This window comes from Niallia oryzisoli (assembly GCF_043641075.1).
Taxonomy (GTDB): Bacteria; Bacillota; Bacilli; order Bacillales; family Cytobacillaceae; genus Bacillus_BD; species Bacillus_BD oryzisoli_A.
Genome location: NZ_JBHZRC010000001.1, coordinates 1,601,062 through 1,658,732 on the forward strand (window position 1 = coordinate 1,601,062; position 57,671 = coordinate 1,658,732).

The 57,671-nt window shown below is 39.3% G+C and carries 56 protein-coding genes and 2 other annotated features (1 of these 58 running past the window's edge); of the genes, 7 read left to right on the plus strand and 49 right to left on the minus strand.

The genetic code is table 11. The features are described from left to right. The 4 genes from safA to nadB form a co-directional block, all read right to left on the minus strand. The coding region (gene safA, locus ACHUFV_RS08195; RefSeq protein ID WP_394233084.1) for a SafA/ExsA family spore coat assembly protein at positions 1-1,223 on the minus strand (1,223 nt) is incomplete at its 3' end. Positions 1,224-1,410: 187 nt separating this feature from the next. Further along, positions 1,411-2,508, minus strand: a complete 1,098-nt coding sequence (gene nadA / locus ACHUFV_RS08200; RefSeq protein WP_394233085.1) for a quinolinate synthase NadA — start codon at positions 2,506-2,508, stop codon at positions 1,411-1,413. A gap of 47 nt (positions 2,509-2,555) precedes the next feature. After that, positions 2,556-3,392 (minus strand): carboxylating nicotinate-nucleotide diphosphorylase, encoded by an 837-nt coding sequence (gene nadC / locus ACHUFV_RS08205; protein WP_394233086.1) that lies wholly within the window; start codon positions 3,390-3,392, stop codon positions 2,556-2,558. Continuing rightward, entirely contained in the window at positions 3,361-4,923 is a 1,563-nt protein-coding gene (nadB, locus tag ACHUFV_RS08210) for an L-aspartate oxidase (RefSeq protein ID WP_394233087.1), read from the minus strand. Before nadB ends, nadC begins: the two co-directional genes overlap by 32 nt. Positions 4,924-5,102: 179 nt before the next feature. Between nadB and ACHUFV_RS08215 the strand changes: the two genes are divergently transcribed. Then, entirely contained in the window at positions 5,103-6,236 is a 1,134-nt protein-coding gene (locus ACHUFV_RS08215) for an IscS subfamily cysteine desulfurase (protein WP_394233088.1), read from the plus strand. Between the two features lie 12 nt (positions 6,237-6,248). Continuing rightward, the gene (locus tag ACHUFV_RS08220) at positions 6,249-6,794 is read left to right on the plus strand and encodes a transcription repressor NadR (RefSeq protein WP_394233089.1); all 546 of its coding nucleotides are present in this window, start codon (positions 6,249-6,251) and stop codon (positions 6,792-6,794) included. A 61-nt stretch (positions 6,795-6,855) separates the two neighbouring features. On the opposite strand, the gene pheA is transcribed toward ACHUFV_RS08220, so the two are convergent. From pheA to ACHUFV_RS08380, 32 genes are all read right to left on the minus strand, one after another. After that, the gene (gene pheA, locus ACHUFV_RS08225) at positions 6,856-7,707 is read right to left on the minus strand and encodes a prephenate dehydratase (protein WP_394233090.1); all 852 of its coding nucleotides are present in this window, start codon (positions 7,705-7,707) and stop codon (positions 6,856-6,858) included. Positions 7,708-7,821: 114 nt separating this feature from the next. Further along, a complete protein-coding gene (locus ACHUFV_RS08230; RefSeq protein ID WP_394233091.1) occupies positions 7,822-8,277 on the minus strand; it encodes an ACT domain-containing protein in 456 nt (151 codons plus the stop codon). Between the two features lie 107 nt (positions 8,278-8,384). Then, positions 8,385-9,674 (minus strand): GTPase ObgE, encoded by a 1,290-nt coding sequence (obgE, locus tag ACHUFV_RS08235; protein ID WP_394233092.1) that lies wholly within the window; start codon positions 9,672-9,674, stop codon positions 8,385-8,387. A gap of 37 nt (positions 9,675-9,711) precedes the next feature. Further along, complete coding sequence (locus ACHUFV_RS08240; protein ID WP_394233093.1) at positions 9,712-10,248, minus strand: Spo0B C-terminal domain-containing protein; 537 nt, start codon at positions 10,246-10,248, stop codon at positions 9,712-9,714. Positions 10,249-10,426: 178 nt separating this feature from the next. Continuing rightward, positions 10,427-10,720: a 50S ribosomal protein L27 gene (rpmA, locus tag ACHUFV_RS08245; RefSeq protein WP_071395902.1), complete on the minus strand. Its 294-nt coding sequence runs from the start codon at positions 10,718-10,720 to the stop codon at positions 10,427-10,429. Positions 10,721-10,733: 13 nt separating this feature from the next. Continuing rightward, positions 10,734-11,066: a ribosomal-processing cysteine protease Prp gene (locus ACHUFV_RS08250; RefSeq protein ID WP_394233094.1), complete on the minus strand. Its 333-nt coding sequence runs from the start codon at positions 11,064-11,066 to the stop codon at positions 10,734-10,736. A gap of 8 nt (positions 11,067-11,074) precedes the next feature. Then, a complete protein-coding gene (rplU, locus tag ACHUFV_RS08255; protein ID WP_394233095.1) occupies positions 11,075-11,383 on the minus strand; it encodes a 50S ribosomal protein L21 in 309 nt (102 codons plus the stop codon). Positions 11,384-11,396: 13 nt separating this feature from the next. Further along, positions 11,397-11,478 (minus strand) — a sequence feature (ribosomal protein L21 leader region). 101 nt (positions 11,479-11,579) lie between these two features. Continuing rightward, positions 11,580-13,022 (minus strand): Rne/Rng family ribonuclease, encoded by a 1,443-nt coding sequence (locus ACHUFV_RS08260; protein ID WP_394233096.1) that lies wholly within the window; start codon positions 13,020-13,022, stop codon positions 11,580-11,582. Between the two features lie 94 nt (positions 13,023-13,116). Then, positions 13,117-13,983: a M50 family metallopeptidase gene (locus ACHUFV_RS08265; RefSeq protein ID WP_394233097.1), complete on the minus strand. Its 867-nt coding sequence runs from the start codon at positions 13,981-13,983 to the stop codon at positions 13,117-13,119. Beyond that, complete coding sequence (locus ACHUFV_RS08270; protein ID WP_394233098.1) at positions 13,976-14,761, minus strand: peptidoglycan DD-metalloendopeptidase family protein; 786 nt, start codon at positions 14,759-14,761, stop codon at positions 13,976-13,978. Before ACHUFV_RS08270 ends, ACHUFV_RS08265 begins: the two co-directional genes overlap by 8 nt. A gap of 157 nt (positions 14,762-14,918) precedes the next feature. Beyond that, the gene (minD, locus tag ACHUFV_RS08275) at positions 14,919-15,722 is read right to left on the minus strand and encodes a septum site-determining protein MinD (protein WP_394233099.1); all 804 of its coding nucleotides are present in this window, start codon (positions 15,720-15,722) and stop codon (positions 14,919-14,921) included. 1 nt (position 15,723) lies between these two features. Continuing rightward, on the minus strand, positions 15,724-16,404 hold the full coding sequence (gene minC, locus ACHUFV_RS08280) for a septum site-determining protein MinC (RefSeq protein WP_394233100.1): 681 nt from the start codon (positions 16,402-16,404) through the stop codon (positions 15,724-15,726). A 425-nt stretch (positions 16,405-16,829) separates the two neighbouring features. Continuing rightward, complete coding sequence (mreD, locus tag ACHUFV_RS08285; RefSeq protein WP_394233101.1) at positions 16,830-17,348, minus strand: rod shape-determining protein MreD; 519 nt, start codon at positions 17,346-17,348, stop codon at positions 16,830-16,832. Then, complete coding sequence (gene mreC, locus ACHUFV_RS08290; RefSeq protein ID WP_394233102.1) at positions 17,345-18,226, minus strand: rod shape-determining protein MreC; 882 nt, start codon at positions 18,224-18,226, stop codon at positions 17,345-17,347. Before mreC ends, mreD begins: the two co-directional genes overlap by 4 nt. A 23-nt stretch (positions 18,227-18,249) precedes the next feature. After that, complete coding sequence (locus tag ACHUFV_RS08295) at positions 18,250-19,272, minus strand: rod shape-determining protein (protein ID WP_394233103.1); 1,023 nt, start codon at positions 19,270-19,272, stop codon at positions 18,250-18,252. 238 nt (positions 19,273-19,510) lie between these two features. Further along, entirely contained in the window at positions 19,511-20,200 is a 690-nt protein-coding gene (radC, locus tag ACHUFV_RS08300) for a RadC family protein (protein ID WP_394233104.1), read from the minus strand. A gap of 43 nt (positions 20,201-20,243) precedes the next feature. Beyond that, complete coding sequence (locus ACHUFV_RS08305; protein ID WP_394233105.1) at positions 20,244-20,810, minus strand: Maf family protein; 567 nt, start codon at positions 20,808-20,810, stop codon at positions 20,244-20,246. A gap of 322 nt (positions 20,811-21,132) precedes the next feature. After that, on the minus strand, positions 21,133-22,239 hold the full coding sequence (locus ACHUFV_RS08310; RefSeq protein ID WP_394233106.1) for a hypothetical protein: 1,107 nt from the start codon (positions 22,237-22,239) through the stop codon (positions 21,133-21,135). A gap of 320 nt (positions 22,240-22,559) precedes the next feature. Beyond that, positions 22,560-23,405 (minus strand): pilus assembly protein PilO, encoded by an 846-nt coding sequence (locus ACHUFV_RS08315; protein ID WP_394233107.1) that lies wholly within the window; start codon positions 23,403-23,405, stop codon positions 22,560-22,562. Next, positions 23,405-24,076, minus strand: coding sequence for a PilN domain-containing protein (locus ACHUFV_RS08320; RefSeq protein WP_394233108.1), 672 nt, complete (start codon positions 24,074-24,076; stop codon positions 23,405-23,407). Before ACHUFV_RS08320 ends, ACHUFV_RS08315 begins: the two co-directional genes overlap by 1 nt. Further along, positions 24,077-25,063 (minus strand): type IV pilus biogenesis protein PilM, encoded by a 987-nt coding sequence (gene pilM / locus ACHUFV_RS08325; protein ID WP_394233109.1) that lies wholly within the window; start codon positions 25,061-25,063, stop codon positions 24,077-24,079. A gap of 12 nt (positions 25,064-25,075) precedes the next feature. Then, positions 25,076-25,831, minus strand: coding sequence for a prepilin peptidase (locus tag ACHUFV_RS08330; RefSeq protein WP_394233442.1), 756 nt, complete (start codon positions 25,829-25,831; stop codon positions 25,076-25,078). Positions 25,832-25,884: 53 nt separating this feature from the next. Further along, positions 25,885-26,289 carry a prepilin-type N-terminal cleavage/methylation domain-containing protein gene (locus ACHUFV_RS08335; protein WP_394233110.1) on the minus strand — a complete coding sequence of 135 codons (405 nt, stop codon included), beginning with the start codon at positions 26,287-26,289 and terminating at the stop codon, positions 25,885-25,887. Positions 26,290-26,407: 118 nt separating this feature from the next. After that, a complete protein-coding gene (locus tag ACHUFV_RS08340; RefSeq protein WP_394233111.1) occupies positions 26,408-27,619 on the minus strand; it encodes a type II secretion system F family protein in 1,212 nt (403 codons plus the stop codon). Then, on the minus strand, positions 27,606-28,661 hold the full coding sequence (locus tag ACHUFV_RS08345; RefSeq protein ID WP_394233112.1) for a type IV pilus twitching motility protein PilT: 1,056 nt from the start codon (positions 28,659-28,661) through the stop codon (positions 27,606-27,608). Before ACHUFV_RS08345 ends, ACHUFV_RS08340 begins: the two co-directional genes overlap by 14 nt. 12 nt (positions 28,662-28,673) lie before the next feature. Beyond that, a complete protein-coding gene (locus tag ACHUFV_RS08350) occupies positions 28,674-30,335 on the minus strand; it encodes a GspE/PulE family protein (RefSeq protein WP_394233113.1) in 1,662 nt (553 codons plus the stop codon). Positions 30,336-30,355: 20 nt separating this feature from the next. Beyond that, the gene (locus ACHUFV_RS08355; protein WP_394233114.1) at positions 30,356-31,720 is read right to left on the minus strand and encodes a VanW family protein; all 1,365 of its coding nucleotides are present in this window, start codon (positions 31,718-31,720) and stop codon (positions 30,356-30,358) included. 82 nt (positions 31,721-31,802) lie between these two features. Further along, positions 31,803-32,579 carry a PRC-barrel domain-containing protein gene (locus ACHUFV_RS08360; protein WP_394233115.1) on the minus strand — a complete coding sequence of 259 codons (777 nt, stop codon included), beginning with the start codon at positions 32,577-32,579 and terminating at the stop codon, positions 31,803-31,805. 72 nt (positions 32,580-32,651) lie between these two features. Beyond that, positions 32,652-34,112 carry a hypothetical protein gene (locus tag ACHUFV_RS08365; protein ID WP_394233116.1) on the minus strand — a complete coding sequence of 487 codons (1,461 nt, stop codon included), beginning with the start codon at positions 34,110-34,112 and terminating at the stop codon, positions 32,652-32,654. A 205-nt stretch (positions 34,113-34,317) separates the two neighbouring features. Further along, positions 34,318-35,787, minus strand: coding sequence for a pilus assembly PilX N-terminal domain-containing protein (locus tag ACHUFV_RS08370; RefSeq protein WP_394233117.1), 1,470 nt, complete (start codon positions 35,785-35,787; stop codon positions 34,318-34,320). A gap of 15 nt (positions 35,788-35,802) precedes the next feature. Continuing rightward, positions 35,803-36,339: a PilW family protein gene (locus ACHUFV_RS08375; RefSeq protein WP_394233118.1), complete on the minus strand. Its 537-nt coding sequence runs from the start codon at positions 36,337-36,339 to the stop codon at positions 35,803-35,805. Next, positions 36,336-36,794 carry a prepilin-type N-terminal cleavage/methylation domain-containing protein gene (locus ACHUFV_RS08380; protein WP_394233119.1) on the minus strand — a complete coding sequence of 153 codons (459 nt, stop codon included), beginning with the start codon at positions 36,792-36,794 and terminating at the stop codon, positions 36,336-36,338. The genes ACHUFV_RS08375 and ACHUFV_RS08380 overlap by 4 nt, the downstream gene beginning before the upstream one ends. Before the next feature lie 369 nt (positions 36,795-37,163). Between ACHUFV_RS08380 and ACHUFV_RS08385 the strand changes: the two genes are divergently transcribed. Genes ACHUFV_RS08385 through ACHUFV_RS08395 form a run of 3 tightly spaced genes read left to right on the plus strand, consistent with a single transcriptional unit; the run spans position 37,164 to position 39,248 of the window. Beyond that, entirely contained in the window at positions 37,164-37,604 is a 441-nt protein-coding gene (locus ACHUFV_RS08385; protein WP_394233120.1) for a type IV pilus modification PilV family protein, read from the plus strand. Beyond that, positions 37,604-38,065: a type II secretion system protein gene (locus tag ACHUFV_RS08390; protein ID WP_394233121.1), complete on the plus strand. Its 462-nt coding sequence runs from the start codon at positions 37,604-37,606 to the stop codon at positions 38,063-38,065. The genes ACHUFV_RS08385 and ACHUFV_RS08390 overlap by 1 nt, the downstream gene beginning before the upstream one ends. Positions 38,066-38,072: 7 nt before the next feature. Then, positions 38,073-39,248: a hypothetical protein gene (locus ACHUFV_RS08395; RefSeq protein ID WP_394233122.1), complete on the plus strand. Its 1,176-nt coding sequence runs from the start codon at positions 38,073-38,075 to the stop codon at positions 39,246-39,248. Positions 39,249-39,289: 41 nt separating this feature from the next. Here ACHUFV_RS08395 and ACHUFV_RS08400 read toward each other — a convergent pair whose 3' ends face one another. Together ACHUFV_RS08400 and ACHUFV_RS08405 are read right to left on the minus strand one after the other, a co-directional pair. Then, positions 39,290-40,594 (minus strand): bifunctional folylpolyglutamate synthase/dihydrofolate synthase, encoded by a 1,305-nt coding sequence (locus ACHUFV_RS08400; protein ID WP_394233123.1) that lies wholly within the window; start codon positions 40,592-40,594, stop codon positions 39,290-39,292. A gap of 92 nt (positions 40,595-40,686) precedes the next feature. Then, positions 40,687-43,332, minus strand: a complete 2,646-nt coding sequence (locus ACHUFV_RS08405) for a valine--tRNA ligase (protein WP_394233124.1) — start codon at positions 43,330-43,332, stop codon at positions 40,687-40,689. Between the two features lie 99 nt (positions 43,333-43,431). Next, positions 43,432-43,667, minus strand: a binding site (T-box leader). Between the two features lie 181 nt (positions 43,668-43,848). On the opposite strand from ACHUFV_RS08405, the gene ACHUFV_RS08410 reads away from it, so the two are divergent. Further along, the gene (locus ACHUFV_RS08410) at positions 43,849-44,040 is read left to right on the plus strand and encodes a hypothetical protein (protein WP_394233125.1); all 192 of its coding nucleotides are present in this window, start codon (positions 43,849-43,851) and stop codon (positions 44,038-44,040) included. Between the two features lie 70 nt (positions 44,041-44,110). Here the strand turns inward: ACHUFV_RS08410 and ysxE are convergent, their stop codons facing one another. The 8 genes from ysxE to hemA form a co-directional block, all read right to left on the minus strand. Continuing rightward, entirely contained in the window at positions 44,111-45,148 is a 1,038-nt protein-coding gene (ysxE, locus tag ACHUFV_RS08415) for a spore coat protein YsxE (protein ID WP_394233126.1), read from the minus strand. A 26-nt stretch (positions 45,149-45,174) separates the two neighbouring features. Continuing rightward, positions 45,175-46,440, minus strand: a complete 1,266-nt coding sequence (gene spoVID / locus ACHUFV_RS08420; protein WP_394233127.1) for a stage VI sporulation protein D — start codon at positions 46,438-46,440, stop codon at positions 45,175-45,177. Positions 46,441-46,713: 273 nt separating this feature from the next. Next, positions 46,714-48,003 carry a glutamate-1-semialdehyde 2,1-aminomutase gene (gene hemL / locus ACHUFV_RS08425; protein ID WP_394233128.1) on the minus strand — a complete coding sequence of 430 codons (1,290 nt, stop codon included), beginning with the start codon at positions 48,001-48,003 and terminating at the stop codon, positions 46,714-46,716. A 221-nt stretch (positions 48,004-48,224) separates the two neighbouring features. After that, positions 48,225-49,202: a porphobilinogen synthase gene (gene hemB, locus ACHUFV_RS08430; protein ID WP_394233129.1), complete on the minus strand. Its 978-nt coding sequence runs from the start codon at positions 49,200-49,202 to the stop codon at positions 48,225-48,227. 11 nt (positions 49,203-49,213) lie between these two features. Further along, positions 49,214-49,996 carry a uroporphyrinogen-III synthase gene (locus ACHUFV_RS08435; protein ID WP_394233130.1) on the minus strand — a complete coding sequence of 261 codons (783 nt, stop codon included), beginning with the start codon at positions 49,994-49,996 and terminating at the stop codon, positions 49,214-49,216. Further along, positions 49,993-50,928 carry a hydroxymethylbilane synthase gene (gene hemC, locus ACHUFV_RS08440; RefSeq protein WP_394233131.1) on the minus strand — a complete coding sequence of 312 codons (936 nt, stop codon included), beginning with the start codon at positions 50,926-50,928 and terminating at the stop codon, positions 49,993-49,995. The genes ACHUFV_RS08435 and hemC overlap by 4 nt, the downstream gene beginning before the upstream one ends. A 19-nt stretch (positions 50,929-50,947) precedes the next feature. Further along, positions 50,948-51,778, minus strand: a complete 831-nt coding sequence (locus tag ACHUFV_RS08445; protein WP_394233132.1) for a cytochrome c biogenesis protein — start codon at positions 51,776-51,778, stop codon at positions 50,948-50,950. Between the two features lie 14 nt (positions 51,779-51,792). After that, positions 51,793-53,139: a glutamyl-tRNA reductase gene (gene hemA, locus ACHUFV_RS08450; RefSeq protein WP_394233133.1), complete on the minus strand. Its 1,347-nt coding sequence runs from the start codon at positions 53,137-53,139 to the stop codon at positions 51,793-51,795. Positions 53,140-53,435: 296 nt separating this feature from the next. Between hemA and ACHUFV_RS08455 the strand changes: the two genes are divergently transcribed. Then, positions 53,436-53,924 (plus strand): LiaI-LiaF-like domain-containing protein, encoded by a 489-nt coding sequence (locus tag ACHUFV_RS08455; protein WP_394233134.1) that lies wholly within the window; start codon positions 53,436-53,438, stop codon positions 53,922-53,924. Positions 53,925-53,955: 31 nt separating this feature from the next. Here the strand turns inward: ACHUFV_RS08455 and yihA are convergent, their stop codons facing one another. The 3 genes from yihA to lonB all read right to left on the minus strand — a co-directional run. Then, entirely contained in the window at positions 53,956-54,582 is a 627-nt protein-coding gene (gene yihA / locus ACHUFV_RS08460) for a ribosome biogenesis GTP-binding protein YihA/YsxC (protein WP_394233135.1), read from the minus strand. After that, a complete protein-coding gene (lon, locus tag ACHUFV_RS08465) occupies positions 54,579-56,906 on the minus strand; it encodes an endopeptidase La (protein WP_394233136.1) in 2,328 nt (775 codons plus the stop codon). Before lon ends, yihA begins: the two co-directional genes overlap by 4 nt. 286 nt (positions 56,907-57,192) lie before the next feature. After that, positions 57,193-57,671 carry the 3' portion of an ATP-dependent protease LonB gene (gene lonB / locus ACHUFV_RS08470; RefSeq protein WP_394233137.1) on the minus strand. 1,192 nt of this gene lie beyond the right edge of the window, so only the last 479 of its 1,671 coding nucleotides appear in the window; the start codon falls outside the window, past its right edge — the gene reads right to left on this strand; the stop codon is at positions 57,193-57,195.

The following is a 57,671-nucleotide window of genomic DNA, read 5'->3' on the forward strand; positions in this document are numbered from 1 at the left end:
TGGCCAGGCATCATTGGTGATTGAGCTCCCATATCTTGATAACCAGACTCTTCTGGCACACCCTGCATCTGTCCGTATGGTGGATTAGTACCTGGCATACCCTCGCCACCAGTTAAAGGTGAATACATTTGCGGCATAAAAGGTGATGATTCCTCATACATATCAGGACCTACATTTGCCCCTGCCACCATATCTGGCTGATGCGGCATCTGTGCCTCTGGCATATAAGCCCCCTGAACCTGCGGGAATGGCTGCTGACCATACATCGGCATTTGTGGGAAAGGCATTGGTTGAACACCCATTGGAGGACACGGCATTGGTTGGGCCGGCATATACGCACCCTGCACTTGAGGGTAAGGCATTGGCGGACCTGGGTAACATGGATCGAAACATGGATTAAAATAATTAGGTGTATATGGATTCATTGGCTGGTATTGACCTCCTACATACTGATTCATTGGGGATTCCATAACTGGCGACTCTTCCATTGGGCTTTCTTGAACCGGTTTTACCTCCGGCAGTACATTCAATGGCTTTGGCGGCAATTGCGGCAAAGACTTTGGCTGCTCTTTAACGTTGATATTAGCCATATTTGTCATAAAATAGTTTTGAAGATCTACTTCAGGAATTGGCATCGGCATTTTAGGTTGAAATGGCTGTTTGGGTTGCTCAATTGGTTTTTCCTTCGGAACTTCCTTTACTGACTCTACAGGCTTTGGTGCAGCCTTGGGAACCTCTATTGGTTGGGCTTTTGGTACTTGTTTTGGTGCCTCGATCGGTTTTACCTTCGGCGCTGCTTTCGGTGTCTCGATTGGTTTTACTTTCGGTGCTGCTTTCGGTGTCTCGATTGGTTTTACTTTCGGTGCTGCTTTCGGTACTTCAATCGGTTTTGGCTTTTCAACCACTTCCGGCTGGGCTTTCGGTACCTCGATTTCCTTAGGCATTTCCTTTGGTTTCTCTTTTATCATCTCTTTTGTAATCGGCTGCTCTTTCTTCGGCATTTCCTTTTTCGCACCCATATTAATTTTTGTCCCCTGTACTCCAGTCGGAGCCTCTTTCTTTATATTGCCTCCTGATGTTGGGACTTTTATTTTCATACCGGGCATAATCATATCGGGGTTGCTAAGCTGTGAATTCATCTTTTTAAGCTCTTCGAAATTTACGCCGTACTTCTTTGCGATTTTCCAAAGAGTATCCCCTTTTTGTACGATATGGATTTTCACTCTGATTTCCCTCCCATGCATAAGTCCTTTCATTCTATGTTGAATTGGGCAAATTGCTAATTTAAACTTCATAAAAACTTATGCTATTTCTTGAATAAATATGATTACACAAAAAAAGTGTCAGGCACCTTAAAAAGACAACAGTCCTTTTAAAGTGCCTGACACCATGCGATAACACTATGTGAGCTTATTTTTGCAGCATTCTATCAAGTGCAAGCTTTGCTTTTGCTGCTACTTCTTCATCTACTTTAATTATATTCCCGGATTCCCCCTTCTCAATTGACTCTAGTGACCAAGCCAAATGTGGAAGATCGATCCGATTCATCGTTAGACAGGAGCACATATATGGATTTAATGAAACAATATGTTTATCAGGATGCTGTTGAATAATTCTGCTCACTAAATTCTGTTCAGTACCGATTGCCCATGATGAACCCGGTGCAGCATTCTTAATTGCTTCAATTATATAATTAGTTGAACCAGCGAGGTCACTTAAAGCAACAACTTCACGTGAGCATTCAGGATGAACAATAATCTTCATTTCCGGGTGTTTTTCACGAACACTTTGAACATTGGCAACGGTGAAATTTTCATGAACAGAGCAATGCCCCTTCCATAAGATAACTTTCACATGATCGATTTCACCATCATATTCAAGTTTATTTTCCTGTGGGTTCCACACCGCCATTTCCCCTAATGAAACGCCTAAATTGTAGGCTGTATTTCGACCGAGATGCTGATCAGGCAGGAATAGAATTCGTTCCTTTTGCTCAAATGCCCACGAAACCATTTTCTCTGCATTAGAGGAAGTAACAGTTGCTCCTCCATGTTCACCGACAAACGCCTTAATAGCTGCCGTTGAGTTCACATAGGTTAATGGAAGAATGGTGTTGCCAAAGGTTTCCATTATTACTTCCCATGCTCTTTCTGTTTGATAGATGTCTGCCATATCGGCCATTGAACAGCCTGCACGCATATCTGGCAAAAATACCTTTTGCTCTGATGTCGTTAATATATCAGCTGTTTCGGCCATGAAATGAACACCACAAAATGCAATAAATTCTGCATCTCTGTTCTGTGCAGACAGCTGAGCAAGTACTAAAGAATCCCCTGTTGCATCAGCAAATTGAATAACCTCATCCTTTTGGTAATGATGCCCTGGAATAAACAAGCGATTCCCTAATCTCGCTTTTACTTCTCTAACACGATTTTCCAGTTCATCTACAGTCATTTGTTTATATATATCCGGTATCATTGTTCTATTCATTGTCTGTAAAATTGACATATCCCCACACCCCTTATAATAGTCTAAGAAACCATAAAACTAGTATTCTATCCTATTTTAACCTTCACACTGATATCTAGCGCCTTCACTGTATGCGTCAATGCACCGAGTGAAATGACATCGACACCTGTATCACTGTAATCAGACAGATTTTCTAGGCTAATTCCGCCTGAGGCCTCTGTCCGAATCTCTTCCGGAACAAGTCCAATCCATGCTTTAATTTCTTCAGGAGTTCGGTTATCAAACATAATGACATCTGCTTTTGCGGAGATTGCTTCCAGCAATTGTTCCTTTGTTTCAACCTCAACCTCTATTTTTACCATGTGACCAATTTGAGAACGTGCCTTTTCAACTGCCTTCGAAATGGAGCCGGCAAACGATATATGATTATCTTTGATCATTACTGCATCATACAAGCCAAAGCGGTGATTTGTCCCACCGCCACATCTTACCGCATGTTTTTCCAGCATCCGTAAGCCCGGGGTTGTTTTTCTTGTATCGGTAACTTTTGTATGCTCGCTGTTTAATAGTCTGATAGCTTCATTCGTTTGCGTAGCAATACCGCTCATTCTTTGAACAAGGTTTAGCACAACCCGCTCACCTTTGAGCAAGCTTGATACTTTGCCTTTCACACTCGCAAAGGTTTGCCCTTTCTCAATTCGATCCCCTTCCTTCACGCTTAGATCGATTACGCAATCAGGATCTAATAAAGGAAAGCCCGTGCGAATCACATCTTCACCGCAAAATATTCCGTTTGCCTTTGCGATAAAAACGATTTCACCCATCTCTTCTTCTCCGAAAATGGATTCACTTGATAGGTCTCTGTCCCCTATATCTTCAATAAAAAACTGTTCAAGTTGTAAGCGTAATTTTAGCTTGTTCAACGCGACCACCCTTTTTATGTTGTATTATTTGTGTCTGCTCCCATGATTTTTCTTCATGTGGATAATCAATACGAAGATGTCCCCCGCGGCTTTCAGTTCTTGCTATAGCAGCTTTCGTGACCAGCCATGAGCTAATCAGCATAAATACTTTATTTATTTCCTCGACTGATAAATGATCTAAATCTGCCTCTAGCCATTGATCAATCGCAAATCCCTCAAGAAAATCCAATTGTTTTTTCAGCTTATCCTTAGACCGCACAATGCCGGTTCGATCCATCATACTATTTTTCAGCTTTGAAATTTCAGGTAAAAGACTGCGAGAAGGTGTAATCCTTTCATTTGCTCTTCTTCGAACCAATGTCTTCCCTTCAACCTTCGATTCATTGATAAAGGCTGCTAATCGCCTGCCAAAAAATAACCCTTCCAGTAAAGAGTTGCTTGCAAGTCGATTTGCCCCGTGAACACCTGTACATGCCGCTTCGCCGATCGCATAAAGATTAGGAATCGTGGTTTGTCCATTTAAATCAGTGACAATACCTCCCATTAAAAAGTGACAGCCTGGGACGACAGGTATTTTTCCACCTTTCACATCAATCCCATTCTCCCTGCAGATGGAGGCAACCGTTGGGAAATGAGCCTCAAAATTTTCAAGCGAAGAGATATCCAGGTAAATGGTATGCCCTTTTTTCATCCATTCAAAAATGGTTTGTGAAACAACATGTCTTGGGGCTAAATCTTTATAGGGGTGAACACCCTCCATGATGTATATGCCTTCCTCCGTAACCAGCCTTGCACCTTCACCTCTTACTGCCTCCGATACAAGCCCTGCTCCCTTCCCATTCGCAAGTAAAAGGGTTGGATGAAATTGCACAAATTCCATGTCTGAAAGTTCCGCCCCTGCACGGTAGGCAAGTGCTAATCCATCCCCTGTCACCGTTTCAGCATTAGATGTAAAGCTGTAGATTTGTCCAAGACCGCCGGTAGCGATGACTGTGTGATCAGCAAACACTTGAATTGATCGCCCATTGTGATCTTTTCCCTTTACTCCGATACATCTATCATTACTAATCAATAATTCATAGACTGTTATATTTTCAATTATGGTAATATGGTCAATTTGTTGGTTTAAAAAGTCGACGACTGTTTTTCCTGTTGCATCTCCGCCGCCGTGGATAATTCTTTTCTCACTGTGTGCACCTTCCAGTCCCAGCTTAACATGACCAGATCCATCACGATCAAAGGGACAGCCTTCAGAAAGAAGCTCATTAATTAATTCTGGCGCCTCCTGTGTCATTAAAGAAACAGCTTCATGGTTATTATGATAACGTCCTGCTTCTAATGTATCTTGATAGTGTTTCGATGGGTCATCATGTTCTGATAATGCAACAGCAATTCCTCCTTGCGCTAAATAAGAATTACTGGTTGTAACCTCAGCTTTTGTGATAATTATCACATGTAAGTCACTACTTAGCTTTTTAGCCAATTGTAAAGCCGCTATCCCACTACCAATAATGATTACATTTGCTCGCATTCTTCTTCATCTGCCCTTCATCTTCCCTTTACAAGTTAACAGGTGTCTTGACACATATATTTACATAGATTTAAACTAATGACAAGTATTTTTTTACTATTTTCCTACAGAAATGCCCATGTGAAATTCTGATCATTTTATTACTCTATTAAAAATCGTGAAAAAGTTGGTGAAAAACAATGATATATTTTGATTATGCAGCAACTACTCCGCTTGATTCTGAAGCGGCCAAAATATATGTCCAAGCGGCAACTGAGTATTACGGCAATACAGGAAGTCTCCATGATATCGGCAGTACGGCAAAAGACATCCTTGAAAATTGCCGACAGGAATTTGCACAGCTTTTAGGTGTAGCAAAGGATGGAGTTTTTTTTACCAGCGGCGGGTCAGAAAGTAATTTTCTCGGAATCCACGCACTCCTTTCAGCTAAGAAAAAAAAAGGCTCACATATTATTTCCAGCATGGCAGAGCATTCTTCTATACGCAGCACATTAGATGCATTATCATTACAGGGCTATGAGATTACGCTCCTGCCTTTTACGGAAAAGGGACAAATTGATTTCGAAAGGCTGAAACAATCAACCCGGGAAGATACGGTTTTAATTGCAATCCAACATGGAAATTCAGAAATCGGTTCCCTGCAGCCTATCGAAGAAATAGGAAACTGGTGTCAACAGCAACAAATCCTTTTTCATAGTGATTGCGTTCATACATTCGGTAAACTCAATTTGAGAAAAATAACCAATTTGGTAGACAGTCTATCCATTTCGTCACATAAATTCTACGGTCCAAAAGGAATCGGGGTTGCTTATATCAATCCAAGGCTTGCCTGGAAGGCTCATTTTCCAGGAACAACACATGAAAAAGGCTTCAGGCCTGGTACAGTGAATGTTCCTGCAATTGCTGCCATGACAGTTGCAGCCCAGAAAGTCATGGAAGAGCGCGAATCACAATTCGCCGATATGAAAAAACTTCGCCAGCTGCTATTGTCAAGCATGGCTGAAGCCGAGGACCGTATAACTGTTTACCAAAATGATGAGGAATTTCAGCTGCCACATACGCTTGGAATGCGTCTAAACGGGCTGGAAGGACAATGGGTGATGCTTGAATGCAATAGACTCGGATTTGCCATATCTACAGGAAGCGCCTGCTCAACAGGCCTTACTTCACCATCAAAAACCATGACAGCCATGAATATACCAGTGAAAATTGGTAAGGAATTCATCCGCATTTCATTTGGGCACAATACAACTGAACAGGATGTGAAGGAGCTTGGCAAAACGCTGTTAAGCATCATTCACGATAAGCAATAAGGGGGAAAAGATGTGAACGAACAGAAAAAGATTTTCGGAGAGGAAAGACGAACACTGCTGCTGGCTCTCTTAAAAGAAAGCAATGAACCAATGACAGGCAATGAATTAGCTGCTAAAACAAATGTGAGCAGACAAGTAATAGTTGGCGATATTTCCTTATTAAAAGCACGTAATGAACCGATAATGGCCACCAGCCAAGGCTATCTTTATTTAAAAAGTAATTCTCCTGTTACGATGTTTGAGCGTACCATCGCCTGCAACCATCTTCCTGAGCGAACCGAGGAGGAATTATATATTTGTGTTGACCATGGCGTAACCGTTAAGGATGTAAGGATTGAACATCCAGTATATGGTGATCTAACCGCCTCTATTTTAGTTTCCAACCGTAAGGAAGTAAAACAGTTTATCGAAAAAATAAAATCAACCCAATCATCGTATTTACTAGAGCTTACGAACGGAATCCATCTTCATACCATTTGCGCCCCATCAGAAAAAGCCTTGGATGATGCCGTAGAAGCCTTAAGGAAGGAGCACTTTCTCATCGATTCAAATGACTGAATCAAAATAACATAAAAAACGAGTCAGAACACATCTCTCCCAGCTGGTTCTGACTCGTTTTTTATTTTTTTAATTGATAATATGGATAGCTGCCTAATACCTTTACATGGCAGTCCAGTGCTTCAATTTCCGCAATCGCACCTGGAATTAACACATCATCAAGCGCTGTATCTAAATCCACAATAAAGAAGTAATTTCCAAGACCTGTCTTTGTCGGTCTTGACTCTATTTTAATTAAATTCAGCTTTCTCCAAGCAAACGCGGATAAGACTTGGTGAAGGGCACCGGAGTGGTCTGCCGGGAGTGTAACCATTAGTGTCGTTTTATACCCAACATAATTTGGCTTAATAGGCAGATTAATAGGCTGTTTTGATAAGAAAATAAATCGGGTATGGTTAAAGTCAAAATCATGGATATCATGTTTCGCAATCACAAGACCATATTCCTCTGCTGCTAAATCATTGGCAATTGCTCCAATTGGCTCGTCAGGATGCTCCGCCACATATTGTGCAGCACCAGCAGTGGAAGTAAATCCTTCTGCTCTCACACCCTTTAACTCACGATGCAGAAACTTATGGCACTGCGCAATGGCATGTGTATGACTATATATCGTCTTTAATTCATTCCAGTTCTCCAGCTGATTAGGATGGACCATTAAATGCTGGCGGATCGGTGCAGAAAGTTCTCCTCTAATCGGTAAATCCACAACATGGATCAAGTAATCAAGTGTTATATTAACCGAACCTTCCAATGCATTTTCAAGCGGAACAACCGCTATATCTATTTCGTCATTCACGACAGCATCAATGCAGTCAGGAATAGTTGTATAGGCAACTGATTCATATTCTGGAAACATTTCTCGTACGGCCAAATCTGTAAATGTTGCTCTTGGACCTAAATAACCTGTTTTCACTTCACAATTCTCCCTATTTAGTATTTTACAAATACTTTAACATTTAGAAAAATAATTGTACATCATTTTACAAAGATAATTTATTATAAAAAAAGGTGCTGCTTCAAGTGCGTTTTATGCACCTGAACCAAGCACCTCCACTTTTTCAACGAACTCCAAACGTCTAAGCCTTGTTAAGAGCTCATCTATATCCACTTCCATATCTGCTGCATTAACGGATAGCGTTACGTTTGCCCTTCCTTGAAGTGGAATGGTTTGATGTATCGTCAGCACGTTACAGCCCGTTGAAGCAACCGTTGTTAATAGATGTGAAAGAGTACCCGAACGATCCTCTAAGTAGAAAAACAAGGTAATCAAGCGTTCTTTTACGATGGTGTGAAATGGGAAAACTGTATCTCGATATTTATAGAATGCACTTCTGCTTAAGTCAACACGCTGGACAGCATCCCAGACTGATTCTGCTTTTCCCCGGTCGATCATTTCCTTTGCCTCGAGTGTTTTCTTCATTGCCTCAGGCAGAACATCTTCCCTAACTAAATAAAACTTTTTGTCAGCTTTATCATGTCTCATACCTCTACCCCCAAAAACAAATACACAAGCACCTCTACATTATTCTTGGCTTGCGTTTAAACGATGTTTTCCCTACAACGCAGTTTTTCACAGGTATTTAAAAAGGCCTATTCAATAAATTCAAACTCAAATTCTAACAGCTTAACCGTATCGCCATCTTTTGCCCCTTTTTCACGAAGCGCCTCATCGACACCCATACCACGAAGCTGGCGGGCAAATCGTTTTACAGACTCATCTCTTGAAAAATCGGTCATCTTAAATAGCTTTTCAACTGCATCACCATACAAGACAAAGCTACCGTCAGGATCCCGCGAAATTTCAAATTCCTTCTGCTCTGCTTCATGCTTGTAAAGAACATGGTGTGCACCTGTATCCTCTGTTTCAGCCTCCAGCGGAAATTCAGGTGTCTGTTCAATCTTATCAGCTATGGCAAACAAAAGGTCTCGAAGTCCTTTTCTTGTAACAGCAGAAATGGGGAAAATAGGATAATCCTCTTGGAGTTTCTTTTTAAACTCCTCCAGATTACCTTCCGCTTCAGGCATATCCATTTTATTGGCAACAATGATTTGCGGTCTTTCCATCAAACGCAAATTATATTGTTCTAATTCTTTATTAATTGTAACATAATCCTCATAAGGATCACGGCCTTCCATAGCCGCCATATCAATTACATGCACAATGACTCTCGTTCTCTCAATATGCCGTAAAAATTGATGTCCAAGGCCGACTCCAGAATGCGCACCTTCAATCAATCCCGGCAAATCTGCCATGACAAAGCTGCGGCCATCCTCCGTTTCAACCATCCCTAAATTAGGAACAAGCGTGGTAAAGTGATAATCTGCAATTTTCGGTTTTGCTGATGAAACAACAGACAATAATGTTGATTTTCCTACACTTGGGAAACCAACGAGTCCCACATCCGCTAGGAGCTTTAATTCAAGAATAATATCCCTTTCCTGACCCGGTTCACCATGCTCTGAAAGCTCTGGGGCCGGATTTGCAGGAGTGGCAAAACGGGAATTACCTCTTCCGCCTCTTCCACCTTTAGCGATAACCGCACGCTGCCCATGCTCTGTTAAGTCTGCAATAACAGCATTCGTTTCAGCATCTGTTACAACGGTTCCAGGCGGCACTTTGACAATCATGTCCTTCGCGCCTCTTCCATGTTGATTTTTTGACATCCCATGTTCTCCGCGGGTAGCCTTAAAATGACGTTGATAGCGGAAATCCATCAAGGTACGTAAACCTTCCTCCACTTCAAATACGACGTCCGCACCTTTACCGCCGTCCCCACCTGCAGGACCGCCCTTTGGAACATATTTCTCACGGCGAAAGGCGACCATACCGTTACCGCCATCTCCGCCTTTAACATAAACTTTGACTCGATCCACAAACATATTTCATTTCCTCCAAACAATATTTTGGAACAAGAGCTCACTTATAAGGAATCATCACCTCAAGTGTTAATTCCCGCTCATTCATATCAAACTGAATTACATCTATCCCAAAAGAAGTATTATGTAAAAATGGCTCTAATGATTCTTTATTCTCTATTATTCCACAAAAGTCAAAAAAGAAACGAAGACCGTCCTGCTGTTGTTCAATTGTTAGGATTAAATGATTATCATAATAGCTTTTTATACTTTCATTTAAAATAGTAAAAAACGTACTTGTCCATTGGGTTAGCTCATTATCATCAAGTATTCCGCGCTTATAATCATCAATCACTTCAAACTCCAATTTAAATGATTCCATTTCCCAATTATGCAATAGGAGCAGTGAAGTAAAATGAGGAAGGTTCAAATTCGATAACTTGGTTTCATGCTGTGCCTCGACAACAATTTCCCCAATTATTTCTTTGACACGGTCCATTTTATTTAAATCAATATTTCCCTTAATTAATTGCAGCTTGTTTAGCCAGTCATGTCGTACATGACGTAGTACCTCAACCGTATTCCATTCTTTTTTCATATTCAATAATACCCCTACACATTTTTTTAGTGTCAGAAGACTGCTTTTTGCTAGTATATCAAAAAAGTCAGATAGAGTAAGCAATTTAATGGAAAAAAGAAGAAACATATATCCGATTTTACATTTTTTCAGTAACATAAAGAAAACTCTAACCAGAATAGTTAGAGTTTTCATCATCTTATGCTTCTTGGGCTGCAGGGTATACGCTCACTTGTTTACGATCACGGCCTACACGCTCAAATTTAACAACACCGTCAACTTTAGCGAATAGAGTATCGTCGCCGCCACGGCCAACGTTTACTCCTGGATAGATTTTCGTACCGCGCTGGCGATAAAGAATGCTTCCGCCAGTTACGAATTGACCATCCGCACGCTTAGCACCTAGGCGCTTTGAGATAGAGTCACGACCGTTCTTAGTTGAACCTACTCCTTTTTTAGAAGCGAAAAACTGAAGATCTAATTTCAATAACATTGTATTCCACCTCCTACTTTTTGAAGGTTATTTTTATGTGCTCTCCGTATTGTTCTTCAATCGTTTGTAAGGAAATCACCATTGCCTCAAGTAAGAGTTGAATTTTCTCCTGTACCTTGTCCGGAATATTTTCTGGAACGGCACAGCTTAAAAATCCATCCTGACCTTGCTCAATCTCAGGGATAATTCCTGTTAACTCATGAACAGCATTAATTGCTCCAAAGGATACAGCAGATGCTCCTGCACAGACAATATCCTGACCATGTCCAGCAAATAATGCATGTCCCGTCATCGTGAACGATTGAATCAATCCAGATACGTTACGATTAATCGTAATTTTTATCATCTTAAACCTTACGCGTTGATTTTTTCAACAACAACTTTTGTGTATGGCTGACGATGACCTTGCTTTTTACGGTAGTTTTTCTTGGCTTTATATTTGAAAACAATGATCTTCTTAGCGCGACCTTGTTTTTCAACTTTAGCTGTAACTGTAGCACCCTCAACAACTGGGCTTCCTACCTTTACATTTTCACCACCAACGAAAAGAACCTTATCAAAAGTAACTGTTTCGCCTGCTTCAGCGTTTAACTTCTCAATGTAGATCGTTTGACCTTCTTCTACTTTGATTTGCTTACCGCCTGTTTCAATAATTGCGTACATGAACTGCACCTCCTTATAAACTCAGACTCGCCAATTGCAGGTGTTTTGTAATATAACAAACTCTTAATACCTGTTCTGAGCGGTTGTAGCACGGGTGCTACAAACATAACATGAAAATAGTATCACATGAAGAAAGATAATGTCAATATAGAATTGAAATGACAAAATAATTATCCTATTTCATGCCGCTTCCTTCTTAACGAATCTTCCCAATATGATAGAAAGGCTGCTGACTTGAACGAACCTCAAAGGACAGGGTAAATCCCAATATCTCTTTCAGTCTATTTTGATGAACGTTTTGTTCCCCGCAAAAAAACTGTTTGACCTCTTCTGTTAACTCAATGACCATTTCGTCAATATCTCGATATCTATATTCATAAAGCTCCCGCTCAAGGCGGAATGCTATGGTTTCAGGACTAGGAATTTTTCCAGTACCCTCACAATGCGGACATTTCTCCATAAGGCTCTCTGAAAGGGAAACCTTTGTTTTCTTTCTCGTCAATTGTAAAATACCAAGCTGTGTAAAGCCAATTACATCTGTTCGCCGCTCATCCTTCTTTAGCTCTAATTTCATTTTCTCCATGACCTGGCTTCGTTCTTTTTCCTTCTTCATATCGATAAAATCGATCAAAATCATCCCGCCAATATCACGGAGGCGGATTTGTCGTGCCGCTTCTTCAGCTGCAAGCAGGTTGGTTTTTAATACCGTATCTGCTAAATCATTCTTGCCAGAGTATTTCCCTGTGTTTACATCAATAACGGTTAAGGCTTCAACCTCATCGATCACCAAATAGGCACCGTTATCAAGCCAGACAATCCGTTTTACTAATCTTTCTAATTCCCCATCCAAATGATAGAAAGAGAAAATATTTTCTTTCTCTTTATGGATGGATATCGGCAGCTGTGGAAATTCCTTTTGTAGTATGGCCGCCAATTGGCGGTCATCAGCAATGATCTCTACCTCATCTTCTATCTGTTTAATTTCCGATATCATCTCTGAAACAAAATGATCCTGTTCAAGTAAAATTCCCGGTTTTTTCATCGCCATTGCCTTTATCTCAAGCTCATGATAAGCATGTCTAAGCTCAGCTAATTCCATACGAATATCCTGCTCGGAAGCGGTTAGACTTGCCGTTCTGAATATTAGACCCTCGTCCTCTTCTTTGATTTCATAACCAAATTTCCGCATTTTTTCTCTATCTTCCAGCTGCTCCATTTTTTTTGATACTGCCACATACTTTCCTTTTGGCATATAAATCACATGTTGACCAGCAATTTCCACAACAGCATTTAATCTTGGGCCTTTTGTGCCTGTAGCATCCTTGTCCACCTGTACGATTAGCCTTTCACCTTGATGAACAAAGGATGAAATAGTCTTATTTTCCTTTTGCGTCTTTTCTTCTTCTGACAACACAAAAGAAGGTAATTTATTACGATAGATAAAGCCATTCTTTCCTTCCCCGATTTCAACAAAGGCTGCATTCATTCCAGGAAGCACTTTTGTTACGGTACCGATATATATGTTCCCAACAAGAGAGGAATGTCTTGGCTGCTTCACCAAAAGCTTTTCCATTTTTTTATTATGTAATAGGGCAAAGCGTTTCTCTCTTGTTATGTAATTAACTACTAGTTTCTTCAATTCCTATATCCTCGCTTTTCCAACTTGAAAATGAGAAAATGAGTGAACAACATGCTATTCACTCATTTTCTCTCACTCTTATTATTATCTCGATTTAATATGGATAAAGCAACTCTCCGATTTTTGCATGAAGCATTTTCTCAGAAAAATATGCATGAAGTAATTCATTTTCATCTAATTGCTCCGTTTCTGCGTCTTCCTTTTCAATGATAATCAAATGCTTGCAGCCGCGTTGAAATTGCTCCAGCACTCGGATGACAGACTCTTCCTCATGGACATATATATTCTTTAAGGTTTTAAATTCCATTTTGTTCCCATAGTAGCGTTCAAGTAGAAAGCGTACAAATACATAACGCCGCTGCTTCCATTCATAAAATAACGAAAAGCTTAAAAATCCTATCACAATCCATAAATTCAAATTAAAGGGCTGTATGAAAAGCAAGAGCATAAAGAAGAGCAGCAGGCTTACCGCAGAGATAATAATGGTTTTCTGATGTGCAGCTGGAAAGGACTCCTGCTGTGATCTCCATAAATATACAAGCTTTCCTCCGTCAAGCGGCCAAATTGGCAGCAAATTAAACAATAACACCATAATGTTAAAGTCAACAAATAGTGTATAAAAATGCGTTGGAATGAAGGAGAATTGATAGAGAATGAACGCTAAACCAATCATCCATAAATGCTGCAGAGGCCCAGCAAGCGTGACGAGCGCTTCTTCCTTTAACGGTCTGTTACCATGTTCGTCAACTTCTGCTACCCCGCCAAATGGCAGCAGTGAAATCCGTTTAATACGCCAAGAGAAAAAAGAAGCAGCAAACGCATGGCCCAGTTCATGCATAATAACGATAAACAAAAAAAGGGACAGTTCAATAAAATGAGCCGTCAAAATGGATAAAGCCATCACAAGCCATAACAAGGGATGAATATGAATAAATTTCAATAGCTTTACTAAATTAGTCAAATTGAATCACCTGTATCGGATCAACAAAATCTTCACCCTCTTTTATCGCAAAATAAAAGGAGCCTTTTGTTCCATCATCATTATCAGTCGCCTTTCCAACCTTTGTGCCCTTTTCAATGTATTGGTATAACGTAACATCTACTTCACTTAAATTGCCATACCATGATTCGCTTTTATCTGCATGCTGAATCACAACGGTTTGGCCAAATCCGTCCTGCTTGCCGATAAAACGCACAAGTCCTTCATTCATGGCCTCTACAGCTGCTCCTTGCCCAGTTTCAATGGTGATTCGTTGTCCGTTTTCACCAAAATCCTCTAGTATTTTACCTGAAGCAGGCAAAGCGTATTGCGGTTTCGTATCAGCTGGGCCTGCTTCCTCATTCTTTGAATCTGTAGTTGGCAGTAATGCCAATGTCTTGCCAAATGTACTTTCATACCAATCAGAAACTGCTGCAAATTGAAACTCTTCGTTCATAGACTTGGTAACAAATTCTCTAGCAGGGTCCAAAGCTGGGGTTGGATTTCGAAACATTATGGCTATAACCAGTACTACACAAGCAGAGGCTAATAGTTTAAAAATAAAAACTTCTTTTCGAAAAAGTGGATGATTCTCCTCATCAACTGGGCCGCTTTCATAAGATGTCATTCGATCAAAACCGTATCGCTCTTCATCTTCCGTCCATGGTAGCTTTGTTTCCATCTGCCGTGTCGACGTCCGCTCCCGTTGTTTTTTTCTTTTCTCAATCCTTTTTCGAATATCATCACTTCTTGATCGCATGATCCCCCCACCATTCCTTAAAGGCTTAGTAGTACAAGTCTATGAACAAGCACTGCTAATTATGACTGTCCATCATGATCGTAAATCGGCCAAAAGGGTTGTTTCAAATGAGAAGCACAGATCTGAGGAAAAAAATAAAACCGGAGATATCCCCGGTTTACTTTACACCAAAAAATTTCTTAAGTTTTTTAAATACACCAGTACTTTCGGGCTCTAACGATTGAAGCGGAATTGATTCACCCAATATTCTTCTCGCTATATTACGATAGGCGATACTCGCTCGACTGTTAGGATTTAACACAATCGGTTCCCCGCTGTTTGATGCTTTAATTACTTCATCATCATCCGCAACAATTCCGATTAATTCAATAGATAAATGAGCGGTCACTTCATCTACATCAAGCATATCGCCGCTTTTCATCATATGATTGCGGATGCGGTTAATAATCAGTCTAGGAGGCTCTACCCCTTCCTCCTTCTCTAGCAAGCCGATAATCCGGTCTGCATCCCTTACCGACGATACTTCCGGATTGGTTACTACAATCGCCTTATCAGCACCTGCTACGGCATTTTTGTAGCCTTGCTCGATACCCGCCGGGCAATCAATAATGATATAATCATAATCTTGCTTCAATCCATTAATTAAGTCCTTCATCTGCTCTGGTGTTACAGCTGATTTATCACTTGTTTGTGCTGCAGGAAGAAGATACAGAAGATCTTCAAAGCGTTTATCCTTTACAAGTGCCTGATGAAGCTTACATCTCCCCTCGATGACATCGACAAGATCGTAGATGATTCTATTTTCAAGACCCATGACTACATCAAGGTTACGTAAACCGATATCAGTGTCAACCAAACATACACGTTTCCCTTGAAGAGCCAATGCTGTCCCAAGGTTTGCAGAAGTGGTCGTTTTTCCAACTCCGCCTTTTCCTGATGTTATAACGATTGCTTCTCCCATCCTACCTTCCCCTCTCTAATCTCGTTAAATTCGGTCGAATATGCATTAATACTTGCAATTTATCAATCATGATCTGGTTATCTTCATTTATAAAAGCGCATTCCATTTCTCTTGGTTCCTCTTCATCATAATGATCTGGTGCCCGATTAATATGTTTACTAATTCGGAGCTGAGATGGCTTCATAATGGAAGCAGCAATAATTGCCTCACTATTCCCAAAACAGCCTGCATGGGCAATTCCTTTTAATACACCCATGATGAAAATATTTCCACCGGCGATCACTGTACCGCCCGGATTTACGTCGCCAATTAATAATAAATCTCCCGGTACCTTTAACACTTGACCGGAGCGGACAATTCCTGTGACAGAAACCACTTCTTGTTCCTGTTTCATTTTCTCGACATCTTCCTTTGTCATGACATTGGAAGTAATAGAGTCCACAACGAGATTCTTTTTTTGACTAATCAATGTTTCTAATTCTTCAGCATGCTGTTCCGTTAAATAACGGTTACCCACTTGGACTTTTACTGTGATTAGCTGATTGCCATCGTGTAAGCGGGAAGTTTCCGATAATTTCCACTGGAGCTCTTTTTTTAGCTCTTCAAAGGAACAACTATCGTTCAAGTGAAGAGTGAGCCCTTCTTTTGTTCCTTTAATGGTTACATTTTGGAGTTTTTTCATGTAAAGATGGTCACCTCAACTAGAGCACTGTATAAGATCAAATTCACCCGCCGAATTTGCGTCCGGAGGCTTACTTCAAATGAAGTTAAAAAATAGATTAAGAGAATTTATATTAAAGATGGATTATTCTTTCTTGATTGATTGATTGATTGATAAATACTTGGTTATTTTTATAATAAGCATGAATACCTAGTAAATAAAAACTGTTTTAATACTTCGACAAAAAATGTAAAATCTCCTTTATTAAAATAACAAAAAGCCATTTTAACAAAATGAATGATCAATTACAGGGATTAATTAAATTCGCCCGCCGAATGGGCAGCCGATTGTTTATCAGGATTCTTGATAAACTACCTTTTAAAAAATCGCTTACAAGAATTTACAGGCTGGTAAGATAAAGAAGCAAACGACTAAAGCATTTCGCTTTAATCGTTTCTTAGTGCTTCTGCATAGCTTTCCAAATACTTTTTCAAAGGAAAGGCAATGAGTACGATAAAAATAAAATTTAACAACAAGGTTGGCAAAAGCCTGCTATGAATAAAACTGGAAAATACCATGTCCGTTCTATCGATGATAAAATTCATTTCGTATACTCCTAATTCTAATAGGGTAACCCCCAATAGAGCAACCAAAGAAACAATGACAATATTACTTTGTAGGATCTTCATGATCCAAGAGGTAATATACGCAACTAATGGGAACATAAATAAATAAATCCCAATAATTTCAGTGTAGACAACATCGAACAGCAGACCAAAAACAAATCCGTAGATAATACCTTGTTTACGACTTCCATATATCGTTGTAAAAATAATAGACACGATTAGAAAATGTGGTACGACGATTCTCTTACTAACGAGTGATTCAACAGTTAGCAATTCAACAAAAATGCTCTCAAAAAGAAAACAGAGGCTGATAATGAGAGGAAGAAAAGCCTTTCTCACTTATTCTCCTCCTCCTCACCTATCATATCACTCAATTCCGGCTGGGTCATTCCACGTTTTGCAACCATGACATGTTCAATATCATAGAAATTAGCCCCAGGCTTTACATACGCCATTTGCGTTAATCCATATTCATCCGGAACAACCTCTTCCACTGTCCCAATCACAAGCTGCGATGGAAACACACCGCCCATACCAGATGTTTGGACAATCTGTCCTTTTTCTATCTTTGCTTCATATGGAATTCTTTTTAACAGAAGCATTTCTTTTTCCCGATCAAAACCTTCAATTTGGCCATAGTAGGTTTCAGTTCCGACTATTTCAGCTGAAACACGGTTGGTCGAATCATTTGAGCTTAATAATTGAACGGTTGATGTGAATTGCCGGCTGTTTTTTACCTTTCCAATTAAACCGGTTGATGTAATAACCGACATATCCTTTTTAATACCATCTGTTGAGCCCTTATTAATAATTAAAAGCTCATTCCAACGATCAGGATTACGGCCAATGACCGTTGCTTGAATTGGCTCGTAATTGCTTAAGGCATCCTTCTTATCCAGAATATCTCGCAATTCTTCATTTTCTTCAGTTAAGCTCTGTACATCAGCCTTTAATTGTGCCAGCTCATTTAATCGTGATTTTAATTGTTTGTTTTCTTCATATGTATTTTGCAAGTCGGTAACATTTTCAAAAAAACCGGCAAAGTAATGAGCCGGTCTTGACACAAGGGTTTGAACCCAGCCAGTTGTATCCTTCATAAACTGTTCCGGCCAGGTCAATTTGTCACGTTCCTTAAGTGAAAACCCTATTAATGCCACGAGAATGATAATGCTAACAAGCAAAATAATCAGGCGTTTGTTCAAAAAGAACTGTGGCATTTAGAACACCTCAATTTTCTGTGTTAGCGAGAATCTCGCGCTTTGTTTTTAAATAAGTGAATATGGTCGAGAGCTTTACCCGTTCCAATCGCAACACAATCTAATGGATTCTCTGCGATTAACACTGGCATTTTTGTTTCTTCGCTAATCACCTTATCCAGATTGCGTAATAGTGCGCCCCCGCCGGTTAAGACAATCCCTCTATCCATAATATCTGCTGCAAGCTCAGGAGGAGTTCTTTCAAGCGTTACTTTAACAGCATCCACAATCGCATCCACTGTGTCTCTTAAAGCCGCAGCGATTTCCGTTGCTGTAATTTCAATCGTTTTTGGCAGACCTGTTAATAGATCACGTCCGCGAATTTCCATATTGTCAATTCCATCTGCATCACCTGCAGAGCCGATTTCCATTTTAATTGCTTCTGAAGTCCGATCACCAATCATCAAATTATACGTTTTACGAATATAATTCACAATCGCATCATCCATCTCATCTCCCGCAATACGGATGGATTGGCTCGTTACAATGCCGCCTAAAGAAATGATGGCTACTTCTGTTGTACCGCCGCCAATATCCACTACCATGCTTCCAGTCGGTTCCCAAACAGGTAGGTTTGCTCCAATCGCAGCAGCAAACGGCTCTTCAATTGTATAAGCATCACGGGCTCCTGCCTGTCGTGTTGCATCAATGACCGCTCTTTCCTCCACTGCTGTAATACCGGATGGAACACAAACCATGACATACGGCTTACCAGAGAAGACACTCTTTGATTTCAAAGCTTCTTTTATATAGTATTTCATCATGACAGCAGTTGTATCATAGTCCGCAATGACCCCATCCTTCATCGGACGCATTGCTACTACGTTTCCTGGCGTTCTGCCGATCATATTCTTCGCATCGTTACCAACCGCTACAATGCTTTTTGTATCTGTTTGTAATGCCACAACAGAAGGTTCTCTAACAACTACCCCTTTTCCCTTCACATAAACGAGCGTATTTGCAGTACCGAGATCGATTCCAAGATCCCTTGTCCCAAATCCAAACATGATTGTATCTCCCTTTCTAAAACAAAATGCAAACTTTCAAGGTAAGGTCTTTCTGTCCTCTTGAAGTAGCAACGCCGACCCATTGATAAAAGTTTCACTTACTATTTTGTTGTTTCATTTTTCCCATAAACTAAGCAATAATGTATACAATAATCATCTTTATGTCCTAAATATTCGTGAGGATTCGTCAAAAAATCACAAACAATATTATATCCTAACGCCAGATAAAATCCTAGTCTTATAAATACCCTTTCTCCTTTAAAGATACAAATTTATTTTCGCCGATGATCAGATGATCGAGGAGTTCAATTCCAAGAAGCTTTCCACATTCAACGATTCTCCTTGTCACATCAATATCCTCACGGCTTGGAGAAGGGTCCCCGGAGGGGTGGTTATGAATACAAATTATAGAAGCGGCTGAACGGCGTAGAGCTTCTTTATATATTTCGCGAGGATGGACGATCGATGCATTTAAGCTGCCGATAAAGATGGTTTTTTTGTGGAGAACTTGATTTTTGGTGTTTAAGTACAGTGTAACGAAGTGTTCTTGGGAGAGGAATCTCATGTCATTCATGACATACTTTGCACCGTCTTCCGGTGAACGGATCACATACCGGTCATCATGCTGCAGATTGGAGATTCTTCTCCCTAGTTCAACTGACGCTAATATTTGAATCGCCTTTGCCGTTCCAATGCCTTTTAGCGTGGTCATTTCATCAAGGGTCGCATCCTTTAAAAGTCTTAATCCCTCAAAATGTGTAAGAAGACGATTTGAAAGCTGGAGGACAGATTCTTCTTTCGTGCCTGTTCTGAGCATAAGAGCAATTAATTCCTGATTTGATAAGCTTTCCGGTCCATATTGTATAAAACGTTCCCGCGGCCGTTCATCCTTTGGATAATCGCGGATCATTATTGATTCTGATTGCATGATTGTCTCCCTTTCTTAGTAAACCTGGGAGTACGATGAAAGATTAACTGCTATACCCGGCCTTTTTTAATTCTCTGATGGTTCGCGCAACCGGGAGACCGACGACAGAAAAATAATCTCCAGAGATCTTTTTTACAAGAAGACTGCCAAATCCTTGAATTCCATAGGCTCCCGCTTTATCGAAGGGCTCACCTGTGTCAAGATAGTCGTTAATTTCATCATCCGATAGCTCCCAAAATTCAACATCTGTTTTTTCGAAAAATTTGATTTTATTCGTTTCCGAAACAATCGCCACTCCTGTATAAACCGAATGAGTTCTGCCAGAAAGGCTTTTCAGCATAGAAAAAGCATCCTCCCGATTTTCCGGTTTGCCTAGAATGGTTTGATCCCTTACAACGACAGTATCTGAACCAATTACAATCGTTTCTGGATGCCCCTTCCATACGGCCGTTGCTTTTCGATAAGCTAATTCCATTACAATTTCCTCCGGACTCCATTCCGAATTATAATTCTCATCAACATCGCTGCTCACTGTTTGAAAAGTTAATTGGAGATTTTCAAGTAGTTCTTTTCGGCGTGGGGATGATGAGGCTAAAATGAGGGTTTTCATTTGCATCGTTTCACCTTACCTTTTTTAGAAATAATTAGGGAGATACAGCTCCATCGTATCATTAATACTATTTTCAAACAATTAGATATCTTACATATCCCTTATACATTAATCCTTCCATAGCATTTGCAGGAATTTATGAAAGCATACTCTATCGATATTACAACACAGCAGAATAAATGATAGGCAAAGTAAGCCTTCCTACTGAAAGCTTTCCTTACCTATCCTTATTAATAATGTATATACCGTGGTATTTCCCGGAAAATACGTGTATCGACTTCTTATGACAAGAAGCTTTAACAGCATTGCCTATTCAGATTTTTTACAGGCTTGCATAGGCAGCCATAAATGATAATAAACTTTGTTGAATTTTATTTAGCGTACCCGCCTCAGGGTATTTCTCATAATGCTTTATTTGTGATACTGCTGTTTCCAGTTGAGAATAGATATCGATAACTGCTTTATTTTGCAGTTTGTCCTTGTCAATTTCTGAGAGTATGACAGATTCTTTACTTATATTCTCCATTGCAGCTTGAGGTATACTGTTTGAAATACCTGCCGTGGCAGCACTTGCTGTGAGGGTTTTAAATAGCTGTGGGGACATTTCGAGCAGTTTTTTCTCTTCTTCATGCTGTAAACTAATTTTTTTCTCGTCAATTGTGAATTCCTTTGAAAATGTTTTTATTCCGTTTCCTTCTATTTGTTGACCTAATGATTTGGCATCTGCTACCGTTTCGGCCACACTGACGAAAATGGCAAACTTTCCATCAATCGGAATGATTTCTGACGGAGTTCCCTTTTCCTTCAATGATGCTACTATCGTTTCAGCCGCACCTTGAGATGAGTAGACACCTTCTTGAACAACAACCATTTGTAAAGGCTTTAGGGTTACTTCTACATTCGCATTCTGATTTGGCTGTTCAGCTGCCTGCTCCTGCTCCTTTACGACCGCAGGTTTTTCCTCTCCACCAACAACCTGGTCTGTTGGTACTAATTTAAGTAGGATAATTCCGAAAAACGTTCCCAGAATGACTGCAAAAATAATGGAAAACAGCATGGTCATATTGATAGTTTTAATACCTTTAATTTTCGATTGTTCCTTTTTTGGTTTATTCGTTTTATCTAAAAGAGCTGTGAAAGGTTTTGTCAGCTTTTCCTTCTTTTTATCCTTAAGATGAATGATTTTAGACTCTTCATTCTTGGGGAGTGTATTTCCACTTGGTAAAATCCAGTCAAATGTATCCCCTTCTTCCTCCTTTGCTGCTGCAGATTCCTGCTCTATTGGCTCTGGATACTCTAGCTGCTGTTCCACCCTTTCTTTTTCCTTTTTTTGTTTAATAGGCGGTTTTTCCAGCTTGTTCTCTGTAACCGTACCATGCTTTCCGTTTATTTTTATTGTGATGGTATTCCCGTTCTTTTGCTTGTCCATTGTCAACCCTCCCTGTCATTTGCTGGTTGGTTTCACTCTAACATATGGCCAAAAAAAAATAACAAGACTTTTGTCGTCTTGTTATCGAATGATTTCGTCAAAGTTTTTATTAGAAAGGCTCTTATATTAGTTGTTGATTTCCGTTCCAGGCACTTCGCTTTCCGCGGGCGACCGCCGAGCCTCCTCGACACTGCGTGTCTGCGGGGTCTCGACTGTCTCGCTTCTCCCGCAGGAGTCTTCGTGCCTTCCACTACAATCAACCTGTAAACAAAGATAATATGGTTCTTAAACACTGCCAATATTAATGAATAAATAACAAGTTATTCATTTTTGGTATCGTTTGAAAAGCTATTTAGCGGATTTTTTTTATTGGCAGCATCCGGTGTATCGATCGGCGGCAATTCATTTAGTAGATCCTCTAGCTTTGGATAATAAAAGGCCGATATCGTCAGTTCAAACTCGGTTTTTTCTTTTACTTGATCGACATTTCTAATTTCTTCATTGCCTTTAAATGATAGATTATCGATTGCAATAATCCGTTTTAAAGAAAGAAGACTTTCAATAAACTTTTCTAATTCGAAGTAGTTTCCAACAGTTCCTTTAATCGAAATAGTGGTCCTGTTAACTCCTTCCGGTAGAGCAACCTGGACAATTTCTGCTGGCTCCTTTTCTGCAGTGGCATTCTCTTCATTCGTTTCCTCACTAGCCTCTTTATTACCCCCAGCTGCCTGCGCATCCTCTTGATTCACCGCAGCTGTTCCTTCTTCAGCAGGTTCGTCTTGATTTTGATTTGCTTCATCTGATTCCTGCTCGGCTGCTATTAATTCATCAGCATCCGTGCCGTTCATACTTATTTCTTCAATCATGACATTAGAAATAATCTCTGCTTTCTCAATATCTAGTATGATCTGCTCCAACTGACGTTTAACAGGGACAAGCAGCTGTAATTTCATCGTGCTTTCAGCCGTTTTTTCACCCGTCTCAGCCGTTTTATTCTCGGCAATGTTCAATTGTTGATTAGCCATATCAAGCTCTGTTTGCTTTCGATCAAGCTTGTCATTAAGCGGCTGTAGATAGAGAAAGTAACCGCCGGCAATGACACCGGCAAAAAGGATAATTCCGATTAGGATGACCCAATGATGTTTTTTCGTACTTGAGAGGTTCATTATTGACCATCACCTTCCTCGGTCATATCATCACTAGTTTCCTTCTGTTTCTCTGCCTCTAATGCAGCCAGCCTCAAATTTGGAATATTGACTGTTATTTCATATTGTGCAAGATAACGTGGCAGGACATTCTCCTCGTTGACAAGCCCTACTGTATTTTTTTCCTTTTCATCATCACCTTGTTCTTCTATAACTGATTCTGTTTTGGTCTGTGAAAGAACCGCTTCATCCACCCAGTCATAGGTCAACAATGAATGTAAATAATAGGCTGCTTCACTTTTTGTATCAAACTGGATCGTTTGTGTGATTTTGTGATTTGCATCCATTTCAAATTCTGTAAAGTATCCACGTTCAGGCAGGATTCTTGTTAGTTCATCCACTAGGAAAACCGCATCAAACGGTTGGGTTTCAGCCCATGATATGGCTTGCTCAAGCTTCTGTACAGAAGTCGAGGAATGATAATCGGTTATCTGCTTGTTTTTTGCCTCAACAATATCAAGCGTCATATTAACCTGTGTCTGAATGTCTTCCAGCTTTTTTTCCTTCGTATTGATTTGCCAGATAAAGAATGTGACTGCTATGGCGATTAGTACGAAAAAGATGATGGAGAGAATCAAGATATTTTTATTTCGTGTGTCTTTTTTAGGCAGGAGGTTTATTTCAACAAGCATCTAATCCACCTCTTTCAAGCCAAGTCCGATATTTAGATGATAAGAGGATGGCATGTTCCTTGCATCTCCCACAACGTTATTTTGACTTTCCAGCCGAATAACCGGAATATCAAACTGATTTTTCAGTTTTTCTTCAATTTCATCAAGCCATGGGTGATCCCCGTCAAGCAATAGTTTGCTGACAAGCTTACTGCCTTGATTAAGAGAATAATTATAAAAGTTGCGTACCCGGTCAATTTCGAGATAGGCATCCTCGAGCGGATGATAAATATCATCCTGATCGCCCAGATATGTATTTAGGATGAGATGATTTTTGCCTCTTTCCCACTTACTTATATCGACATCCATCATTAGGTGTCGCATCACCACTGGATTTTTATTTTCAAATATGCAGATATTAACCGACTTTAAATCCACCTGAACCAGCATGATATTTTCCTTTTCAACCGTATTCTGCTGATCATATAAACGAAACAATGCCAATGAAGAAATATCAGCACTTAAGGGCTTAAGCTTTGCTTCTTCCAATGCAGCTGCATATTCCTGTATGACCTCTTCCGGACCTGCAAATAAAAGCAGCTCCTGTTGACTTTCCTTTTGTCCAAGCCGCACATAATCAAATACCGGATTTTCAAAGGGCAGATGAATGCTTGAACCGATCTCCATGAAAATATAGCCGTGCATTTCATCGTCTTCAATTTCAAGCGGCACAGAGATTTTTCGAATAATGACAAAAGAGTCCGGCACAATAAACCGAACTAGTCTTCTATCTATTTTCCAGTCTGACACACATTCCTCAAGAATCACCTCAAAGGTCTCAAGATCAACAATCTTCCCGTCATGAATGATGCCAGCAGGTAAATATCGTTCACCGTAGTGTTGGACAATGGGGGGATTCGTAGTTTTCAAATCGACAAAACGAATGACATGGTCTTTGATAATTAAATTGATTATTTTCTTTTTCCCGATAGAAATACGAAAGCCCATAATGAATACTCCTTACATAAAAAGTTGTAAATACCAGGTTAATATATTCTCGCCCCAAAAATAAGCGAGTAGTACCCCTAAACAAATAAATGGTCCAAAAGGGATTGGTTTCCCTCTTTGGACTTTGCCAAGCAAGAGACCGATTCCGCCGAATAACGCACCTGTAAGCGTAGCGAGGAAAAAGCTTATGAGCACCATTTTGACACCGAGAACAATTCCAAGGACTCCAAATAGCTTGATGTCGCCGCCACCCATACCGCCTTTACTTATGACCGCTATGACATAGAGGAGAACAAAACCAACAACCGCTCCGAGCAGTGAATCCCACCAAGGAGAAAGAGGTATAAAAATACGTTCGATTATAAAAATGGGTAAAAAGAAGAGCAGTACTTTGTCAGGGATAATCATATATTTATAGTCTGAGACGAATACGATGACACATAGCGAAATAAGTGTCCAGGCAACAAACAGCTCCGTCGTCCAGCCGAGTACTAGAGGTGCCGTGACAAATAATAGACCTGTTGTAAGCTCTATTAATGCATATAAAGGGGAAATCGGCGCTTTACAGCCCCGACATTTCCCCTTTTGAAGTAAATATGATAGAACTGGAATCAGCTCTGTTGCTCCTAGTACATGTCCACAGTTTGGACAGTGGGAGCGCGGTTTTACGATTGACTCTCCGGCTGGAATGCGGAGACCTACTACGTTGTAGAAGGAGCCGAGAATTAGACCGATAATATATATAAATGAATAATTCCCCAATAGTATTATCTCCTAGAGTATTAGTAACTAAGTATTTGTAATAATGTTACAAATTATCTTTATTGAGCTAATAATGCTTCATCTGTAGCAAACGTTTTAGTAATACCGTTTTTTGTAACTGTAATATCTTTATAATCAATGGTTGGGCCAGTAGTGCTATTTGCAGTAAAGTCAATTGTGATACTATATGTTCCAGGATTATCTAAAAATTGATTTAACTCCGCAGTTGTATTTGTTGCAGTAATATCAGCAGTAACATTATTAGATGAAACATAAAGTTTTGCAGCATTCAATACTTGTATAGCCTCTGCTTCGACTGCATCGTTTTTAGATTTGTTAATAATTCCACCAATACTTGGTATAGCAATCGCAGCAATAATCCCCAGAATAACAATAACTGCTAACAATTCAATCAAAGTCAAACCTCTTTGGTCCTTAAGTCTATTACCCATTTTTTTTAGCATCCTTATCTCCTCTTCCTTTTTTAATACTATTATCCTATTACAAATATCATTATTTTTATTATATTATATAGGATTATATTAGAAAATAGTAAATTTTTAACAATCATCTATAATTATTTTATCCTACATAATTATAAATCTCAAACATCGGCACTAATATTGCTAAAACAATTACTCCAACTAATGCAGCCAGAATTACAATCATTGTTGGCTCTATCAGTGACTTCAGACGATCGGTTGCTGTATCGACTTCTTTCTCATAGAAATCAGCCACCTTCGCAAGCATCGCATCAAGTGAACCTGATTCCTCCCCAACCGCAATCATCTGCGAAACAAGGGGCGGGAACACCCAATGGCTTTTCATCGGAACTGTTAATGACTGCCCTGCCTCAAGTGAATCACGTGATTTTCTTAATACCCTTGCAATTACTTCATTTTCAACAACCTGTTCGACAATCGTAATGGATTGAATGATTGGCACAGAGCTCGCAAACAACGAGCTTAATGTTCTTGTCATTCTCGCAATAACGGCCTTTTGCAGAACCTTGCCGAAAATTGGGATGCGTAAGAGGAAATAATCTAAATAATACTTCATACTCTTTTGATTGCGGATATAACCAATTCCAAAGGCAATCGCTAAAAGCAGCAGCAATACAAGCCACCAAAATTTCTGCATAAACCCACTAGCATTCATAACAAACCTTGTAATAGCAGGCAGCTCTCCGCCAAAATCATTAAACATATCAACAAAGGTTGGCACAACACTAACCAAAAGAAAGATAACAACTCCAATGGCAACAATCGTTAACACAAGCGGATACATAAGAGCCGAGATTATTTTTTGCTTTGTGTCATTATACTTTTCATAATAATTGGCTAGCTGCTCTAATGTCTCATCAATCTGTCCGCCCGCTTCACCGGCACGAACCATATTGACAAACATATTGGAAAACACTTTTTTATGCTTTGCAGTTGCATCTGATAATGGCTGTCCAGAACGTAAATCCATTTCGACTGCCAACAAGGCCTTTCTCAGCGGTTTACTTTCTGTCTGCTGGGCAAGAATCACGGTGGAGTCTACCAGCGTGACACCTGCTTTCAAAAGGGTTGCAAATTGCCTTAAAAAAATAACAAACTGCTGTGTTTTTACTGCATCACCGAAACCAATATTTATGTCCTTCGTTAAAAAGGTTTCGGGTAGCTCCTGCATCTCAGTAACTTTAATGCCTTTTTCCCTCAGCTCTAGTAGGGCTTCCCTTTTTGAAGAGGCTGATACTACACCGGACTTCTTCCCTTTACGATCCCGACCAGTATATTTAAACCTTGCCATCTTCTAGCACCTTTTCCTGAAGATAGGCCTGGACGGCTTCGTTTGATATTACACCGCTTTGTAAGAGGGAAGTAATGCTTGTTTCTAGTGTGTGCATCCCTTGAGCTCGTGAGGTCTGCATGATATTCATTATTTGATGGACCTTTTCATTACGAATTAGGTTAGCAACCGCCGGGTTATTAATAAGAATTTCCGTGGCAGCAATCCGGCCTTTTCGGTCAGCCGTTGGGAACAATCTCTGAGAAATTACCCCAACTAACACAGATGCAAGCTGAATCCGAATCTGGTCCTGCTGGAAGGGAGGAAAAATATCAATAATACGGTCAATCGTTGTCGGTGCACTCGATGTATGCAGGGTCGCATACACAAGATGTCCAGTCTCGGCAGCCGTTATCGCCGTTTGAATAGTTTCAAGATCACGCAGCTCCCCGACTAAAATAACATCAGGATCCTGGCGGAGTGCAGCCCTTAAACCATTTGCGAAGCTTTTTGTATCAATCCCAACCTCACGCTGGTCAATAATACAGTTTCCATGACGGTGTAAATACTCAATCGGGTCCTCAAGCGTAATCACATGCTTGGCCATGATTTTATTCATATAATCAATCATTGCGGCAAGTGTCGTTGATTTTCCACTTCCTGTCGGCCCTGTGACTAGCACGAGCCCCTGCGGCTTTTCAACGATTTTTTTAAGGATAGGCGGCAGATTAAGTTCATCAAGCGAAGGAACCTTCGTCGGAACAATTCTGAGTGCAATGGCGATACTATTTCGCTGGTGATAGACGTTGACACGAAAACGGGAAATTCCCGGCAATGTGTATGATAGGTCAAATTCTCCCTTTTCCCGAAAATCATTCCACAGATGCTCTGGAATAATCACCTTCGCCATTGCCTCAATGTCCTTCGGAAGCAGCTTTTCCTTACCATATCGCTTTAAATCGCCGTTGATACGCATGATTGGCGGAACGCCGGCAGTTAAATGTACATCGGATGCTTTTACCTCATATCCTGCACGCAGCAGCTGATCTAATTTATTCTTCATCTTACAACTCTCCTAATCAGGAATGGCCACCCGTAATACTTCTTCTGTCGTCGTAATACCCTGTTTAATCTTCAGTAGGCCGTCATCAATCAAGAAGATTGTTTTATTTTTTATCGCATGCTCTCGCAGCTTTGTGAACGATTCACCATCCATGATGACACGGCGCAGATTATCATCGACAACAAGGACTTCCTGAATCGCAATCCGCCCTTTATAGCCTGACATATTACAGGAGGAGCATCCCTTCCCACGCATAATCCGATCGATTTTCAAGCCTCTTTTAGCAAAAATCTCGATTTCCCGCTTCGATGGTTCATGGGGCTGTCCGCAATCACGGCATACCTTACGCACAAGACGCTGCGCGATAATGCCGGTTATCGAAGAAGCAACAAGAAACGGTTCCACTCCCATATCAATCAATCTTGTTATCGAACCTAATGAATCATTTGTATGCAGAGTGCTTAAGACAAGGTGCCCTGTTAAAGAGGCCCGTACGGCAATGTCTGCCGTTTCTTTATCACGGATTTCCCCAATCATGATAATATTCGGGTCTTGACGCAAGATCGATCTCAGACCTGTCGCAAAGGTCATTCCCACATTTGTATTGACTTGAATTTGATTGATTCCTTCCAGTTGATATTCAACGGGGTCTTCAACCGTAATAATATTGACGGTTTCATTATTCAAATGATTTAATGCAGCGTATAAGGTAGATGACTTCCCTGACCCGGTCGGACCGGTAATGAGGACAATCCCCGTTGGCTTTGCAATTAAATCAGTGAACCGTTTATAATTTAATGGATTAAAGCCGAGCTTATTTAAATCGTTTAAGGCATTTCCTAAATCCAGCAGACGCATAACAATTTTCTCTCCGTAAATCGTCGGGAGGGTTGAGACACGTATATCGAGCGGATGGTAATCAAAATTCAGCTTAATTCGGCCATCCTGCGGCACACGGTGCTCGGTAATATCAAGATTAGCCATAATCTTAATCCGAGCAGTGAGCATGCTTTGCATATGCTTTGGAAAGGTGCGCTCCGTACGTAAAACCCCGTCAATACGGTAACGGATAAGCACTTTCGTTTCCTGCGGATCTATATGAACATCACTTGCCCTCATACTTGCAGCATTGGTTAGCATTAGATTCACTAGCTTTACGATCGGTGAGGTCTGGTCAACAATCTTGTCCTTTTCAACCTCATCATTTAATGCCGTATCATTAAAAAGCTCCTCAAGCCCCTCATCCATATCATAGTACTTATTAACCGCACGGATGATATCGTCCTTTGTCGCAATAGCAGGTTCAATTTGAAAGCCTGTGACAAGCTCTAAATCGTTAATTAAAAAGTAATCCATTGGATCTGCCATTGCGATTACTAGCTTATCACCATCTTTTTTCAAAGGAATAATTAGATTACGTTTGGCCAATTCCTTCGTAATAAGTGAAAAAAGCTGTGGATCAAACGGGTACTGATATAGGTTCACATGGGGTATCCCCAATTGGAATTCCAAGACCTCAATGAGCTGCTGCTCTGTAATAAAGCCGCGGGCAAGGAGAGCATCTCCCAGCTTCTGGTCCTTACCCTTTTCATCTAAAGCTGACTTTAGCTGCTCTTCTGTTATTAAACCAAATTCAACAAGTATATCTCCCAGTCTTTTTCTTGTCCGTTTCAAGATTATCCCTGCTTTATTTCTTATTTTGTTGCCTGAATATTGGCTTCTGTCGTATTACTTGTTGGTACATTCCCTGCAGCTGGCGCTGGTGTTGTTTGCACCGGTCCTGCATCGGGGGCAACGTTTGAAGCTGGAGCTTGAGGTGTTGCTGCGCTTGGCGAAACAGTTCCAGCTGCCTGTCCATTATTCTGCGCATCTGTTGTTCCTTGCGTTTCCCCATTAGCAGCCTGCTCCTCTACTTCGGCTATTAAACTTGTAGCTACGACTGTATGAACGGGAGGATAATAGTCTTCTGAAATCAGTTCCCGATTAAGCAAGGCACCGTTCTCATCTAAAATCTCACGGTAGATTTTGATCAGTAATCCGTCCTGACCCTTTTTCCTCACAACCTGCTGTCCCAGTTCAAGCTTGGCATCATATTGGAGGATGTTTTTGGGTTTAAAGGTTTCGAGATCCTTTTCAATCATTTTATAACCATATAGAAATGGCGGCCCTATTAATGAAACAGTAAATGCACCCTCACTTTGCTTAAATTCCAATTTGTACTCGTAATCTGTCACATTTGAAATAACTAAGTCCATATTTTGCTTCATATCCACCTTGGCTTCATATCCAGCCTTTGCATAAGAAGGCAATGATCTGCTTATGCTTCGTTCAGCTATTTGGAAGTTTGTTGGCAAAACTGCCTGATAAATCGCAGTTGCAATCATGCTCAATCCTTCTGATGTGAAGGTTTTGATGCCGCTTTCCTCCACAGAATCCAGCATGGAAAACTGAGAATGGGGCGCAATTGTTATAGATGGAAATTGTCCAAGCCAAAGTTCAAGCTGTTCACTATTATCTTCTAATGAAACCGAAGTTTCTGAAACCGTCTGAATTTCTTGCTCTTCAAGCATAAACTCATCAAGCTTTATCATATGTATTCCTTTTTCTAGCCTGGATGGATATGATATAGCTTCCTGTATGAATGATTCTTTATTAAAATTCGCTTCCGGTATACCAAAATCAACCAGAATGGAATCAATTGTCTCGTCCAGCAGTTCAATGATGAACTGATTTTGTACGCCTGATTTAGCTAGATTAATAGATTTTTCTAATGAAAATATAAAACTATCATTATTAAGTTCGATTGATTTTTCTTTATATTGCAAATTTATTGTTGTTTCGTCGGCCCATTTAGTACTTTCAGCCTGTAGTTTATCTAATGCTTCCTGTTCACTGAGGTGTGAAACGTCAACAGCCCCAACGATTGTTCCTTCTGTAAAGCCTTCATCGCTCGCAAAAGCTCGTTCAAATGCTTGTTCACCTAACAAGGAGAAACTAAAAATGTATCCAGTACAAAATGATAAGAGAATAAACAACCAAACAATCTGACGTTTTTCCATCATCCGCCCCCTTTCCGCATTTCGTCATGCCTTGCCCTTTAGATGTAGAACCTTATAAAGGGCAAGGCGTGACTGTTATTACTTATGCTTCAACATTCATTGATACCTCTACTACAGTACCAGGGCTGTCATCCTGAGCTTTTGTGATGTCAGCAGGAGTCAGTTTGGTTCCTGCTTCAAATAGTACCTGACCTTTTGAATCATAAATGGTCTTTGCTACGATTTTATCCTTTAACAGATCAATTTGTTTTCTTTTTAAAGCAGCTAGCTCATCATTTTGGCTTTCCACTGCGTTTGCAGCACCTGCTCTTCTATTATCATTGACGACAGTTGGATGGACTTCCGTTTCAGAAACATTTGTATCCAAATCAGCAATGTTTCCTAGAAAGTTTTTTGAGGCTTCTTCTTTGACAATAATAATGTCCTTTCCATACGTAAGGACAAATTCAGAGGATATGGCTGCATCCTGGTTCGATGTTTTTAATTCCATCCCCAGAATCTGCCCTGTTTCCTCATCAACAAAATATTCATTGATTTCGCCGATGAGTTCGCCTTTTCTTGTCATAACTCTTGTATTTTTAAGCTTGATTTTTTTATTAACAAGCTGATTTGCAATCGGAATTTCGTTTAAATCAATCACTGCATTGCTGCCTTCTATTGTCACAGCAAACTCACCGATTCCAATTACCTTTTTGAACGGAATCGCTTTAACGCTTCCTTGCCAATCCTCGTGTTCAATGGTTAAAAAATCGATTGAGCCTTTTTCGGGATTTATTACTAAAGATTTAACTATTCCGATCTGTATTCCGTCTGAAATACTAATGATCGGCAAACCAATAATTTGTGCACTATTTTTCATTAAATTCACCAAACCTTATTTTTGAATTACGACGTATCGAAAAGAACGAATACATTATAGAACTATAATAAATTATTTTTCAGCATAATGCGCTTGTAAATAATGAATTTCTTGTAACAATATTGGATATTGGGAAAAATTCTCCTCCAATTTTCCTAATAAGGATAATAATTCATGATAATTATGACTGTTTAGATAATGTTCTATTAACAAACTCGCAAACGTATAGCTTTCTACTGCAGGTCTCTCGTAGTTCAGATAGCCTTGTAAAAATTTCTCATATTGAGACTGATCAAGGATCTTTTTAGCAATTTCAGCCTGCAGAAGAATGGTTTGAAATACTTCCTTATGTTTCCCATCAAAATCTTCTGTTTGATTGTCTTCTAATTCAGGTTGATATTGGATATAATTTTCCTCTTCAGCATCATCATTATTCTCATTCATAGTATCTGTTCTATCGATAAAAGTATTTATTCTCTCTTTATCCGAGGTTTCGATTACGATATCCTGTATTACATTGGCCTGTTCACCAATTTCCATATCGTTATCCTGCAGCATACTCTCTTCCAATGCATCTAGAGGTTCTTCTACCAAAATTGGCTCAACCGTGCCTTCATCAATCGATTCAGTGACATCCTTCACATCCAAATCCTCTAGGGTAACAGCTGTCTCCGTATCATCAATTATTAAAGAGTGATCCTCAAGTTCGACTTCTTTAAGCAATTCCTCCAATGCATCTGAGTATAATGAAGGTTCTATCTTGTCTTCAGAATCCTGAACAGATAAAGGTTTCACGTTTGCTTCTGGTTGAGTACCCATCATCATCTCTTCTAGTTCCGCTAAGTAGGTTAGGTTTTCATTAACCTCACTCTCTTCTTTGCTGAGAGTAAGCTCATGCTGCTCTTTCTCAATAAATGCTGAAAGGTCAGCAACGTCAAGAAATTCTGTATCCATTTGCTCAGCAGTCAGCACGACTTCTTTTTCAGCTGCTGGTTCGACAGCAGGTTTTAAAGAAAGGTCCTCATGGATTGCTGCAATTACAGCAGGATCAATTTCCTCCAGCTGACTGATTGGTTCGACAGCAGCAGCTGCTTCGTTTAGCTGGAAATCAGCTTGAACTGCTGGAAGTGGTTCGAGAACAGGTACAGTATCCAACTGCTTCTCAGCTTCAAGATGCTGTTGAGGAGTCAGTTCAGGAATATAATCAAAGGTAAATAAATCTGCCTCGTGATCCTTTTTTAATGGTTCGGCGTCATCCATAGCAATAGAATGTTTATCGGCCATACTAAACATGAAAGGAGTGAACCTTTTTTTAAATATTATCGTTACTAATAAAATAAGTGCGACTAAGAGTAAAACGCTTTGCCATACTTGAAATAAGAACTTCGTGAATAATCCGATTAACGAAATACAAAACGAAACAGCAATTACCACTATCTTTCCCCTTGAAGAAATTTTCAAAGGTAAAAAATAAATAATCGGAAACAATATGATTAAAGAAACTAATGCAAAAATTAATAGATTTAGATTCATTCATATCACTCCTTTCCTACTAGTATTTTACTACTATTATTAACGTTCATTTCATTCACTTACCGATTATTTTTTAATCGATCCATCTATACAATATTCACTAAGTGATATTGTATAATAATAAAATAGTTTTTGAAAGAAAAGGAATAAATTGTTCGAATAAAAAATAATGGTAGAACTATCCCGTTAATGAGAGTATATTAATCTATTTCTTTTCTACTACATCTCTACCTTGTGGAGCCAACTCAATATTACTGAAATTGACCGATTTTAAATACTCAGAGTCCTCAATAATTGTAAGCATTTCCGGGTTATCTACTGTTAATTCTCCTATTAATCCACCTTTGATTGTCATTGGCTTATTGTTTGTTTTTATATTAATTTTATTATCTGAGAAGTAAACTCCATTGAACGTACTACAATTATTATTATTTTCCATTGTTACGTTTCCTTTCGAGAATAAATGAAAATCTGCTCCACTTGAATTTACACAGGAATTTTTTATCTCAGATTGGCCATGTACAAATATGTCATTATCAATAAAATTTACATTTGCATCAACTATGGTAAAATGTTCAATTGCTACCATGTCCCCTTTTAAATCTAAATTACTATAATCTGATAGTTTTGTTGCCGGATTTTTCCATTGAACACCGCCAATCACTAACGTCTTATCAACATACAACCCTTCATTAAAAGTAAAACGTCGTTTTGGGTCCCGATCTGTTTCAATAAATCCTTTCTGATCATGTTGAATAACCGCATTTCCAATAACCGCAAACTTTTTAAAATTTATGTCCTGATAACCATTTAAAACACCTAATCCAAGGACTTCCAATGAACTATAATAACCATTAATCATTACATTGGTATTTGTTTTTTTGGGCAAATTGAATAAATTGAGGGATAATAAATTCATTTGTTTTGTTTTCAACACGTCTGCACCTAAAATTTGGCCTTGTCTAGTAGCGATCACACGGTTTTCCTCCATTACTTTAAAACGATTAAACTCTTTGTTGAAGATTCCGCCAAAAAGTCCACCTAATAAATCTCCTAAGTCCAGCTTCACCACTTGTTCTAATAAACTTATGTCAATTACACCGTCCTGTGGTACTTGATAGTATCTGCCATCCCAGCCTGTAGGGTTAATTAATTTTAAATCCAATAAATAGGCTAAATCTGTACGTAGTAAGGAGCCATTAGCAAAATCAACCGCTTTACCTCCGTCATCGAAATTGGAAATTCTGTTAGTTGGCGTTTCAAAATCTATATCAAAATCTAACTGATAATAACCTACAACCGTTGTTTGACTTGTCCCGTCACTTCCCGTGCTTGACACCTTTAGAATATCTCTATCAGCCACCTGTGTTCGGTCAGGTGCTTCAACCTTTATTTGGATATTTTGATTACCAACCATTTTTCCATCCTTATACTCGTCAATAAAGCTGTTCATCTCAGCCATCGTTAGCGGAGCACTTTCATCGACAAACTTTTTAAAGACTGTCTCAAAGTAAGTAAGACCATCGAGAGCTAAATTTCGTGCTTGTGTATTAGACTCGGTTTTGTCCACCCTTTTACTTTCACCAACAACATTGCCGATTAAGGATATTCCAATAACTGAAAAAATGAGAATGACCAGTAGGACTTGTACAAGCGTTGACCCTCTCTCATTCACGACTTTCACCTCTATTTATTTTTTAGCATTTATATAGGGAACTTCATTTTTTAACTCAAGTGTTTTTTCATCATTGTCTTTAACTACCATTTTAATTGTTATAGACTCTCTATCTTTGTTTACAGTAATACTCGAGTCGCTGCATTTAATGGTAGTCGTTGAAGAATGAATTGGGGTACCATTTATTACTGCAGTACAAGAATCTGGTTTTCCTGTTTTTTTAAAACCTAATGTTGTTTCCTCTCCCTCGTAATTCTTTAACCAAATGAGGTATGTATAATTTGCTGAATCTGTTGGAAAAGGTGGAGGAGGATTATCATTTGACGGGTATTGTTCAACATGATTTGCCTCAAAAATAGGATTAACAAGTTTGTTCATAATATAATTACCCTCGTCATGTAATGAAATCTGACTATTAACATTTTTATAGCTATTCATTCCATTAAACAGAATACTTATGATTAAGACTGAGATAACACCGAAAAGCGAAAGTGAGATTAGTAACTCAACAAGTGTTAGCCCTTTTTCAGTTGTTGCAGCTCGCCTCTTCATAATTCAACTAATCCTTTCACTTTTGTTACTACTTCATGATCTATTACATGAACTTCAACGGGATAAAGACCACTTTTTGAGTCTATATATTTATAATCATCCTCTTTTGAATCTATATTAAGATCAAACTCCTGGCCAACTATCACTTCAATTTTATAATCAAAACGGCCTACTTCCTTCAGGTACCTTTGATTGCATTCATCCTTTGTCACACCAGAATATAGGCTACAATCAGTAATGTCATAATTACCTTGTCCTGTTATTTCTCCGTATTGGCCGTTTCTAATTTTTTCTAGAACACCTTCAGCAATATTTACAGCAACTAGTTTATCTTCATTTCCAGTCGTTGCTTTTTGAGAAAGTAAAAAAAACTGAAAAAACACAGTTAAGATGATTCCTAAAATAACGATGGCTGCCAGTATTTCCAATAATGTAAAACCACGATTGTTATTCATATTATCACTCTTGTTATAGTATTTTTATTATTAAAAATAAAATAAATTGTCTGTAATATACTATAATAATAACATTTAATTTCCAAAATAGTAAGATAGTAGGCGTGATTAATATCACGGTTCTAAAGAACTAAACTAACTATGCTCTAATCCATAAAAACACTCATTTCCAACTAAAATCAAAGGATAACTCCTTTTTCACATTGTAATTTTTCTGTAAAAATGTTATTTAATAAATGCTAAAAACACCCTGTTTATAGTAAAATGATACTAGACAATTACAAACTTATAAAAGAATGTCAATACTAACAAAATATTGATTTCTATATTTAAAAAGCATTGTTAAATGCCCAATAGGAGGAATGTGATTTGAATCTCCATAATCAAAAAGGTATTACTCTTGTGGAGGTCCTTTTATCGATTGTTATATTAACAATTGTTCTTACTTCAGTTATGAATTTTTTTCCTCAAATGGGGCAGTTAAATCGACAAAATATAGGTAAAACCAATGCTGTTAATGTAGCAAAAGAAGAATTAAGACGATGGCAAAAAAGTGAGGATGTTAAATTGCTCCTTGCAGGAAAGGCCGATGGCAATACCATTCCTGAATATACTAGTGAAGATACCAATTACTATTATTTTGTTAAGGAACTTGAGAGTCTTAGTATGGAGGTCAAGATAAAAAAAGTTAGCGATTTAGATACTGAACCTACAAAAGCACATTATATTCATATTCGTCTAAATAATGAAAAAAATGCACTTGTAAGCGAGACTTACGGGTATATTATTTATGATACAGGAGATTATTAATGGTTAAACTTAATCAGCGGGGAGTCACTGTGATTGAATTATTGGTTGCACTAACAATCCTTTCCCTCATTATAGTGTTAATTTGGAATGTCTTTTTCCAAGGTTTACATTTTTCAAAAAAGGAAATGACGAAAAACCAAATGCAGCAGGAAGCTAACGTCATTATTACTCATTTAACAAAAATCCATCAAAGATCTGAAGCCTATGAAATTACGTCAAACAGCTGTAAGATATCTGCAACCTATCACGAAGTAGGTCAATCAAACCAAACCATAACGTTTGAAAATAACAGACTTTGTTTAACAGCTGAGAATCTTGATGAAGATGCCACCGATAAGTACTACATAGCAGGTGACCCTAATCATCACGACACTTCCCTGTCAATCCTAATAAAGGATATCAATGATCCAGATGTCAATATACATGTTGATACACTTTTGTATCGAATAGGCGGTGAATGATGTTGTGATGAAGAAAATGAATGATAAAGGCTACGCTTTATTAACAGTACTATTAGTCAGCACCCTATTAATCCTCATCTCATTTACATTCTTTGGACAATCCATGAATACGGTGAAGCAAAATAAAGTAGTCGAAACAAAATCACAGGCTGTTGCTCTTGCTGAAATGGGTACCGTTTATTACCAGCATGCCGTCGAAAATGCCTTTTGGCAGGTAAGAAAAGAAATTACAATTAAGATAAATAATGATATTAACAATAATAGAGTTGAACCCGATGGTTACTTTGATAATGCCGTTACCCTCTTTAAAACGTATACTAATAATATTACTAAAAGCAAACCGGTTGAAGATGATGCATCCTTTACAGTTGAGAATGTTAGCTTTACTGCTGACAATGACACAGGAAAAATTAGCATTGCATATAGTACACTCGGTAAAGAAAAGGAAAATACCGCTAAACTGAGCGCTGAATTTGATTTTTCCATTAAAGAATTAAAGGAAAGTAATGCAGACGGCTCAGGCGGAAGTATTATTAAGCTCCTTTTTGATGAAGTAAAGAAATTGGGAAAGGTATGTTATTTTGGACAGGATGAGATCAGTACAAGCTGTAATACCATTGCATTAGACGGATCAAAGCCTTTGGATGTTGGAAAAGGAAGCAATCATAATAATTTTAATAACAAAATTATCTACTCTACCGGCCCCTTAACTTTTGGCGGAAATAATGTCAATAACCTAGACTATACGAAGATTCATGCGGAGGATCAAATAACGGCCAATCAAAATATGCAAAATGCCAAGAACTCCACAATTGAAACAAAAAAATCGATTAGTGTTGGCAGCCATTTAGACCTTGAGGGGTCACGCGTCATAGCAGGAGAAAATCTAACAGTCAATGGGAAATTAAATCTACTTTCTACATTGTATAGGGGTTCATTTGTTGTTATTAAAGGGAATGCAACGATTGATAATAAGCTTGAGATTGACAGCAAATCAACCTTATGTGTCGGTGGTATACTAAAAATTGATAATGAAGTGAAAACGTATAAAACAGGTTTACCTAATGGAGTCTATACCAACGATCATCCTCAGTTTGCAAGTAAATGCGGCGGCTCACCTTCTGCAGGTGAAATCGATTGGGGAATCATGAACCCAAATCTTTCTGTTGACTATGATTATTAAAGAATTAAAAGGGAAGAACAATGTGTTCTTCCCTTTTCAAGCTAATTAATAATTTCCTTCAATAACGCCTTCACCTGTGAGATAAAATACAACGAACCAGTCACAACTAAAACATCCTGATTTGTTAGTATGCTATACTCACCCGTAACAGCCTTTTTCCAATCCTCTTCCATTTTCTTATGAAGTGAACCACTTAAACTGTACAATGCCTCTGCTTTTGATGCACGTGGATAATCAAAGCTGACAAACGTGATTTCATCTGCAACCCCATCCAATTTTTGAATCATTTTATCTAGCTTTTTATCGGATAGTGCTGAGAAAATAATCTTGATGTTTTTATCTCCGTATCTTTTGGTTAGTTCGTTAGTCAGAGCCATAATCCCTTCTTCATTATGTGCCCCGTCAAGAACCATTAGAGGATTCTGTGTAACAATTTCAAAGCGGCCAGGCCAAACAGCTCTTTTTAGCCCTTGAAGAATATGCTCCTCTTCTATTATCACATCATGTTCCGTTTTTAGTAGCTTGGCTGCCATGATTGCCAGAGCGGCATTCTCCGTTTGATGTTTACCAAACATGGCAATTTCTGCGTTCTTAAGCTCCTGATTACGGGATTTCCATGTAAATACTTCACCGGCTCCAATTGACGTGTGATCCTGGATGAAAAAATCCTCATTCAATAAATATACAGGTGCATTCAATTCCTTTGCCCGCTTCACAATGACTTCTCTTGCCTCTGGTTGTGCAACTGCAGAGATAAGACTGGTATTTTGTTTAATAATTCCCGCTTTTTCAAATGCTATTTCTTCATAGCTATTTCCTAAGAATTGAGTATGGTCCAAGCCGATATTCGTAATGATTGACAACAATGGATGAATCACGTTAGTGGAATCAAAGCGGCCCCCAAGTCCCACCTCAAAGATGACGATATCGACCGGATGAAGCTCTGCAAAATAATAAAACGCCATGGCGGTTATGATTTCGAATTCAGACGGTCCTCCAAGCTCTGTCGCTTCCAATTCCACAGAGAGGGGGTAAATGACATTGGCAAGCGTCACGATTTCTTCATCTGTGATCGGGGTTCCGTTTAAGCTAATACGTTCGTTAAACTGCTCAATATAGGGAGATGTGAAGGTCCCTGTTTCGAAGCCCGCTTGTTCAAGGATAGAACGTAAATAAGTAACTGTTGAGCCCTTGCCATTGGTGCCGCCGATATGCACACATTTTATTTTTCGCTCTGGATGACTTAGCTTTTCCATCATCCATTCCATTCTCATTAAGCCCGGTTTTATCCCTAAACGCAGACGAGAATGAATCCAGTGAAGCGCTTCTTCGTATGAATGAAACATAGCTGTATCTCCTCAAATTTGTGGTGTCAGGCACCACAAAAAGACAAAATGATACAATCTGTCCATATGCGGTGCCTGACACCATGTCCTAATTATTCGCCTTTTAATTCGTTTAGGCGTTCTTCAACTGCTGCACGCTTTTCTGTGTAGTCTTTTTCTTTTGCCTTTTCTTCTTCAATAACCTTTGCAGGTGCTTTGCTGACGAAGCCTTGGTTGCTAAGCTTCTTCTGAACACGTTCAACCTCTTTATTTAATTTATCCAATTCCTTCTCAAGACGGGCAATTTCTTCGTCAAGGTTTATTAAGCCTTCAAGCGGAAGAATAATTTCAGCACCTGTCACAATGGATGTCATGGCTTTATCTGGAATGGCAACCTCAGTTGCTAACGTTAATTCCTCTGGATTACAGAAGCGCTCGATATACGCTTTATTATTTTCAAGGGTTGCAAGCACGCCTTGATCCTTCGCTTTAACAATCATTTTAATCTTCTTGCTCATCGGCGTATTTACTTCTGCACGGCTATTTCGTACAGAACGAATGATTTCCACTAACAGCTTCATGTCCGAAGCAGCCTGTTCATCTGTAAAGGATACATTCACTTCCGGCCATTTGGCCACCGTGATAGATTCTCCTTCATGTGGAAGGTTTTGCCAGATTTCTTCTGAAATAAATGGCATGAATGGATGTAATAAACGCATTGTGTTATCAAGAACGTAGGCTAAGATAGAACGAGTCGTTTTCTTAGCTGCTTCGTCTTCCCCATAAAGCGGAAGCTTCGCCATTTCAATATACCAGTCACAGAAGTCATCCCATATGAAGTTGTATAGAACACGACCTACCTCACCGAACTCATAGCGGTCAGACAGTCTGGTTACATGCTCGATTGTTTCATTTAGACGAGTCAGAATCCATTTATCGGCAACTGATTTTTCTCCGCTTAGATCGATTTCTTCATATTTAAGACCATTCATATTCATCAAGGCAAAACGAGAAGCATTCCAAATCTTATTGGCAAAGTTCCACGTTGCTTCGATTTTTTCCATACTGAAACGTAAATCCTGACCTGGTGATGAGCCTGTTGCTAAGAAGTAACGAAGGGCATCTGCTCCATACTGATCAATCACATCCATTGGATCCACGCCGTTACCAAGGGATTTACTCATCTTTCTACCTTCTGCATCACGAATCAAGCCATGGATTAGTACATCTTTAAATGGACGCTGTCCTGTAAATTCAATTCCTTGGAAAATCATCCGTGATACCCAGAAGAAAATGATATCATAGCCTGTTACAAGAGCATCAGTCGGATAGTAGCGTTTGAAATCCGCTGCATCTTTATCAGGCCAGCCAAGTGTTGAGAAAGGCCATAGGGCAGAGCTAAACCATGTGTCTAATACATCATTATCCTGCTGCCAATTTTCGCTGTCACTTGGCGCTTCACTGCCAACATATACTTCGCCCGTTTCTTTATGATACCAGGCAGGAATGCGGTGTCCCCACCATAATTGACGAGAAATACACCAGTCACGAATATTTTCCATCCAATGTAAATAGGTTTTTTCAAAGCGGTCCGGTACAAAGTTAACCTTGCCTTCCTGCTTTTGTAATTCAATTGCTGCATCAGCTAAAGGCTGCATTTTAACGAACCATTGAGTTGAAAGATATGGCTCGACAACTGCACCGCTTCGTTCTGAATGGCCGACAGAATGCAGATGATCTTCAATTTTAAATAATACGCCCTGCTCCTGAAGATCCTTCACAATCTGCTTGCGACACTCAAATCGATCAAGTCCCTGATATTTACCGGCTCTTGCGTTCATTGTTCCATCTTCATTCATAACAAGAACACGCTCTAAATTATGACGGTTTCCAACCTCGAAGTCATTCGGATCATGTGCAGGCGTAATTTTCACAGCACCAGAACCAAACTCCATATCGACATAATCATCACCGACAATCGGAATTTCACGGCCGACAATTGGTAGAATAACTGTTTTACCAATTAAATGCTTGTAGCGTTCATCTTCCGGATGAACCGCTACAGCCGTATCACCAAGCATTGTTTCAGGACGAGTTGTCGCAATCTCAATCGAGCCTGACCCATCTGCCAGCGGGTATCTCATATGATAGAACGCCCCTTGGACATCCTTATAAATCACTTCAATATCAGAAATGGCTGTTTTAGTCGCCGGATCCCAGTTAATAATATATTCACCGCGATAGATAAGCCCTTTTTCATAAAGCTTTACAAATACTTCGTTAACAGCCTTTGAAAGGCCCTCGTCCATGGTAAAACGCTCACGTGTGTAATCAAGGCCAAGTCCAAGCTTTGCCCATTGTGCACGGATAAAGCCTGCATACTCTTCCTTCCACGCCCATGTTTGCTCAAGGAATTTCTCCCGTCCCAAATCATAACGGCTTTTTCCTTCTTCACGTAATTTCGCTTCTACTTTTGCTTGAGTGGCAATACCGGCATGGTCCATCCCCGGAAGCCATAGAACATCATACCCCTGCATCCGTTTCATTCTTGTTAGGATATCCTGTAGTGTTGTATCCCAGGCATGACCCAAGTGAAGTTTACCAGTAACGTTAGGCGGCGGAATCACAATGGTATAAGGCTCTTTGTCCTGATCATCCTTTGCTTCGAAAAATTTTCCTTTTAACCACCATTCATACCTTCCCTTCTCAATCGAATTGGGATCATATTTGGTTGGCATTGTTACTTCGTTTTGTTCCATTTTATTATCCTCCTATGTACAAAGCGTAACAGCTTAATCAGCCGCAGCGCTTCAAATTACCTTCTTACTTTGCTGCAAAATAAAAAACCCCATCCGTCATAAAAGGACGAATGGAGCTGTAGTTCGCGGTACCACCTTTTTTCCGACAGAAAATAAGACCTGCCGGCACTTAAATCGATAACGGATTTCCCGTCTTTTACTAATCGAAGATTTCTTCTTTCGCAAAAGATGCTCAAGGGTGACTTTCCAATGGTTTCACTTAGAAAACCTTTCAGCAGCTGGTTTTCCTCTCTAAAAGGAAAAAACATTGTACTTTTCCCTGTCAATGCAATTCATATATGTAATTAAATCTACCAATAATTATAGTACCCAAAAAAGAGACTTGTCGTCAATAAGGATTACCGTATTTTTTATCAATTATACATCGATGAATGAATCCTCTTGTGTTATTGACACTAAAGCTTAGGCGTATACATACACTAGAGAAAGGATGCTTTACTACAAGGGGGAAAAAGGATGAGAAGACGTTATAGTCCTTATAAGCTTCCACCATGGCTGCGTACGTTTAGAAGTATTTGTCAGCAGTTTGCTATTCCTTTTAGTGTATTCCAGGGAATTCGGACAATTCTGCTGCCAACAACCTTTGATGTACTATTTTTGGCAGTATTAGTCTTAATTGCCTGCGCTTTCCATCTTGACTTGATTTAACTTAATCTTAACAAAGTCAAGATAAGTTAGTTATGGGCTAAGAATTATATCAATAAAAAGCCCAGCAGAATTATGAATCCTGCTGGGCTGCTTCTGCTTGTTTTTTCTGCCTTTCAATTTCATCTATTCGAAAGACGATATATTCCGAGTTTTTCAAATACCAAAATTCCCTTTGCAGTTTTTGGACAGCCTTCCGTTCATTTCGATTTTTCCCTTCGTGAAAATAACGCTGTGCGGTTTTAAGCAAATTCACAGGGTGGGCTAAATAGCTTAAAAACAGCATCATTTCATCATCTTTAAGAGGAAAGTATTTAAAATACGTATAAAGCCATTCGAAAATATCCTCTGATTGTTTTAAATACCCCTTTAAAGATCTTGCTAAAAATGGCAATAAATCATGGGTAGGTGCCCCAATACTGGACTCTTCAAAATTGATAAAATAACCATAGCCTTTTTCATCAAAAACAAAATGATCACTTGCCATCTTACCATGCACGATGACAATACGAGCTTTTTCCTTATCCTTCGTTTCGTTGTACCATTCATTTAACTTTTGTTTTGAAAAGAACAGCGCCTGCTTCGCAGTATGATAGTACATACAAAACGTTAATTCAAACGGTGACATATAAATTTTTCTTTCACAGGCCTCTAGTAACTCATCTAAAAACTCTTCATCCTGCTCCAGTTCGGCCTTTGTTTTCTCATAATGGGCGGTTCGCTCCTCTTTATTCACCTTTATTTCCCGAGCTGAGATGGAATGGAGTCGAGCAAGCTCACGAAATAACTGCTGCTGGCTTTCAAAGGGATCCCGTTTATCCTCACTTGAAAGCCACGGCATTAAATAATAAAGGCTGTTTTCATGTAAGACTGCATATCGGCCATCAAGTGTAGGATAGATAGGAACAATTCGATTGTATCCCTTCTGATACAAGGTTTGAACATGCCTGATAAAATCCATCCCATGCTGAGGATTTATTTTTTTTAAGGCATACACACCATTGTTTGAATAAACCTTTTGAATATTTCCCATTTCTTCAACAAAGTATGGTTCAATCCTATAGCTACGCAAGATTTGAATGGCTTTTTTTAAGCTATCAGATTCTCTCATATGATCCCTCTATTTTGTTTGGGGCTTTATCTTTGGGTCTGAGCTATAGGAATATACAATACTTGACCTTCATAAATATCTTGATTTAATTCCATTTGATTGACTCTCTGAATCGTTGTTGCCGGAACATCATATCTTTCTGAGATCATATCAAGTGTCTCTCCGTTTTGTACAATACACATCGTCACTCTTGTATGCTCTTCTTCCGCCTTCCTTGCAAAAAACTCGGATAACGTCAGACTTTGGTTTTTCTTCAGCTTTTTACTCTTTTTCTTTGGCTGAGCCTCTGAAGAAGACTCCTCTTCTATTTCGTTAAGCATTTCTTCCATTTTCATAGGCTGAACGTCTTCTTCTGCTGGCTTCTCTTGTATGTCTTCAGCTATTACTTCAGCCTTTTCCTCTATCACAGGAGCTTGCTTCTGTTCCTCACTGCGTTTTGCAGAAAAATTTATCTCTGGGAAGGAAAACTGCTCCTTCTCTAGTTCATTGTTTTCCTGATCGTTCTCATCCTGATTCATAAACTCTTGTTCAAAGGCTTCTTCTGGATACGTTTTTGTCGTTACTGATGGGTTCATGTTTTTTCGCTGGTATATAAATTCCGATTGATCAATTTTGTCCAGATTTGCCTCTTCATGTTCATATTTCTCTGTCTGATCATCATACTGTACTTCAGCTTTAGGATCTTTTCTGGCCTCCACCTCAAATGGTTTATATACCTCTGATGATTCTTCTTCAGCATATTGTGGTTTGGCAAATGGATTTTTCCTTTCGCTATAATCTTCTTCCTGTATTTCAGAATCTCGATAGATCGGTTCAAATTCATATACCTCATGTTCAGATGGATCCTGTATCAGCTCATGTTGCTGTTCACCATATAGACCTGTAATCATTAGGTCAGCAGATAATCGTAAACAGCTTTTCTCTGGAAAAGCATAATCAAAGGTTTCCACTGTCACTTGAATATCATTTAAATCTTCAATTCGATTCTTCGGAATCGTAATTTCAACAGGAAAACGATGTGAAAATACATGAACCCCTTCTTCTCTTACCTCCACCGTTTGAATCAGCTTTGGATTAGTAAAATAATCCACCTCTTCAAAATCAGCCTGTTCGCGGTTATATTCGCCTGATAATTCCAGCGAGCCTTTTATTGTCACATACTGATCACTTTCCTTTATTGTAATAACCGGGTCTAATGAAATTGAAACTAATTCATCTACTTCCTGTCCTTTTTGAAACCAGACAGATTCTTCTAGTGAGAATCGTAAAAATGATTGATTTCCATGCGACAAAGCGAACTCCTCCCTTCCATTCCATCAGTAACTCACTATGTCATTAATCACTCTATGAATCAGATGGAAATTTTATGAGTTTCCATACAAAAAAACACCCATCAATTGAATGGGTGTTTTATCTTTAAAAATATGGCTTTGATAAACTATGTTGTTGATTTCCGTTCCAGGCACTTAGGGCGACAGCCGAGCCTCTCCCGCAGGAGTCTTCGTGCCTTCCACTACAATCAACCTGCTAACAAAAATCCCACTTTTTTAAAATAGCCAAGGGTTTTACTTCTTTAATGTTGAAAAAGAGTAATCGATAGCTTGGATGGTTTTTTCAATATCCTCATTACTGTGTGTCTTAGATAAGAATAAACCTTCAAATTGGGATGGCGGTAGGAAAACCCCCTGCTCAGCCATTGCCCGATAGTAAGCAGCAAAAAAGTCTAGGTTAGATTGTTTTGCACGGTCATAATTGATTACTGGTTCATTTGTGAAGAAGAAGCCGATCATTGAACCTGCGCGATTTACTGTTGCAGGAATATCATGCTTTTCAGCGGCTGCCTTGATACCTGCTTCCAATCGATCTCCTTTACGCTCAAACTCTTTATAATCATCCTCTGTCAATTGACGAATCGTTTCATAGCCAGCTGTCATGGCAAGCGGATTACCCGATAATGTGCCGGCTTGATAAATCGTTCCGCTCGGTGCAATATTCTCCATGATTTCTGCTTTACCGCCATACGCACCAACCGGAAGACCTCCGCCGATTACTTTGCCAAGACAGGTAATGTCCGGCGTAATGTTAAAATAGCCTTGCGCACAATTATAGCCAACACGAAAGCCTGTCATAACCTCATCAAAGATTAACAGTGCGCCATATTGTGTTGTAAGCTCACGAAGACCCTCTAAGAAGCCAGGAAGCGGCGGCACAACCCCCATATTTCCTGCGACTGGTTCAACAATGACACCGGCGATATCTTTACCAAATTGCTCAAAAGCATATTTGACACCATCTAAATCATTGTACGCAACCGTAATCGTATTTTTGGCAACACCTTCAGGAACACCCGGACTATCCGGCAGTCCTAATGTTGCAACACCGGAGCCTGCTTTAATTAGCAGTGAATCAGAGCTTCCATGATAACAGCCTTCAAATTTCAAAATAATATTACGTCCGGTATAACCTCTGGCAAGTCTAAGAGCACTCATGGTTGCTTCAGTACCAGAGGAAACCATTCGAATCATTTCCACGGATGGTACACGTTCAATCACAAGATTAGCTAATTTATTTTCTGCTAAAGAGGGAGCACCAAAGCTTGTCCCTAATTCAGTCATTTTCTTTAATGCTTCTACTACCTGATCATTGGAATGTCCTAAAATCAGCGGACCCCATGAGAGAACATAGTCAATATATTCGTTGCCATCAATGTCATATATTTTGGAGCCCTTCCCTCTTTCCATGAAAATTGGATCCATATTGACTGATTTAAAAGCACGAACTGGACTGTTAACACCGCCTGGCATTAATGTTTTAGCTTCCTGGAAAGCTTGTTTCGATTTTTCGTAAGAGCGCATGGTGATCCCTCTTTCTTCATTTTATTCCACATGTAATGTTAATGGACGTTTAGTAAAATTGCTTATATAACACTATGTTAAACATTGTGGTTGATTTCCATTCCAGGCACTTCGCTTTCCGCGGGCGACCGCAGGAGTCTTCGTGCCTTCCACTACAATCAACCTGCTAACTAAAATTAACAATGTTCTATTAACCATTTAATTAATCAATTTTCTGCAAATTACTGCTCTTTTAACCAGCGGGCTGCATCCTTTGCATGATAGGTAATAATTAGATCGCTTCCAGCACGCTTCATACCAGTCAGCATCTCCATAACAACGGCCTTTTCATCAATCCAGCCATTTGCTGCAGCTGCTTTTACCATAGAAAATTCGCCGCTTACATTATAGATCACAATTGGCAGGTTGTATCGATTTTTCATATCGCGAACAATATCAAGATACGGCATACCTGGTTTGACAATTAGAAAATCCGCTCCTTCATTGATATCGGATTCAGCTTCACGGAAGGCTTCGAGTCGGTTACCCGGATCCATTTGATATGATTTTCTGTCCCCAAATTGAGGCGCACCATTTGCTGCCTCGCGGAAAGGACCATAAAATGAGGAAGCATATTTAACTCCGTATGACATAATCGGTATGTTTTCAAAGCCCGCTTCATCCAATCCCTTACGGATAGCGGCAACAAATCCATCCATCATATTGGATGGCGCAATAATATCAGCTCCGGCACGTGCCTGGCTGACTGCTGTTTTTGCCAGTAAATCAAGAGAAGGGTCATTTAAGATCTGTTCATTTTCAATAACACCGCAATGTCCATGGCTTGTATATTCGCAAAGACAAGTATCAGCGATTACAATAATGTCGTTGTAGCGCTCTTTAATGAAGCGGGTCGCTTCCTGTACAATTCCATGGTCATGATAAGCACCGCTTCCGCATTCATCCTTTTCAGAAGGAATCCCAAATAAAAGAACTGATTTAATTCCTAGTGATACAACCTCGTCCATTTCTTCTGACAGTCTGTCAAGTGAATATTGGTAAACTCCTGGCATGGATGAGATCTCATTCTTTATATTTGTACCTTCAATCACAAATATAGGATAGATAAAATCCTCAACTCTTACGAACGTTTCTCTTACTAATGCACGCATATTAGCTGTTTGTCGTAATCTACGATGACGTGTAAATTGTAAATCCATTCGAATTCCTCCTAAAGTGATGATGCTTTTATTAAGTAATCAGCTGCTTCTTTTATCATATTTTCGACTGTGTAAACAGAAGGCACAGCATGGATTGTCAATCCAAAGCTTTCCGCTCTTTGTTGGGCAACCGGTCCGATGCAAACAAAGAGGCAATCATGAATCCGGTCATCTAGTCCGCAGTCCTTAACAACCTCCATAAAATGATCTACGGTCGACGGACTAGTAAACGGAATGATATCAAGCCTTTTTTCTTGAAGCATTTGTGCCAACTTTGATTTACTCTCCTCAGGAAAAAAGGTTTCATAAACAATCATCTCTTCTACCCTGACTCCAATTTTCGTTAGCTCCGTTGCTATAAAGTCCCTCGCAAGATTTCCCTTTGGAAGTAAAACCTTCGTTCCTGCTTTCATCAGGGGAGAGAACTCTATCACAAATTCCTCTGCAACATATTTTGTTGGAATAAAGTCAACCTGTAATCCCTTTTCAGCTAATGCCAGTGCTGTTTTCTCACCAATAGCCGCTACTTTTTGCGGCAGCGGTGAACCTTTTGTCCAATAGGATAAAAAAGAGGCTACTGTTTCACTGCTCGTAAAAATGATCCAATCATATGTATGTAGCTTTTTCATTATGTCTTTCAGCTCTGTCGTTACCATTGTCGGTCTAAAAGCTAATAATGGAATTTCGACAGGGGTTCCGCCATATTTACGTACGACATCTGAAAAAGCTTTCGCCTGACTCTTTCCCCTTGGAACTAATACTGTTTTATTTTTTAGGGGGAGAGAGGTGGTCATCCCCGATCAAGCTCCTCTTTCACACTATCAATTAAATCCTTTGCACCTTTTTCAATTAATTTCTTCGCAAGCAGTTCACCAAGCTTGTCAGGGTTTTGACCGCTTAGCTGTTCTTTGTAAATCGTTTTTCCATCAGGTGATGCCACAAGTCCTGTTAATTCAATTTCATCTTGTTCATTTAGCTTCGCAAAGCCTGCAATCGGAACCTGACAGCCGCCTTCCATTTTATTCAAAAAGGATCTTTCAGCTAGAACCGTCTGTTTGGTTTTCATACATGTAAATTTATTCAAGAGTCCGAGTAATTCTTCATCATTTCCGCGGCACTCAATGGAAAGAGCACCTTGTCCCACTGCAGGCAGACAGATCTCCGGCTCCAAAAATTCAGTTACAACATCCTTTGCCCAGCCCATTCTAGAAAGACCAGCAGCAGCCAAAATAATAGCATCATACTCTTCCGTTTCTAGTTTAGCCAATCTCGTATCAATATTTCCCCGAATCCATTTAATCTCTAAATCAGGTCGTACGGCCAAAAGTTGCGCCCCTCTTCGCAAACTGCTTGTTCCAACAACAGCACCAGGCATTAACTCGTTAAATTTGACATGATTCTTTGATATTAATGCATCTCGATAATCTTCGCGCTCCGGAATACAGCCGATGACCAGGCCTTTTGGAAGAACGGCAGGCATATCCTTCATACTATGGACTGCCATATCGATTTCCTGATCAAGCATAGCCTGTTCGATTTCTTTAACAAACAAGCCTTTTCCACCTACTTTAGAAAGCGTAACATCCAAAATCTTATCGCCCTTTGTCACGATTTCCTTTACTTCAAAATCAAAAGAATCATCTAATTTTTTTAATTGCTCAATAACCCAATTTGTTTGCGTTAATGCAAGCTTGCTACGTCTTGAACCTACAATAATTTTCCTCATAAAGAGCCTCCTAGCTAGTCTACAACCAAATATGAAAGGATGAAATATTACCAATTAAAAAGAAGTTTATTAATAAAATGAGAAATGCAGCGACATTAAAGAGGGCAAGAGACTTTCCTGCTATCCCTCTTCTAATACGTAAATATAAATAGACACAGTATACAGCAAGAACAAACACGGAACCGATTATTTTTGGATCATACCATGATACATTTGGCAGCTTAATATAGGCCCATTGTGAACCAAGAATGACTCCAATCATCAGCATAGGTGCTCCAATTACATTTAATAGATAGGACATTTGTTCAAGCTTTGAGAGGTCTGAAATACGCCACAGTCTTTTTCCCCATTTTTTCCCTTTTAATAAATTATACTGCAATAAATATAAAAGAGAGAAGACAAATGACAAAGAAAAAGCACCATACGATAAAATCGCAGCTGTAATATGGATAAATAACAGTTCAGATACAAGCTGCTGTGCCTTTACCGTAGAATCAATTTGATCAGGTGCAAAAGTATGTATAACCATAAACATGAAACCAATTACATTTGTAAAGAACACAATGAAATCGACCCGAAGAAGACGGTTGATAATCAATGAAAGTGTAATAAGGATCCACACATAAAAATAAAGTCCTTCAAATATAGTCAGGACAGGAAATCGCCCGGTATTTACCATATAAAAGTACAAAAAAACCGATTGTAAAACCCAAACAAATGAAAGTAACCAGAAGGCAGTGCGGTTAGCCCTCCGGTTATGATGTAGAAAATCAATAAAATATAACAGCACACTAACAGCATACAGAATAACAGTCAATTCATGTAGCCTCGTCATATCGATATCAGTCATAGCTGCTATCCTCTTTATGATTGAAAGACAGGCTGGGATGAACGAACATTTACCGGTTTTTGTTCGGCCGCTTTTATTTCTCGCTGTTTTTCAACAAGTTCTTCTATATTAAAAATGGACATAAACAATTCTAATTTTTTATCTGCATCTTTAGAACCCGCTAATTCCTTTGCTTGTAAAATCGGATCCTTTAACATTTGATTGATGATACTCTTCGTATGTTTGTTTAATACTTTCATATCGCGATCACTTAAATGTGAAAGCTTTCTTTCCAGGCTGTTCATCGTTTCTGCCTGTATGGCTAAGGCCTTTTCACGCAGGGCCGATATAACCGGAACTACACCAAGCATATTTAACCATTGTTTAAAATCAACAATTTCCTGCTCAACCATCAAAGAAATAGTCTCAGCCGCTTTTTTACGCTCCTGCAGGTTAGCCTCCACAATTCCTTCTAAATCATCTATATCATAAAGGAAAACACTGTCCAGCTCACTTAGAGCAGGATCCAAGTCACGAGGTACGGCGATATCCACCATAAACAACGGCTTTCCTTTACGCTTTTTCTCGACAGTTTCAATCATTGCTTTTGTAATAACAAAATCCTTTGCACCAGTTGAACTAATTAATATATCTGCATCAATTAAGGCTGATTGCAATTCATTTAATGATCTTGCTTTTCCATTGAAACGAGTAGCTAATGATTCGGCTTTTTCAAAGGTACGGTTAATAACAGTGACCTTCTTTGCTCCATTTCCGTGCAAATTCTGAATCGCTAACTCGCCCATTTTTCCGGCGCCAATTATTAGAACATGTTTATTTTCAAGGGTACCAAAGATTTTCTTCGCAAGCTCAACCGCCGCATAGCTGACAGATACTGCATTCGCACCAATATCCGTTTCAGAATGAGCTCGTTTTGCAAGCGTAACAGCCTGTTTGAACAGCTGATTAAATACAGTACCAGTTGTATGTTCTTCTTGTGCTAATAGAAAGCTTGAACGAACCTGACCTAAAATCTGAGTTTCTCCAAGAACAAGTGAGTTCAAACCACAAGCAACTTTATATAGATGTTCAATTGCACCATCCTGTTCATAAATAAATAGAAATGGTGTAAATTCAGCCTGCTCAATATGAAACCATTCTGCTAAAAATTCTTTAATATAGTACCGTCCAGTGTGCAGTTGATCAACGACTGCATAGATTTCTGTCCGATTACATGTTGATAGAATGACATTTTCAAGAATGCTTTTTTTCGCACTCAATGTTTTCATCGCTTCCCCTAGCTGCGATGGTTCAAATGTCAATCGTTCTCGGATTTCTACTGGAGCCGTTTTGTGATTAATCCCAACGACAATAATATGCATGTTATTTTTATCCCCCTAAAAAAATAAGCATAATTCCCCTTACATCATTATAGCATGTGTAATATTTATATTTTTTACAAATATATGAATATATACTAAATTATCTTAATTATCTCATTTTCCATATGATAAGATATGATGAAAACCAACAAATTTTGCAGTTTATAGTCGGGTATTGTGGTAAGATATTTTATAATATACCTCTAGTATTTATGATATTTGCTAGGTTTCCTATATCAGTACAGTAACAAAAAAACAAATATTATTCAAGAAATCATTATTGGAAGGATTGTCAAATGAAAAACCAACGTATTTTCCCTGGTATCATTTTAATTGGCTTTGGAATTTTCTTTTTCTTGCAGCAAGCGAATCTTCCTCTATTTGCTGAATTTATGACCTGGCCGACTATTCTCATGATTGTTGGAATTGCCTTTTTATGTCAAGGCTATGGCGGCAAAGATTATGAGTCCATTTTACCCGGCGTTATACTAACTGGCTTTGGCTTCCACTTTCATGTTGTGAATCGTCTATCGATTTGGCCAAATGCACTCGGCGTCTTCATCTTAATTATTGCCCTTGGTTTTTTACTACGCTACCAGAAAACCAGAAACGGATTATTTCAGGGTGTATTATTTCTTTCCCTTTCAGGGCTGCTGCTTTTCTATAATCAAGTGATGAGCTGGTTTGGTCTATTAGAGCACAATATTACAGCCTATAGTAAATTTTGGCCGGTTGCCCTAATTCTTGTCGGTATCTACTTATTATTCCTCAAAAGTAAAAAATAAAAGCGGAACTTTATTGGTTCCGCTTTTTATATTACTCTTCTTCTTCTACTTGTTCTTCTAGTTCTTCTAGTTCTTCTCGCATATAGCTTTGCATAACTGACCAGGCTTGATCTTTTCCATAGCCTGTTTCCGCTGAAAAAAGGACAATTGTATCATTGGGGTCAAGTTCCAGCGTTTCTCTAGTTATTTTCATATGCTTCTGCCATTTTGCTTTTGGAATCTTATCTGCCTTTGTGTTAATGATAATGCAGGGGATATCATAATGCTTTAAAAATTGGTACATCATGACGTCATCTGCGGTTGGCGGATGTCGCAAATCTATAATTAACACGACTGCTTTTAATTGCTCTCTAGATGTCAAATACGTCTCAATCATTCGGCCCCATGCAGCACGCTCCGTTTTTGAAACACGAGCATAGCCATATCCTGGTACATCCACAAAATAAAAATTTTCATTAATTAAATAGAAATTTAATGTTTGTGTTTTTCCTGGTTTAGAGGAGGTCCGCGCAAGATTCTTACGATTCAATAATTTATTAATAAATGACGATTTTCCAACGTTTGAGCGGCCGGCTAATGCAAATTCCGGTAAAAACTCACTAGGATATTGATCAGGCTTAACAGCACTTATGACAATATCAGCACTTTTTATTTTCATTCCTGTTCCTCGCTTTTTAGTGCATGCTTCAGCACTTCATCAACGTGGGAAACTAGTACAAACTCTAATTCTTCCCTAACGCTTTCCGGTATATCATCTAAATCCTTTTCATTTTCCCTTGGACAAATGATTTTAGTTAATCCAGCTCTGTGTGCACTTAATGTTTTTTCTTTGAGCCCGCCAATTGGCAACACTCGTCCGCGAAGTGTAATTTCGCCTGTCATTCCTACTTCTTTGCGGATTGGTTTGCCCGTTAAAGCAGAAGCTAGCGCGGTTGCCATCGTAATTCCCGCAGACGGACCATCCTTCGGTACTGCTCCTTCTGGTACATGAATATGAATATCGTTTTTCTCATGGAAGTCAGGATCAATTCCAAGCTCTGTTGCCTTTGAACGGATATAACTAAAAGCAGCCTGTGCTGATTCCTTCATCACATCGCCCAATTTCCCTGTTAGAACCAGCTTTCCTTTACCAGGTGACAGAGATACTTCAATCTGTAATGTATCACCGCCAACTGTTGTATAAGCAAGACCTGTAGCAACACCTACTTGATCTTCAAGCTCTGCCTGGCCGTAATGGAACATTTTCTTGCCGAGAAATTCTTCTACATTATGTTCCGTAATAACCACTTTCTTCTTCTCTTCAGAAACAATAATTTTAGCTGTTTTCCGGCAAATACCCGCTAGCTTTCGCTCGAGTCCCCTTACACCCGCTTCTCGTGTATAATAACGGACGATGTTTAGAATTCCCTCATCACGAATTTGCAGCTGTGCTTTTGTTAAGCCATGCTCTTTTATTTGCTTTGGCAGCAGATGGTCTTTGGCAATATGAAGCTTTTCCAGCTCCGTATAGCCAGCAATTGAAATGATCTCCATACGGTCACGAAGCGGACCCGGTATTGTACCTAAATCATTCGCTGTGGCGATAAACATAACCTTTGAAAGGTCATAGGTTTCCTCTATATAATGATCACTGAAATTATGATTCTGCTCTGGATCGAGAACCTCAAGCATAGCAGAGGATGGATCCCCGCGAAAATCACCAGACATTTTATCAATTTCATCTAATAAAAAGACGGGGTTAATCGTACCTGCCTTTTTCATACCTTGAATAATCCGGCCCGGCATCGCACCAACATAGGTTCTCCTATGGCCGCGGATTTCTGACTCATCCCTGACCCCACCAAGAGAAACACGGACAAAGTTACGATTTAAAGAGGTAGCAATCGAACGAGCAAGACTGGTCTTACCAACCCCTGGAGGACCAGCCAGGCACAGAATCGGTCCCTTTAAGGAGTTTGTCAGCTTTTGTACTGCCAAATATTCAAGCACACGCTCTTTGACCTTTTCTAACCCAAAATGATCCCGATTCAAAATTCGCTCCGCTTTTTCAATATCGATATCATCTTCTGTGGCATTTGACCATGGTAGTGAGATTAGCCAATCAATATAATTTCGGATGACTGCACTTTCAGCAGAGCTTGATGGAACCTTTTCGTAACGATCCAATTCCTTTAATGCCGCTTGTTTAACGTGCTCAGGCATGCCAATGCTTTCAATTTTCTCTGTCAGCTCGGCTATTTCGCCTGACTTTCCATCCTTATCACCAAGCTCTTTTTGAATTGCCTTCATCTGCTCACGCAAATAATATTCCTTTTGCGTGCGTTCCATTGACTTTTTAACTCTCTGCCCAATTTTCTTTTCGAGATTCAATACTTCTTTTTCATTATGAATGATTTCAATAACCCGATTCATCCGATCCTTTACATCGGTAAGCTCTAATATATCTTGTTTTTCTTTAAGCTTTAATGGTAGATGGGACGCTATGATATCAGCCATACGGCCAGGTTCTTCTATATCACTGACAGATGAATACGTCTCGGCAGAGATTTTTTTTGATACTTTTATGTATTGCTCAAAATACTCAAGCATGGTTCTCATTAATGCTTGATCTTCGGAATCAATCGTCTCTTGGTCTTCATATGTTCTCAAACGAACTAGGAAATAGTTCGGTTCATCAATATACTCAACAATTTCAGCCCGCTTTAAGCCTTCAATTAATACACGAATGGTACCGTTTGGAAGCTTTAGCATTTGTTTTACCTTCGTTAACGTTCCAACCTGATAAAGGTCATCTTCCTCAGGTATGTCAATTGACAAATCCTTTTGCGTCGTTAAAAAAATAAGATGATTGTCAACCATTGCTTTTTCTAACGCTTGCACTGACTTATCACGGCCAACATCTAAATGGAGTACCATTGTCGGATAAACAAGCAATCCACGAAGCGGCAGCAACGGGACAATTACTTCTTCACTATTTGCCATTCCTTACACCCCCATATGGTTAGTTTTCCATATATCACTAACATTTTCCTTTTAAACAATTTTATCTTATTTAGGTCCACGTGTCTAATAAGGTGGATGCTTGTCAAAAGATAGTATGAGTCCTACCCCATTCTCCTTTACAGGAGGTACATAATAAAGCTTCGCCTTGTCCACAAAGGAACAAACCGAAGCTTCCATTTATTATTCTGCCATAAGGAATTAATCCATTGTCATTTGTCTTTCGTTCTTTATTCTGGTTAGGAATTACTTTTCAAGAACAAGCTCATTAAATGCTTTCCTTTTTTGTCATCTCAATAGCAGATGCAGAAATAGATTGTTCAGAGCTGAACTCTTTTCTTAAAGCAATGTCAAACACTTCATTGATATGGGTAACAGGAATAATCTCAATATCCTTTATCTCCTGTAAAATCGTTTGCATGTTGTCCTTCGGAATAATCACTTTATTTACACCGGCTTTTTTCGCCGCCTTCACCTTCGGATAGACTCCACCGATTGGCTTCACATTTCCATGAATGCTGATTTCGCCGGTCATGGCTACTTTGCTGTCAATTGGAAGCTTGTAAATGGCTGAGTAAATTCCAGTAGCCATTGCGATTCCAGCAGACGGACCGTCGATCGGTACTCCGCCGGGAAAATTCACATGGATATCAAATTCATCTGCAGGTACTCCCATTGACCGCAGTACGGTAATAACGTTTTCAATAGAGCCCTTGGCCATACTTTTACGTCGGATTGATTTCCCAC

Coding starts and splice junctions, on each gene's coding strand:
- hemC (WP_394233131.1), bottom strand. CDS start 50,928: ATGAGGAAAATTATTGTAGGTTCAAGACGTAGCAAGCTTGCATTAACG.
- ACHUFV_RS08215 (WP_394233088.1), top strand. CDS start 5,103: ATGATATATTTTGATTATGCAGCAACTACTCCGCTTGATTCTGAAGCG.
- ACHUFV_RS08340 (WP_394233111.1), bottom strand. CDS start 27,619: ATGGCAAGGTTTAAATATACTGGTCGGGATCGTAAAGGGAAGAAGTCC.
- hemA (WP_394233133.1), bottom strand. CDS start 53,139: ATGCATATTATTGTCGTTGGGATTAATCACAAAACGGCTCCAGTAGAA.
- obgE (WP_394233092.1), bottom strand. CDS start 9,674: ATGTTTGTGGATCGAGTCAAAGTTTATGTTAAAGGCGGAGATGGCGGT.
- ACHUFV_RS08365 (WP_394233116.1), bottom strand. CDS start 34,112: ATGAATCTAAATCTATTAATTTTTGCATTAGTTTCTTTAATCATATTG.
- ACHUFV_RS08395 (WP_394233122.1), top strand. CDS start 38,073: ATGAAGAAAATGAATGATAAAGGCTACGCTTTATTAACAGTACTATTA.
- lon (WP_394233136.1), bottom strand. CDS start 56,906: ATGGCAAATAGTGAAGAAGTAATTGTCCCGTTGCTGCCGCTTCGTGGA.
- ACHUFV_RS08315 (WP_394233107.1), bottom strand. CDS start 23,405: ATGAACCTCTCAAGTACGAAAAAACATCATTGGGTCATCCTAATCGGA.
- ACHUFV_RS08455 (WP_394233134.1), top strand. CDS start 53,436: ATGAAAAACCAACGTATTTTCCCTGGTATCATTTTAATTGGCTTTGGA.
- ACHUFV_RS08435 (WP_394233130.1), bottom strand. CDS start 49,996: ATGACCACCTCTCTCCCCCTAAAAAATAAAACAGTATTAGTTCCAAGG.
- ACHUFV_RS08400 (WP_394233123.1), bottom strand. CDS start 40,594: ATGTTTCATTCATACGAAGAAGCGCTTCACTGGATTCATTCTCGTCTG.
- rplU (WP_394233095.1), bottom strand. CDS start 11,383: ATGTACGCAATTATTGAAACAGGCGGTAAGCAAATCAAAGTAGAAGAA.
- ACHUFV_RS08375 (WP_394233118.1), bottom strand. CDS start 36,339: ATGAAGAGGCGAGCTGCAACAACTGAAAAAGGGCTAACACTTGTTGAG.
- rpmA (WP_071395902.1), bottom strand. CDS start 10,720: ATGTTATTGAAATTAGATCTTCAGTTTTTCGCTTCTAAAAAAGGAGTA.
- ACHUFV_RS08380 (WP_394233119.1), bottom strand. CDS start 36,794: ATGAATAACAATCGTGGTTTTACATTATTGGAAATACTGGCAGCCATC.
- yihA (WP_394233135.1), bottom strand. CDS start 54,582: ATGAAAATAAAAAGTGCTGATATTGTCATAAGTGCTGTTAAGCCTGAT.
- ACHUFV_RS08390 (WP_394233121.1), top strand. CDS start 37,604: ATGGTTAAACTTAATCAGCGGGGAGTCACTGTGATTGAATTATTGGTT.
- ysxE (WP_394233126.1), bottom strand. CDS start 45,148: ATGAGAGAATCTGATAGCTTAAAAAAAGCCATTCAAATCTTGCGTAGC.
- ACHUFV_RS08305 (WP_394233105.1), bottom strand. CDS start 20,810: ATGAAAACCCTCATTTTAGCCTCATCATCCCCACGCCGAAAAGAACTA.
- nadB (WP_394233087.1), bottom strand. CDS start 4,923: ATGCGAGCAAATGTAATCATTATTGGTAGTGGGATAGCGGCTTTACAA.
- ACHUFV_RS08360 (WP_394233115.1), bottom strand. CDS start 32,579: ATGAAAAATAGTGCACAAATTATTGGTTTGCCGATCATTAGTATTTCA.
- ACHUFV_RS08250 (WP_394233094.1), bottom strand. CDS start 11,066: ATGATAAAAATTACGATTAATCGTAACGTATCTGGATTGATTCAATCG.
- ACHUFV_RS08320 (WP_394233108.1), bottom strand. CDS start 24,076: ATGCTTGTTGAAATAAACCTCCTGCCTAAAAAAGACACACGAAATAAA.
- ACHUFV_RS08295 (WP_394233103.1), bottom strand. CDS start 19,272: ATGTTTGGATTTGGGACAAGGGATCTTGGAATCGATCTCGGTACTGCA.
- ACHUFV_RS08410 (WP_394233125.1), top strand. CDS start 43,849: ATGAGAAGACGTTATAGTCCTTATAAGCTTCCACCATGGCTGCGTACG.
- ACHUFV_RS08240 (WP_394233093.1), bottom strand. CDS start 10,248: ATGAAAAAAGAATGGAATACGGTTGAGGTACTACGTCATGTACGACAT.
- mreC (WP_394233102.1), bottom strand. CDS start 18,226: ATGCCACAGTTCTTTTTGAACAAACGCCTGATTATTTTGCTTGTTAGC.
- minC (WP_394233100.1), bottom strand. CDS start 16,404: ATGAAAAAACTCCAAAATGTAACCATTAAAGGAACAAAAGAAGGGCTC.
- hemB (WP_394233129.1), bottom strand. CDS start 49,202: ATGGATTTACAATTTACACGTCATCGTAGATTACGACAAACAGCTAAT.
- ACHUFV_RS08445 (WP_394233132.1), bottom strand. CDS start 51,778: ATGACTGATATCGATATGACGAGGCTACATGAATTGACTGTTATTCTG.
- ACHUFV_RS08270 (WP_394233098.1), bottom strand. CDS start 14,761: ATGCGATCAAGAAGTGATGATATTCGAAAAAGGATTGAGAAAAGAAAA.
- ACHUFV_RS08345 (WP_394233112.1), bottom strand. CDS start 28,661: ATGAAGAATAAATTAGATCAGCTGCTGCGTGCAGGATATGAGGTAAAA.
- ACHUFV_RS08310 (WP_394233106.1), bottom strand. CDS start 22,239: ATGGACAAGCAAAAGAACGGGAATACCATCACAATAAAAATAAACGGA.
- pilM (WP_394233109.1), bottom strand. CDS start 25,063: ATGGGCTTTCGTATTTCTATCGGGAAAAAGAAAATAATCAATTTAATT.
- ACHUFV_RS08405 (WP_394233124.1), bottom strand. CDS start 43,332: ATGGAACAAAACGAAGTAACAATGCCAACCAAATATGATCCCAATTCG.
- ACHUFV_RS08335 (WP_394233110.1), bottom strand. CDS start 26,289: ATGCTAAAAAAAATGGGTAATAGACTTAAGGACCAAAGAGGTTTGACT.
- hemL (WP_394233128.1), bottom strand. CDS start 48,003: ATGCGCTCTTACGAAAAATCGAAACAAGCTTTCCAGGAAGCTAAAACA.
- radC (WP_394233104.1), bottom strand. CDS start 20,200: ATGCAATCAGAATCAATAATGATCCGCGATTATCCAAAGGATGAACGG.
- nadA (WP_394233085.1), bottom strand. CDS start 2,508: ATGTCAATTTTACAGACAATGAATAGAACAATGATACCGGATATATAT.
- ACHUFV_RS08230 (WP_394233091.1), bottom strand. CDS start 8,277: ATGAGACATGATAAAGCTGACAAAAAGTTTTATTTAGTTAGGGAAGAT.
- ACHUFV_RS08355 (WP_394233114.1), bottom strand. CDS start 31,720: ATGGAAAAACGTCAGATTGTTTGGTTGTTTATTCTCTTATCATTTTGT.
- minD (WP_394233099.1), bottom strand. CDS start 15,722: ATGGGAGAAGCAATCGTTATAACATCAGGAAAAGGCGGAGTTGGAAAA.